General features: G+C 59.4%; 55 protein-coding genes (1 of these 55 only partly in view). 31 read left to right on the top strand and 24 right to left on the bottom strand.

Annotation, left to right across the window (positions count from 1 at the left end; all coding sequences use genetic code 11):
• The 3 genes in view from HU743_RS01580 to HU743_RS01570 are tightly spaced (at most 14 nt apart) and all read right to left on the bottom strand, a layout consistent with a single transcriptional unit that may run on beyond the window.
• Positions 1-390, bottom strand: partial view of an arylsulfatase gene (locus HU743_RS01580; protein WP_186646402.1) — the beginning only. It extends 1,221 nt beyond the left edge of the window; 390 of the gene's 1,611 nt are visible here — the first part of the coding sequence; the start codon lies at positions 388-390; its stop codon lies beyond the left edge, outside the window.
• 14 nt (positions 391-404) lie between these two features.
• The gene (locus tag HU743_RS01575) at positions 405-1,220 is read right to left on the bottom strand and encodes an ABC transporter ATP-binding protein (RefSeq protein WP_186548577.1); all 816 of its coding nucleotides are present in this window, start codon (positions 1,218-1,220) and stop codon (positions 405-407) included.
• Entirely contained in the window at positions 1,217-2,815 is a 1,599-nt protein-coding gene (locus tag HU743_RS01570) for an ABC transporter permease subunit (protein WP_186646400.1), read from the bottom strand. Before HU743_RS01570 ends, HU743_RS01575 begins: the two co-directional genes overlap by 4 nt.
• 398 nt (positions 2,816-3,213) lie before the next feature.
• On the opposite strand from HU743_RS01570, the gene HU743_RS01565 reads away from it, so the two are divergent.
• A complete protein-coding gene (locus HU743_RS01565) occupies positions 3,214-4,227 on the top strand; it encodes an ABC transporter substrate-binding protein (RefSeq protein ID WP_186646398.1) in 1,014 nt (337 codons plus the stop codon).
• A 96-nt stretch (positions 4,228-4,323) separates the two neighbouring features.
• Here HU743_RS01565 and HU743_RS01560 read toward each other — a convergent pair whose 3' ends face one another.
• Positions 4,324-5,244, bottom strand: coding sequence for a LysR family transcriptional regulator (locus HU743_RS01560; protein WP_186646389.1), 921 nt, complete (start codon positions 5,242-5,244; stop codon positions 4,324-4,326).
• A 182-nt stretch (positions 5,245-5,426) separates the two neighbouring features.
• Between HU743_RS01560 and HU743_RS01555 the strand changes: the two genes are divergently transcribed.
• On the top strand, positions 5,427-6,347 hold the full coding sequence (locus HU743_RS01555) for a TauD/TfdA family dioxygenase (RefSeq protein WP_186646388.1): 921 nt from the start codon (positions 5,427-5,429) through the stop codon (positions 6,345-6,347).
• Between the two features lie 107 nt (positions 6,348-6,454).
• On the opposite strand, the gene HU743_RS01550 is transcribed toward HU743_RS01555, so the two are convergent.
• Complete coding sequence (locus HU743_RS01550; RefSeq protein WP_186646386.1) at positions 6,455-8,071, bottom strand: alkaline phosphatase family protein; 1,617 nt, start codon at positions 8,069-8,071, stop codon at positions 6,455-6,457.
• Between the two features lie 190 nt (positions 8,072-8,261).
• Entirely contained in the window at positions 8,262-9,206 is a 945-nt protein-coding gene (locus HU743_RS01545) for a LysR family transcriptional regulator (RefSeq protein WP_186632115.1), read from the bottom strand.
• Positions 9,207-9,371: 165 nt separating this feature from the next.
• Here HU743_RS01545 and HU743_RS01540 point away from each other — a divergent pair, with 165 nt between their 5' ends.
• From HU743_RS01540 to HU743_RS01525, 5 genes are all read left to right on the top strand, one after another.
• The gene (locus tag HU743_RS01540; RefSeq protein ID WP_186646384.1) at positions 9,372-11,732 is read left to right on the top strand and encodes a TonB-dependent receptor; all 2,361 of its coding nucleotides are present in this window, start codon (positions 9,372-9,374) and stop codon (positions 11,730-11,732) included.
• Complete coding sequence (locus HU743_RS27330; protein ID WP_273507953.1) at positions 11,732-11,863, top strand: hypothetical protein; 132 nt, start codon at positions 11,732-11,734, stop codon at positions 11,861-11,863. Before HU743_RS01540 ends, HU743_RS27330 begins: the two co-directional genes overlap by 1 nt.
• Before the next feature lie 143 nt (positions 11,864-12,006).
• Positions 12,007-12,804 (top strand): energy transducer TonB, encoded by a 798-nt coding sequence (locus tag HU743_RS01535; RefSeq protein WP_186646382.1) that lies wholly within the window; start codon positions 12,007-12,009, stop codon positions 12,802-12,804.
• Between the two features lie 45 nt (positions 12,805-12,849).
• Positions 12,850-13,575 carry a MotA/TolQ/ExbB proton channel family protein gene (locus tag HU743_RS01530; protein ID WP_186619398.1) on the top strand — a complete coding sequence of 242 codons (726 nt, stop codon included), beginning with the start codon at positions 12,850-12,852 and terminating at the stop codon, positions 13,573-13,575.
• Position 13,576: 1 nt separating this feature from the next.
• Positions 13,577-13,978: a biopolymer transporter ExbD gene (locus HU743_RS01525; protein ID WP_186619399.1), complete on the top strand. Its 402-nt coding sequence runs from the start codon at positions 13,577-13,579 to the stop codon at positions 13,976-13,978.
• A gap of 69 nt (positions 13,979-14,047) precedes the next feature.
• Here the strand turns inward: HU743_RS01525 and rimK are convergent, their stop codons facing one another.
• From rimK to HU743_RS01510, 3 genes are read right to left on the bottom strand one after another with little or no spacing between them, the layout of a single operon-like run.
• Positions 14,048-14,953, bottom strand: coding sequence for a 30S ribosomal protein S6--L-glutamate ligase (gene rimK / locus HU743_RS01520; protein WP_007949201.1), 906 nt, complete (start codon positions 14,951-14,953; stop codon positions 14,048-14,050).
• The gene (locus tag HU743_RS01515) at positions 14,950-15,411 is read right to left on the bottom strand and encodes an ATP-dependent zinc protease (RefSeq protein WP_186548710.1); all 462 of its coding nucleotides are present in this window, start codon (positions 15,409-15,411) and stop codon (positions 14,950-14,952) included. The genes rimK and HU743_RS01515 overlap by 4 nt, the downstream gene beginning before the upstream one ends.
• 34 nt (positions 15,412-15,445) lie before the next feature.
• Positions 15,446-16,225 carry an EAL domain-containing protein gene (locus tag HU743_RS01510; protein ID WP_186646380.1) on the bottom strand — a complete coding sequence of 260 codons (780 nt, stop codon included), beginning with the start codon at positions 16,223-16,225 and terminating at the stop codon, positions 15,446-15,448.
• A 116-nt stretch (positions 16,226-16,341) separates the two neighbouring features.
• Between HU743_RS01510 and HU743_RS01505 the strand changes: the two genes are divergently transcribed.
• Positions 16,342-16,749 (top strand): S4 domain-containing protein, encoded by a 408-nt coding sequence (locus tag HU743_RS01505; RefSeq protein WP_186646378.1) that lies wholly within the window; start codon positions 16,342-16,344, stop codon positions 16,747-16,749.
• 154 nt (positions 16,750-16,903) lie between these two features.
• On the opposite strand, the gene HU743_RS01500 is transcribed toward HU743_RS01505, so the two are convergent.
• A complete protein-coding gene (locus HU743_RS01500) occupies positions 16,904-17,707 on the bottom strand; it encodes a phosphatase PAP2 family protein (RefSeq protein WP_186646376.1) in 804 nt (267 codons plus the stop codon).
• 105 nt (positions 17,708-17,812) lie between these two features.
• Between HU743_RS01500 and hslO the strand changes: the two genes are divergently transcribed.
• Together hslO and HU743_RS01490 are read left to right on the top strand one after the other, a co-directional pair.
• Complete coding sequence (hslO, locus tag HU743_RS01495) at positions 17,813-18,715, top strand: Hsp33 family molecular chaperone HslO (RefSeq protein ID WP_186548548.1); 903 nt, start codon at positions 17,813-17,815, stop codon at positions 18,713-18,715.
• A 181-nt stretch (positions 18,716-18,896) separates the two neighbouring features.
• On the top strand, positions 18,897-20,438 hold the full coding sequence (locus tag HU743_RS01490; protein WP_186548546.1) for a phosphoenolpyruvate carboxykinase: 1,542 nt from the start codon (positions 18,897-18,899) through the stop codon (positions 20,436-20,438).
• A 128-nt stretch (positions 20,439-20,566) separates the two neighbouring features.
• Here the strand turns inward: HU743_RS01490 and nadS are convergent, their stop codons facing one another.
• Both nadS and HU743_RS01480 read right to left on the bottom strand, forming a co-directional pair.
• Entirely contained in the window at positions 20,567-20,854 is a 288-nt protein-coding gene (nadS, locus tag HU743_RS01485) for a NadS family protein (RefSeq protein WP_186646369.1), read from the bottom strand.
• A gap of 2 nt (positions 20,855-20,856) precedes the next feature.
• Positions 20,857-21,171 (bottom strand): type II toxin-antitoxin system RelE/ParE family toxin, encoded by a 315-nt coding sequence (locus tag HU743_RS01480; RefSeq protein ID WP_186646367.1) that lies wholly within the window; start codon positions 21,169-21,171, stop codon positions 20,857-20,859.
• Between the two features lie 422 nt (positions 21,172-21,593).
• On the opposite strand from HU743_RS01480, the gene HU743_RS01475 reads away from it, so the two are divergent.
• The 3 genes from HU743_RS01475 to HU743_RS01465 all read left to right on the top strand — a co-directional run bounded on the left by HU743_RS01475 (position 21,594) and on the right by HU743_RS01465 (position 25,440).
• Positions 21,594-23,528, top strand: a complete 1,935-nt coding sequence (locus HU743_RS01475; RefSeq protein WP_186646362.1) for an ATP-dependent DNA helicase RecQ — start codon at positions 21,594-21,596, stop codon at positions 23,526-23,528.
• A gap of 123 nt (positions 23,529-23,651) precedes the next feature.
• A complete protein-coding gene (locus tag HU743_RS01470; RefSeq protein WP_186646361.1) occupies positions 23,652-24,878 on the top strand; it encodes a 3-hydroxyacyl-CoA dehydrogenase in 1,227 nt (408 codons plus the stop codon).
• 130 nt (positions 24,879-25,008) lie between these two features.
• Positions 25,009-25,440 carry a thioesterase family protein gene (locus HU743_RS01465; RefSeq protein ID WP_186646360.1) on the top strand — a complete coding sequence of 144 codons (432 nt, stop codon included), beginning with the start codon at positions 25,009-25,011 and terminating at the stop codon, positions 25,438-25,440.
• A 51-nt stretch (positions 25,441-25,491) separates the two neighbouring features.
• Here HU743_RS01465 and HU743_RS01460 read toward each other — a convergent pair whose 3' ends face one another.
• The 4 genes from HU743_RS01460 to HU743_RS01445 all read right to left on the bottom strand — a co-directional run bounded on the left by HU743_RS01460 (position 25,492) and on the right by HU743_RS01445 (position 30,432).
• Positions 25,492-25,977 (bottom strand): glycine zipper domain-containing protein, encoded by a 486-nt coding sequence (locus HU743_RS01460; protein WP_186548533.1) that lies wholly within the window; start codon positions 25,975-25,977, stop codon positions 25,492-25,494.
• Between the two features lie 293 nt (positions 25,978-26,270).
• Complete coding sequence (locus HU743_RS01455; RefSeq protein WP_186646359.1) at positions 26,271-28,619, bottom strand: FdhF/YdeP family oxidoreductase; 2,349 nt, start codon at positions 28,617-28,619, stop codon at positions 26,271-26,273.
• Complete coding sequence (gene fdhD / locus HU743_RS01450; protein ID WP_186646351.1) at positions 28,616-29,452, bottom strand: formate dehydrogenase accessory sulfurtransferase FdhD; 837 nt, start codon at positions 29,450-29,452, stop codon at positions 28,616-28,618. Before fdhD ends, HU743_RS01455 begins: the two co-directional genes overlap by 4 nt.
• Before the next feature lie 92 nt (positions 29,453-29,544).
• A complete protein-coding gene (locus tag HU743_RS01445) occupies positions 29,545-30,432 on the bottom strand; it encodes a LysR family transcriptional regulator (protein ID WP_186548527.1) in 888 nt (295 codons plus the stop codon).
• A gap of 137 nt (positions 30,433-30,569) precedes the next feature.
• Here HU743_RS01445 and lysM point away from each other — a divergent pair, with 137 nt between their 5' ends.
• Positions 30,570-31,010 (top strand): peptidoglycan-binding protein LysM, encoded by a 441-nt coding sequence (gene lysM, locus HU743_RS01440; protein ID WP_101156843.1) that lies wholly within the window; start codon positions 30,570-30,572, stop codon positions 31,008-31,010.
• Between the two features lie 150 nt (positions 31,011-31,160).
• On the opposite strand, the gene yrfG is transcribed toward lysM, so the two are convergent.
• Positions 31,161-31,823, bottom strand: coding sequence for a GMP/IMP nucleotidase (yrfG, locus tag HU743_RS01435; RefSeq protein ID WP_186619411.1), 663 nt, complete (start codon positions 31,821-31,823; stop codon positions 31,161-31,163).
• An 88-nt stretch (positions 31,824-31,911) separates the two neighbouring features.
• On the opposite strand from yrfG, the gene nudE reads away from it, so the two are divergent.
• Together nudE and cysQ are read left to right on the top strand one after the other, a co-directional pair.
• Entirely contained in the window at positions 31,912-32,481 is a 570-nt protein-coding gene (gene nudE, locus HU743_RS01430; RefSeq protein WP_186548521.1) for an ADP compounds hydrolase NudE, read from the top strand.
• Positions 32,482-32,488: 7 nt separating this feature from the next.
• The gene (gene cysQ / locus HU743_RS01425; RefSeq protein ID WP_186646438.1) at positions 32,489-33,316 is read left to right on the top strand and encodes a 3'(2'),5'-bisphosphate nucleotidase CysQ; all 828 of its coding nucleotides are present in this window, start codon (positions 32,489-32,491) and stop codon (positions 33,314-33,316) included.
• A gap of 41 nt (positions 33,317-33,357) precedes the next feature.
• Here cysQ and HU743_RS01420 read toward each other — a convergent pair whose 3' ends face one another.
• From HU743_RS01420 to rfbC, 4 genes are read right to left on the bottom strand one after another with little or no spacing between them, the layout of a single operon-like run.
• A complete protein-coding gene (locus HU743_RS01420; protein ID WP_186646349.1) occupies positions 33,358-33,813 on the bottom strand; it encodes a YiiD C-terminal domain-containing protein in 456 nt (151 codons plus the stop codon).
• On the bottom strand, positions 33,810-35,195 hold the full coding sequence (locus HU743_RS01415; protein WP_186619414.1) for a sigma-54 dependent transcriptional regulator: 1,386 nt from the start codon (positions 35,193-35,195) through the stop codon (positions 33,810-33,812). Before HU743_RS01415 ends, HU743_RS01420 begins: the two co-directional genes overlap by 4 nt.
• Positions 35,192-37,000 (bottom strand): ATP-binding protein, encoded by a 1,809-nt coding sequence (locus tag HU743_RS01410; RefSeq protein WP_186646347.1) that lies wholly within the window; start codon positions 36,998-37,000, stop codon positions 35,192-35,194. The genes HU743_RS01415 and HU743_RS01410 overlap by 4 nt, the downstream gene beginning before the upstream one ends.
• 42 nt (positions 37,001-37,042) lie before the next feature.
• Entirely contained in the window at positions 37,043-37,588 is a 546-nt protein-coding gene (gene rfbC / locus HU743_RS01405) for a dTDP-4-dehydrorhamnose 3,5-epimerase (protein ID WP_186632061.1), read from the bottom strand.
• A 162-nt stretch (positions 37,589-37,750) separates the two neighbouring features.
• Between rfbC and HU743_RS01400 the strand changes: the two genes are divergently transcribed.
• From HU743_RS01400 to HU743_RS01385, 4 genes are all read left to right on the top strand, one after another.
• Complete coding sequence (locus tag HU743_RS01400) at positions 37,751-40,663, top strand: aminotransferase (protein ID WP_186646345.1); 2,913 nt, start codon at positions 37,751-37,753, stop codon at positions 40,661-40,663.
• Positions 40,664-40,967: 304 nt separating this feature from the next.
• Positions 40,968-41,846, top strand: coding sequence for an N-carbamoylputrescine amidase (gene aguB / locus HU743_RS01395; RefSeq protein ID WP_186646343.1), 879 nt, complete (start codon positions 40,968-40,970; stop codon positions 41,844-41,846).
• Positions 41,846-42,952, top strand: coding sequence for an agmatine deiminase (aguA, locus tag HU743_RS01390; protein ID WP_186646341.1), 1,107 nt, complete (start codon positions 41,846-41,848; stop codon positions 42,950-42,952). The genes aguB and aguA overlap by 1 nt, the downstream gene beginning before the upstream one ends.
• Positions 42,953-43,198: 246 nt before the next feature.
• On the top strand, positions 43,199-43,411 hold the full coding sequence (locus HU743_RS01385) for a hypothetical protein (RefSeq protein ID WP_186548505.1): 213 nt from the start codon (positions 43,199-43,201) through the stop codon (positions 43,409-43,411).
• A gap of 187 nt (positions 43,412-43,598) precedes the next feature.
• Here HU743_RS01385 and HU743_RS01380 read toward each other — a convergent pair whose 3' ends face one another.
• Positions 43,599-45,692 (bottom strand): TonB-dependent siderophore receptor, encoded by a 2,094-nt coding sequence (locus tag HU743_RS01380; protein WP_186646333.1) that lies wholly within the window; start codon positions 45,690-45,692, stop codon positions 43,599-43,601.
• A gap of 443 nt (positions 45,693-46,135) precedes the next feature.
• Between HU743_RS01380 and HU743_RS01375 the strand changes: the two genes are divergently transcribed.
• From HU743_RS01375 to HU743_RS01355, 5 genes are all read left to right on the top strand, one after another.
• Positions 46,136-47,422: an OprD family porin gene (locus HU743_RS01375; protein WP_186548499.1), complete on the top strand. Its 1,287-nt coding sequence runs from the start codon at positions 46,136-46,138 to the stop codon at positions 47,420-47,422.
• A gap of 230 nt (positions 47,423-47,652) precedes the next feature.
• Entirely contained in the window at positions 47,653-48,399 is a 747-nt protein-coding gene (locus HU743_RS01370; protein WP_186646331.1) for a 2OG-Fe dioxygenase family protein, read from the top strand.
• Positions 48,400-48,478: 79 nt separating this feature from the next.
• On the top strand, positions 48,479-48,856 hold the full coding sequence (locus HU743_RS01365) for a GNAT family N-acetyltransferase (RefSeq protein WP_186632263.1): 378 nt from the start codon (positions 48,479-48,481) through the stop codon (positions 48,854-48,856).
• The gene (locus HU743_RS01360) at positions 48,853-49,569 is read left to right on the top strand and encodes an AzlC family ABC transporter permease (RefSeq protein WP_186548495.1); all 717 of its coding nucleotides are present in this window, start codon (positions 48,853-48,855) and stop codon (positions 49,567-49,569) included. Before HU743_RS01365 ends, HU743_RS01360 begins: the two co-directional genes overlap by 4 nt.
• Positions 49,548-49,865 (top strand): AzlD domain-containing protein, encoded by a 318-nt coding sequence (locus HU743_RS01355; RefSeq protein WP_186646329.1) that lies wholly within the window; start codon positions 49,548-49,550, stop codon positions 49,863-49,865. Before HU743_RS01360 ends, HU743_RS01355 begins: the two co-directional genes overlap by 22 nt.
• Here the strand turns inward: HU743_RS01355 and HU743_RS01350 are convergent.
• Positions 49,782-50,708 (bottom strand): LysR family transcriptional regulator, encoded by a 927-nt coding sequence (locus HU743_RS01350; protein ID WP_122611119.1) that lies wholly within the window; start codon positions 50,706-50,708, stop codon positions 49,782-49,784. The genes HU743_RS01355 and HU743_RS01350 overlap by 84 nt on opposite strands.
• A 319-nt stretch (positions 50,709-51,027) precedes the next feature.
• Here HU743_RS01350 and HU743_RS01345 point away from each other — a divergent pair, with 319 nt between their 5' ends.
• Both HU743_RS01345 and HU743_RS01340 read left to right on the top strand, forming a co-directional pair.
• Positions 51,028-51,435, top strand: coding sequence for an MbcA/ParS/Xre antitoxin family protein (locus tag HU743_RS01345; RefSeq protein ID WP_186646326.1), 408 nt, complete (start codon positions 51,028-51,030; stop codon positions 51,433-51,435).
• The gene (locus HU743_RS01340) at positions 51,432-52,112 is read left to right on the top strand and encodes an RES family NAD+ phosphorylase (protein ID WP_238351670.1); all 681 of its coding nucleotides are present in this window, start codon (positions 51,432-51,434) and stop codon (positions 52,110-52,112) included. Before HU743_RS01345 ends, HU743_RS01340 begins: the two co-directional genes overlap by 4 nt.
• A gap of 45 nt (positions 52,113-52,157) precedes the next feature.
• Here HU743_RS01340 and HU743_RS01335 read toward each other — a convergent pair whose 3' ends face one another.
• Positions 52,158-52,439, bottom strand: coding sequence for a DUF3077 domain-containing protein (locus tag HU743_RS01335; protein WP_186646324.1), 282 nt, complete (start codon positions 52,437-52,439; stop codon positions 52,158-52,160).
• A 472-nt stretch (positions 52,440-52,911) separates the two neighbouring features.
• On the opposite strand from HU743_RS01335, the gene HU743_RS01330 reads away from it, so the two are divergent.
• The 4 genes from HU743_RS01330 to HU743_RS01315 all read left to right on the top strand — a co-directional run bounded on the left by HU743_RS01330 (position 52,912) and on the right by HU743_RS01315 (position 56,000).
• Positions 52,912-53,094 (top strand): type II toxin-antitoxin system HicA family toxin, encoded by a 183-nt coding sequence (locus tag HU743_RS01330; protein WP_186619426.1) that lies wholly within the window; start codon positions 52,912-52,914, stop codon positions 53,092-53,094.
• 31 nt (positions 53,095-53,125) lie between these two features.
• Positions 53,126-53,551: a type II toxin-antitoxin system HicB family antitoxin gene (locus HU743_RS01325; protein WP_186646322.1), complete on the top strand. Its 426-nt coding sequence runs from the start codon at positions 53,126-53,128 to the stop codon at positions 53,549-53,551.
• Positions 53,552-54,334: 783 nt separating this feature from the next.
• Positions 54,335-55,108 carry an NYN domain-containing protein gene (locus HU743_RS01320; RefSeq protein ID WP_207260538.1) on the top strand — a complete coding sequence of 258 codons (774 nt, stop codon included), beginning with the start codon at positions 54,335-54,337 and terminating at the stop codon, positions 55,106-55,108.
• Positions 55,109-55,256: 148 nt separating this feature from the next.
• A complete protein-coding gene (locus HU743_RS01315; RefSeq protein ID WP_186646320.1) occupies positions 55,257-56,000 on the top strand; it encodes a hypothetical protein in 744 nt (247 codons plus the stop codon).
• Positions 56,001-56,326 lie beyond the last annotated feature (326 nt).

Below are 56,326 nucleotides of genomic sequence, written 5' to 3'. Positions count from 1 at the left end.
CTCGAAGCCGCGTGCATGGGGCGCCAGTTCAGCCTTCAGACCCAAGTGCCATTTGCCACTCATCAACGTCTGATAACCGGCCTCGCGCAGCAGTTCGGGCAAGGCGACGACGCGGTCATTGAGGTAACCCTCGTAACCGGGTTTGCCGATCAGTTCCGGAGTGAGTGCTTCGGCCATGGTGCCGATGCCGGCGATGTGGTGATCGGTGCCGGTCAGCAGCATCGAGCGCGTCGGCGAGCAGGTCGGTGCGGTGTGAAAGTCGGTCAGGCGCAGGCCATTGTGGGCCAGGGCATCGAGGTTCGGCGTGGCGATTTCGCCGCCGAACGCACCGATGTCGGAGAAGCCTAAATCGTCGGCCAGAATCACCAGAAAATTGGGGCGTTGCGGCATGGCGGAACTCCTGTTCAGCAGGCAATGAACGTCAGCGGCAGATCGCGGATCTGCACCGGTGCGCTCGGTTGGTAATGGTCATCATTGGTCAGTTCGTGCAGCAGTTCTTCGCGCAGTTGATGGAAGTCGAAACTGCTGCGCTGACGTGGATGGGGCAGGGCGATGTCGACCACTTGCTTGATCCGCCCGGGGCGCGGCTCCATCACCACCACGCGGTCGGCAAGAAAAATCGCTTCCTCGACATCATGGGTCACCAGGATTGTGGTGATTTTTGCTCGTTCGCGGATCGCCAGCAGCTCGTCCTGCATTTGCTGGCGGGTCAGTGCATCGAGGGCGCCGAAGGGCTCGTCGAGCAGCAGGATCCTCGGGCTGGCGACCAGGCCTCGGGCAATTGCCACGCGCTGCGCCATGCCGCCGGAGAGCTGATGCGGGTAAGCGCGGGTAAAGTCGCGCAGGCCGACCAGATCGATGAAATCGCTGATGCGCTGTTGCTTTTGCGCCGCACTCAGCGGCTCGTTGACCAGGCCCAGGCCGATGTTGTCGGCAACGGTCAGCCAGGGAAACAAACGGTGCTCCTGAAAGACGATGCCGCGCTCGCCGCCGATGCCGCTGACGGCTTTGCCATCGACGTCGATCTGCCCGCGAAACTGCGTGTCGAGGCCGACCAGCAACCGCAGCAGGGTGGATTTGCCGCAGCCGCTTGAGCCGACGATGGCGACGAATTCGCCCTCGGCGATGTCCAGGTTGAATTCACGAATGGCCTCCAGCTCGAAACCGTCGACGTCGAAGGATTTGCCTACGTGGTTGAAGCTGACAATCGGTGCGTTCATGCGTGTCTCCAGCGAGTGGCGCGAATTTCCAGGCGTTGGCCAATCAGGTTGAGCAAGGCGCCGGTGAAGCCGACCAAGAGCATGCCGGCCATGATCAGATCCATGCGCAGCAGTTGCTGTGCGCCGATCATCTGGCTGCCGATGCCGCCGTTGGACGGCATGAAATATTCGGCGCCGATGGTGCCAAGCCAGGCGTAAATCAGGCTTAGCCTGAGTCCGGCGAAAATCCCCGGCGCAGCGCCCGGCAGCACCAGCCGACGCAGGCGCTGGCCGAGGCTCAGGCGCAGCACTTGCGCCGCTTCGTTGAGCTGCGGCGACAGGTTGGCGACGCTGCGCTGGGTGGCGATAAACAGCGGAAAAAACCCGGCGAGGGCGACGAATACCCATTTGGCCAACTCACCGAGACCGAACCACGCCGTGAGCAGCGGCACCCAGGCGAAAATCGCGATCTGGCGCAACGCGGCAAGGGTCGGGCCGAGCAAGCGTTCGCTCAAACGCGACAGTCCCAGCAGCAGGCCCAGGGCGAAACCGAGTCCGCCACCGAGCAGCAAGCCGCCGAGGGTGCGGCTCAAACTCAACGCCATGCCGTTGGCCAGCGTGCCGTCGAGCAGGCCATCCCATGTCGTGCTCACCACGGCCACAGGGCTGACCAGAATATTCGCGTCGACCCACTGCTGATCATTCGCCACCTGCCACAGCGCCAGCAAGCCCAGTGGCAGCAGCCACGGCTGCAGGCGCTGCCAGCCCTGATAACGCGGGCCGCGGCGAATTTCCGCGGTGGCCGGATGTGGCCAGTGCACCAGTTTACGGTCAAGCAAACCGATGCCGCGATCCATGGCCACGCCGATCAGCCCGATGATCACGATGCACACGAACACGATATCGAGCATGAACAGCTGCCGCGCCCAGACCATCAGGTAACCGATACCTTCGCTGGAGGCGAGCAGCTCGACCGCCAGCAGCGATGTCCAGCCGGCGGCGAGTGCCAGACGTACACCGGCCATGAACGCCGGCAGCGCAGCAGGAAGTACCAGCCGACGAATCAACAGACGCGGCGGCAGGCGCAACACCGCGGCGGCTTCGCGCAGTTTTGGTTGCGCATCGCGCACGCCGACCAGCGTGTGCAACGTCACCGGTACGACGATGGCTTTGATCAACACCACCAGTTTCAACACTTCTCCGATGCCGAAAAACACCATGAACAGCGGAATCCATGCCAGCGTCGGCACCTGCGCCAACCCGGCGAAGGTCGGGAAAATCAAGCGCTCCAGACGCCGACTGAACCCCAGCGTGGCCCCCAGAATCGAGCCTGCCGAAATACCTGCAAGCAAACCCCAAAACAGTCGTTGCAGGCTGACCCACAAATGACTCCATAACTCGCCTTGCGCGAGCTCCACGGCACTGCTCCAGACCAGCGATGGCGTCGGCAGAATCTGCTCGCTCATCCATTGATTGCGCGCGGCCAGCCACCACAGGGCAAAAAGACTGACGGGCAGCAGCCAGGGCAACAGACGCTGGTTCAGACTTGGCCAGGAGCGGCGGCTTTTCAGCGGTGGCGCGGTCAGGGGCAGGCTGAGCAGGGATTGACGGGCCATGGGTGACCTCCGTTGTCGGGTTGCATGGCGAACCGCTTTGCATCTGTGGGAGTGGGCTTGCTCACGAAGGCGTAGTGTCAGGTGCCAGTGATGGTGGATGGCACAGGGTCTTCGCGAGCAAGCCCGCTCCCACAGGTGACGTGCGGGTATGCAATATTGGTCTAACAAAATTCAAATCAATTCTATTAAGAGATAAGCAAGCCCATTTAAGGCTTCCAGGGCGACGCGCATCCAATGCATTCGAAGAATATTTTCGATGTCCTTAATGCATACGCCGCTACAGCCCCCGGTTACGCTTGCTTAGCGCAAAAAACTATAAAAATGTGCATATATAGTATTTAAGTGAAGGTGCGCATTCAGCCTACTTTCGGCTTCTCAGCGATCAAGGAGCCGCACCCATGAACCTTCCCTTCAAACGTGTCATCAGCCTGTTGGCCGCCCCGGCACTGGCAGGCTTGCTTACGCTCAACGCGCAAGCCGAGGAGCTCAAGGAGATTCGCATCGCCGTGCCCGACCTCAGCGCCGGTACGCAGCACAGCGGCGGCGGTATCGTCGATGTGTTGCGCGATCAGCAGATCTTCGAAAAGGCCTTCGTTGAGCAGGGCATCAAGATTCAGTGGAGCTTCTTCAAGGGCGCCGGACCGGTGATCAACGAGGCGTTTGCCAATGGCCAGGTGGATCTGGCCTACCTCGGTGATCTCGCCGCGATCATCGGCAAATCGAATGGCCTTGACACGCGCTTGCTAAGCGCGTCCGCGCGCGGCGTCAAGCAATACCTTGGCGTGGTGCCGGGTTCGGGAATCAAGACCCTGCAGGATCTCAAAGGCAAACGCGTGGCGATCTTCCGTGGAACGGCGACGCAGCTGTCGTTCGATGCGGCGCTGGCGAGCCAGGGCTTGAGCGAGAAGGATGTGAAAGTCATCAATCTGGATTTCAACGCAGCGGTGTCGGCGCTCGCGGCCAGACAGATCGATGCGTCGTGGGGCAGTTCCGCTTTGAGTGCTTTGCAAGCCAAAGGCCTGGCGGAGTTGCCGCTCAACACCAAAGACCTTGGCGGCGCCGGTAGCGTGCAGGCGGTTTTGCTCGGCAACGGCAAGTTTGTCGACGCGCACCCTGAAGTCATCGCCAGACTGCTCAAGGCGCAACAACAGGCTGTGCAATGGCTGACTCAGGACAGCAACAAAGACGCCTATGTACAGTTGGTGTCGGGGCTGGCGAGCTATCCGCCAGTGATCCTCGCTCAGGATCTGAAAGATCAGAATCTGAGCGAGATTTTCCCCTCGACGCTGGACCCGGTGTTCCTCAGCAGCCTGCAGGACAAGGTCGACCTGGCGGCGCAGCAGAAGCTGATTCGCAAACCGTTCAAGGTCAGTGATTGGGTTGCGCCTGAGCTCTCTGCAGCGCAACTTTGAATTTTCGGCGTCTGGTCTGGCGCTATCGCGAGCAGGCTCACTCCTACATCTGGAATGCGTTCCCCCTGTAGGAGTGAGCCTGCTCGCGATGGCATTCTAAACAGCAACGCGATCTTCCTGGCGATCCACCGCCACCAACGTCTCGATCATCGCCCGGGCCGCCGGTGACAGACGAAACCCGGTGCGGCTGACGATGCCGCAGCGTGCGTTCATGCTCTCAAGGTTTTGTGGCAGGTTGCGCCAGTGCAATAACACCAGCGAACCCTTGGCGACATCCTCGACAAATGCCTCCTCAGTGCCGACACCGATCGCATTGGATTGCAGCACGACTTTGACCAGTGCCGGAAAGTGCTCGGTTTCGATGGTTGGCGAAAAATCGATGCGCCCGCTGAGGTTCGCCAGCAGTTTGCGAATGCCCGGCGGAATCAGCGTGGCGGCCAGCGGATAGTCGAACATGTCGTTGGTCGACAGGCTTTCCTTGGCCAGCAACGGGTGCCCCGGCCGGCAGAAAAACACCCCGCGCTTGGGCGTCAGTGGTTGGGTCTGAAAGTTCGGATCGGCCTCGAAGTGGCGGATGTCGGCGATGAAGAATTCGATCTCTTCGCGGCTCAGCGCTCGGCTGAGTTTTTCCCAGTTATCCACCTGGAAGCAGGTGCGTACTTTCGGGTGTGCGTTGATGAACTGCGCCACCGCATCCGGCACCAGTTTCACCGCTGGCGCCGGGCCGCAACCGAAGTGCACTTCGCCGGCATCGAGCTTGGTCATTTGCGTCACCTCGGCGCTGAGCAACGCCGCGCCCTGCACCAGGGTCAGGGCGTGTTGCAGCACGACCTGACCTTCTGGCGTCGGGCGCAAATCCTTGTTGCCGCGATCGATCAATACGCAGCCGAACTCCTGCTCAAGCCCTTGAATGCTGCGGCTGAACGCCGGTTGGGTGATGCCCATCGCGTCTGCCGCACGGACAAAACTGCGGTGCTCGTTGAGGGCGATGAAGTAGCGCAACTGGCGAAGATCCATATGCTTTTCCGGCATCCTAAAAATAGCTCGAAGGCATTTGCGACGAGGGTTGCTTGAGGTTTTAAATGCAAGCTCTTATTCCGTCAACGAAGCATGCAAATATCTATTAGATGTAAATGGAATATAGATAGAGCGTTGTTTCGCTGCCGTTCAACCGCAAGCAGTCGATGAGGGTCTTCCCCATGAGCAATGCCGCACTCGCTGTAAAACCCGCTCTCCACACGCTGAACATTCACCCTGTGGCCGGCCGTATCGGCGCCGAGATTCGCGGTGTGCACCTGTCCGGTGAGCTGGACGCGGCCACTGTCGAAGCGATTCAACAGGCGCTGGTCGAATACAAAGTGCTGTTCTTCCGCGAGCAGACTCAGCTCGACGATCAGCGCCAGGAAGCCTTCGCTCATCTGCTCGGCGAGCCGGTGGCGCATCCGACGGTCCCTTCGCGCGAAGGCACGCGTTATCTGCTTGAGCTGGATGGCGCCGAAGGGCAGCGCGCCAACTCCTGGCACACCGACGTGACCTTCGTTGACGCTTACCCGAAAGCCTCGATCCTGCGTTCGGTGGTCGCCCCGGCCTTTGGCGGCGATACCCTTTGGGCGAACACCGCGACGGCGTACAGCGGCTTGCCGAGCGAGTTGCGTGAACTGGCCGACAAACTCGTCGCCGTGCACAGCAACGAATACGACTACGCCAGCGCCAAACCGGATGTATCGGCAGAAAAACTCGAGCGTTATCGCAAGGTGTTCACCTCCACGGTCTACGAGACCGAGCATCCAGTGGTGCGCGTGCACCCCGTCAGCGGCGAAAAAAGCCTGCTGCTGGGGCATTTCGTCAAGCGCATCAAGGGCTATTCGCAGGCGGATTCGGCGCACCTGTTCGGCTTGCTGCAAAGCCATGTGATCCGCCAGGAAAACACCGTGCGCTGGCGCTGGAAGGCTGGTGATGTGGCAATCTGGGATAACCGCTCGACGCAGCATTATGCGATTGATGATTACGGCACCCAGGATCGCGTGGTGCGCCGGGTGACGCTGAAGGGCGAGGTGCCGGTGGGCGTGAATGGGCAGCGCAGTCAGACCATCAAAGGCGCGGATATTGGCGGCGTCTGATCGGGCCTCTTCGCGAGCAGGCTCGCTCCCACAGTGGATTTTTGTCGAACACAACGGATGTGATCGACGCCAAACCCTGTGGGAGCGAGCCTGCTCGCGAAGGACGTTTACCACACGCCGATCTGAACGACCTTCTCGCTTTCAGGCTCACCATAACGAAACCGCTGCCCGCGCAAATCGATCTCTTCATGGCTGATCGTCGTACGCCGCTTCAACCCGCGCGTCCACTCAAACAGATACCCCAGATGCTCCTCGCGCACCGCCGCGTACGTTGGGTCATCCCCCAGATCGCGCAACTCCTGCGGATCATTCAGCAGGTCAAACAGTTGCGGTCGAAAACCGTCGTACACCAGGTATTTCCAGCGCTCGCTGCGCACCATGGTCATGCGGCAGCGGTCGATTGGCTGGCCGAGGCGTTCGCGCGCCGGGGCCTGGAAAGCGTAGTCGTATTCACTGATTGCATAGCGGCGCCAATCCGGATTCTCGCCCAGCAGCAGCGGTATCAACGAGCGCCCTTCGAGCCGGTGCTCGGCCTCCGGTAATCCCAGCGCCTGAAGAAATGTCGGCAGCGCGTCTATGGTTTCCACCAAGCGCTCATCCACTGTGCCGCGAGTGACATCCGCCGCTGCCCGCGGATCGCGCACGATCAGCGGCACACCCACAGCCTGTTCCAGCAAAAACTCCTTTTCGCCGAGCCAGTGATCGCCAAGAAAGTCGCCGTGATCGCTGGTGAACACGATCAAGGTGTCCTCCCAGCGCCCGTTGCTCTGCAAAAAATCCAGCAGCTTCCCCAACTGATCATCCACTTGCTTGACCAGGCCCATGTAGGTGGGGATTACCTTTAATCGTACTGAATCGCGGGAAAAATTGAGGCTTTCCTCATGCAGGCGAAAGGCAGTGTAGACGGGGTGATTGCTGGCTTCGGAGGGCGTCGCGCGGATCGGCTGGAGAATCGATTTCGTACTGTACAGCGCATGGTACGGTGCCGGTACGATGTAGGGCCAATGCGGTTTGATGTACGAGAGGTGTAAACACCATGATTTCTCGCCTTGCTCGGTGATGAAGTCGATGGCGCGATTTGTAGTGTAGACGGTCTCCGAGTGTTGCTCGGGAATACGTGCTGGCAAATTCGCATGACGCATTTTCCAGCCGCTTAGGATTTCGCCATCTTCGCCTTCGGCGGCGTTGGCCCAGTCGTGCCAAGGATTGCGCCCGTCGAAACCGTGTTCGCGCAGATAGTGGGTGTAAGGCGCGGATTCGCGTTTTTCGTCAAACAGCGGATCGTCGGGATAGATGCCGTCATGGCGCATGTACGGTTCAAAACCGACTTCGTTGAGGATGGTGGCTTGATCGCTTCCAGGGTCGATCGTCAGACGCTGCAGGGCGTCGACATTTGCTGTCGCATGGGTCTTGCCGACCAGCGCGGTACGAATCCCGTGGGGACGCAGATAATCGCCAATCGTCAGTTCATCCAATGGCAACGGCACGGCATTCCACGCCACCTGATGGCTGCTGACGTAGCGCCCGGTGTAAGCCGACATCCGCGACGGGCCGCAGATCGTGCCTTGGGTATAAGCGCGGGAAAAGCGCACACCTTCAGCAGCGAGTCGGTCGATGTTGGGCGTGTGCAGATGCGGGTGGCCGTAGCAGGACAGGTAATCGCGGCGCAGTTGATCGCACATGATGTAGAGCACGTTGCGCACGGGATTGGGCGAGGTGGGCATGGGGTTCACCGGTCAATGGGACAGGTGAGGGTTTTCGCTTTCGGTGGGGGTGTTCGGCAAGTGCATTTGAGGAATGCGATTTATGCAGCGATTGCATTGGTGCCAAGGCTGCCGCCATCGCGAGCAGGCTCACTCCTACAATTGGAACGCGGTCACCTGTAGGAGTGAGCCTGCTCGCGATAGCAATAGATCAAACAGCAAAATTCTCCAGCGAACACACCTCCTCATCCATCGCATCAATCGCCTTGATCTGCTCAATCATCGCCTCGGCCAACGGCGACAATCGATACCCCGCGCGGCTGACGATCCCATAGCGGGTGTACAGCTCCTCAAGATCATCGGCCAGGCCTTCGATCTTCAGGCACACCAGCTCAGCCTTGGCCAGATGCAGCGCATCGGAATAAGCGCCGACAATCCCGATCGCCTCCGAACGCAGTACCACGCTCAACAGGCTGGAGCTGTTTTCGCACTCTACGCTGGGCGTGAAGTCCGGGCGGCCGCTGAGGTCGACGATGACCTTGCGCAGGTTCGGCGGACGAATGCTCACTGCCAGTGGATAACTCATCAACTGCTCGGCGCTGACGCGTGCAAACGCCGCCAGCGGATGCCCGGCGCGGCAGCAGAAATGCCATTTGCGCGGCCGCAATCGGTGCGTCAGGTAATCCGGGTCTGCCTCGAATTGCCGGGTGTCGGCGACGAAGAACTCGAACTCTTCGCTCAGCAAGCGTTTGCTCAGGCTCTGCCAGTCATCGACCTGGAACTGCACGCGCGCTTTCGGGTAACGGCCAATGAAGGCGCCAATCGCGCGCGGAATCAATCCGGCTGCCGGCGCCGGCCCACAACCGAAGCGTAATTCTCCGGCTTCAAGCCCATTGAATTGGCTGATCTCGTTGGCCATTTGTTGCGCGCCGCTGACCAGTCGCCGCGCATGTTCGAGCAGCACCTGACCCTGTTTGGTCGGCGGTAATTCCTTGCGCCCACGGTCGACCAACTGGCAGCCAACGCTGTGTTCCAGCGCCTGAATACTGCGGCTGAACGCCGATTGCGACAGGTTCACCGCCTGTGCGCCAGCGACGAAGCTGCGTTGTTCAGCCAGGGCGATGAAGTGACGAAGTTGGCGCAGATCGATATGCATTTTTCACATGAAAAATATCCGGGAAATGCATTGGATATGCATTAGGTCGACTCCTTATAAAGGCAATCTCTTATGCAGTAAATATTTGTAAATCCATAAATAAATAACTCAAAAGAATATGCAGCGCTGAAGGTGTCTGTGTGTTTTTTGACCAGGAGCCGCGCCATGAGTCCGTTGAACCTCGTGTCACCCCCATCACCCCGACGGCTCAAACGCCTGCCTCTGGCCCTGTTGCTGGCAGGCAGCGCCAGTTGGACCCACGGTTTTGCTGCCGAGGCCGAAAACCCGCCGCCGGTCCCGGCAGGTAAGGCGGCGGCCAACAGTTCGCAGCTGGAAACCGTGACCGTCACCACCCGTCGCCGCGAGGAAAGTTCACAAGACGTGCCGACGCCGATGAGCGTGGTCAGCGGGCAGAACCTGGAGGCGCAACGGGTCTACCGCATTCAGGATTTGCAGCAACTGGTGCCCAGCGTCAACGTTGCCTACATGCACGCGCGCCAGTCCAGCGTGTCGATCCGTGGTCTGGGTAACAACCCGGCCAGTGATGGACTGGAAGGCAGCGTCGGCTTGTACATCGATAACGTTTATCTGGGGCGCCCGGGGATGGCGGTGTTCGATCTGATGGACATCGAACAGCTCGAAGTTCTGCGTGGGCCGCAGGGCACGCTGTTCGGCAAAAACACCACTGCCGGGGTGATCAACATCAGTACCCGCGCGCCCAGCTTCACGCCTGAGCGCAGCATCGAAACATCGGTGGGCGAGGACGGTCATTTTCAGACCAAGGGCACGATTTCCGGACCGCTCAACGATCAACTGGCGGGACGCTTTTCCGCTTATCGCACGCGCAGTGACGGCGACATCAAAAATGAATACGACGGTCATGACCTCAACGGCGGTTCGCGCGAGGGCTTCCGTGCGCAGTTGCTGTTCAAGCCCAATGAAGATTTCAATCTGCGCTGGATCGGCGATTACAACGAAGAAGATTCCAGTGCAGGCACCCGCGTGCTCTACAACACCGGGCCGACCATCAACGGCGTCAATCTATATGAATCGCGGGCCAACGCGGCCGGGGCAACGCTGGTCAACGGCCGGCACCGCAAGGTCAATCTCGACAACGAGCAGCACGTTACCGTGCATCAGGGCGGCACTTCGGTAGAAGCGAACTGGACGCTGCCGAGCGACTTCACCCTGACCTCGATCAGTTCCTATCGCTTTTGGAACTTCACTCCGCGCAACGACGACGGCCTCAACGTGCCGGCCAGTTACAACGCCGGGGTGTCGGTGGAAGACAAACAGTATTCACAGGAATTTCGCCTGGCCTCGCCCAAGGGCGAGTTCTTCGATTATGTCGTCGGCGCCTACTATTTCGGCTCGGACCTGGACAACAAATCCTTCGCCTGGTACGGCCCGCAGGCCGATATCTGGAACGGCACGCCGGCAGGCGCCTTGGCCAATGTCACCAGTGTCGGCAATGGGCATATCAAGACCGACAGTTTCGCCCTGTTTGCCCAAGGCACCTGGCACCTGACCGAGCGTCTGGACTTCACCGCCGGGGTGCGTGGCACTTATGAAGAGAAAAACGCCTGGGTCAGCCGCAACGCGCCGGTCGGCGGTGTGGCGGTGGCGGGCGCGGCAGCCAATGCGCGCCGGGGGCGTGCCGGCGCCTACGATTCCGGTGACTTGAATCAGTACAGCTCCAGCCCCTCCGGTCTGCTCAATCTGAGCTATCGCATCACCGACGACGTGCTCGGTTACGCAACGCTGTCCCACGGCGAAAAATCCGGCGGGGTCAACCTTGCCGTCGGCTCTGCACCGACTGCTGGCGCCGACTCGCTGTTGATCGGTACCGAACGCGCAAATAACGCCGAACTCGGTTTCAAAAGCACCCTGTGGGATCACCGACTGCAACTCAACGCCAACGTGTTCTGGACGCAGGTCAACGCCTACCAGACCAACGCCTACGACGCCGCGAACCGCGTGCAGTACCTGACCAACGCCGGTTCGGTGCGCTCGCGCGGCATCGAGTTCGAAAGCACGGTGGTGCCGCTGCGTGGCCTGACCCTGAATTTCAACGGCTCCTATAACGACGTCAGCTATCTCTCCTACAAAGATGCGCCGTGCCCGCCTGAAGTCAGCCAGGCCCCTGGCGCACCGGCCTCCTGCGACCTCAGCGGTCATCAAGTGGTCGGCGCGTCGAAATGGATCGCCAACGCCAACGGCGAATACAAATGGAACCTCGATAACGGCTTCGAGCCTTATGTCACCGGCAGTTATGCGTTCCGCTCCAAAGCGGTGGGCACGGTCGAGGATTCCGATTACGGCCAGATCCCCAGCTACGCCGTGGTCAACTTCTCCACGGGCCTGCGCGGCGATTTCAATCAGGGGCAGTGGGACGTGTCGCTGTGGCTGAAAAACGCCTTCGACAAAACCTACTACACGACCCTGTGGACGGGCGGCAACGGCGGCTATGAAGGCCTGCTCGGTACGCCGCGGACCCTTGGCGTCACCGGCCGCTATGACTTCTGATGAGCGATGCCGGTTTTTTGATGCCGCGAGTGAATACTTTCGATGCCTGCAAAGCATCTGGTTTTTCAGCCATCGCTGCAGCCCGCGCGGCGTGCGGCTTTGGCAAAAATGACCGGTTTTTTATTCCATAAAGGCCTAGCTATAACGTCAAAGGTTACTTTCGGAGATAAGCGAAAGGCCCAATGATCGACTCGTCAATCGACCGTGGGGAATTCAACAAACGGTGGATCGACAGTTTTTGTAGCGAACGCAAAAGACCGCAGGGAGTGAATCAATGGGCAATGTCCAGACCGCCGCCAGCGCAGGGGAATTGCTGTGGCGTCAATCGCCGATTGGCGAACTGGTCGATCTCGGCCGGCCGCACCGCCTGCCGTTAGGGCAGTTGCGTTTGCAGCGTGTGCCCAAGGGGATTTTGAGTCGGCGCGAAACCCTTTTGCTTGGCGTGCTCGCGTTGGTCGTGCATGGCGCGGTGATCTACTGGATCAGCCAGAAACCGACACCGGTGCTACCCGTCGTGCCGCCGGAAATTCCACCGATGACTATCGAATTTTCACGCCCGGCACCACCAGCGCCTCCGGCCGTCGTGCCGCCACCGGCGCCTGTGGTCGAGCCGCCAGCGCCGGTGGAGGACGAGTTGGCGGTGAAACCGCCTCCGCCCAAGCCGATCCCGAAACCCAAACCTGTGGTTAAACCTGCGCCTAAACCAGCGCAGAAAGCGGTAGAGCAACCGCCAGCACCACCGAAACCGGCAGCGCCGGTCGCCGCGCCAGCTCCACCCGCGCCACCACCCGTGACGCCGGCATCAGCCAACGCTGCGTACCTGAAAAACCCGGCGCCGGAATACCCGTCGCTGGCCCAGCGTCGCGGTTGGGAAGGCACGGTGTTGTTACGGATTCACGTGCTGGCCAGCGGTAAACCGGGCGAAATCCAGATCGCAAAAAGCAGTGGCCGGCAGCAACTCGACGACGCCGCGCTCAACGCCGTAAAGCGTTGGAGTTTCGTTCCGGCCAAGCAGGGTGATGTCGCCCAGAACGGCTGGGTCAGCGTGCCCATCGATTTCAAGATTCATTAAACCGAAACCAAATTCGCGCGAAATGTTTACACGAGGGAACACATCATGACGTTACTGGCATCTCCACTGGAATCCATCGAAAGCGCGGTGATCTGGCTGCTGGTGGTATTTTCCGTCGCCACCTGGGGTCTGGCGTTGCTCAAGGCTGTGCAGTTCGGGCGCCTGAAAGCGCAGGACCGCCAGTTCCACAAGCGCTTCTGGGCGGCGTCGAGTCTGGACGCTGCCGCCGAACTGAGCGAAACCCGGCCCGGCGCCGCGGCACGGGTGGCTCAGGCCGGGTATGCGGCGATACAGGTGGGCGAGGCGCCGCAGACCAGTGATCTGAGCCAGGCGATCAACCATCAGGATCGCCTGGAACGCGCCTTGCGCCAGCAGATCGTGCGTGAGCGACGTTCGCTGGAAACTGGTCTGGCAGTCGTCGCAAGTATTGGTAGCACCTCGCCGTTCATTGGTCTGTTCGGCACGGTGTGGGGAATCATGGAGGCATTGAAGGGCATCAGCGCGGCCGGTTCGGCGAGCCTCGAGACCGTGGCCGGCCCGATCGGTGCGGCACTGGTTGCGACCGGTGTGGGTATCGCCGTCGCGGTGCCGGCGGTGCTGGTTTACAACTACTTTTTACGGCGTTTGAAACTGACCGCGGCGGATCTTGATGACTTCGCCCACGACTTCTACAGCCTGGCGCAGAAGAGTGCATTCCGGGTGCTGATCCACCCGACTGCGCACAAGGTTGCAGCGCCGGGCAACGCAACGAAAGTGAAGGAGGCGTCCTGATATGGCCTTCTCCACGCAAGACAGCGACGAGGTGCTTAGCGAGATCAACGTGACGCCGTTGGTGGACGTGATGCTGGTGCTGCTGGTGGTGTTTATCGTCACCGCGCCGCTGCTGACCAATGCGATACCGATCAACTTGCCGAAGACCGAGGCGGTCGCGCCGGTTGAGCAAAAGGATCCGCTGGTGGTGAGCATTGACGCTGCCGGCAAGCTGTTTATCAACAAGGATGAGATTCAGCCGGACTTGTTGGAGTTGAGTCTCCAGTCGGCGAAGGCCAAGGACCCGCAAGTGCGCGTGCAGTTGCAGGCCGATGACGGGGTGAACTACGGCGAAGTGGCGCGAGCCATGGCTTCGATCGAGCGCGCCGGGATCACCAAGTTGTCGGTGATTACTGCGCGGTAACAGGATTGACGATTTTCCGGGGCCGTCTCCTTGGCAGGGTGCGGCCCTTTTTTTATCTGTTGCCAGGCCTCAGCCTTTGCCCTTGGTGCGCGTCATGTTCGGCCCGCCATTCTTCTCCAGGTGCTCGATGATGATCCCCGCCACATTTTTCCCGGTGGTGGTCTCGATCCCTTCAAGGCCCGGCGACGAATTCACCTCCATGACCAGCGGCCCGTGATTGGAGCGCAGGATATCCACCCCCGCCACCGCCAGGCCCATGACCTTGGCTGCGCGCAACGCAGTCATGCGTTCTTCCGGAGTGATCTTGATCAGGCTGGCGCTGCCGCCACGGTGCAGGTTGGAGCGGAATTCACCCGGTTTGGCCTGGCGTTTCATCGCTGCAATCACCTTGTCGCCGACGACGAAGCAACGGATGTCCGCACCGCCAGCTTCCTTGATGTATTCCTGGACCATGATGTTTTGCTTCAGGCCCATGAAGGCCTCGATCACTGACTCTGCCGCCGTCGCGGTTTCGCACAGCACCACGCCGATGCCTTGGGTGCCTTCCAGCACTTTGATCACCAGCGGTGCGCCGTTGACCATGTCGATCAGGTCGGGAATATCGTCCGGCGAGTGGGCAAAACCGGTTACCGGCAGACCGATGCCGCGGCGCGACAGCAGTTGCAGCGAACGCAATTTGTCCCGTGAGCGGGCGATGGCTACCGACTCGTTGAGCGGGAACACCCCCATCATTTCGAACTGGCGCAACACCGCGCAGCCATAAAACGTCACCGATGCACCGATCCGCGGAATCACCGCGTCGAAACCTTCCAGCGGTTTGCCGCGGTAGTGGATCTGCGGCTTGTGGCTGGCGATGTTCATGTAGGCGCGCAAGGTGTCGATCACCACCATTTCATGCCCGCGCTCGGTTCCGGCTTCAACCAGACGGCGGGTGGAATACAGACGCGGGTTTCGCGACAGCACAGCGATCTTCATGCAACACCTGTGGAAAAGGTAGATACCGGGAACACCGGCTTGTCTTGTACATATTTGATGCCCGGATTGACCACCAACTGACCATCGATCAAGGCTTTGGAACCCAGCAGCAGGCGATAGCGCATGGACTTGCGGCAGGCAAGGGTGAACTCGACCGGCCAGACCCGGTCGCCGAGGGCCAGGGTGGTGCTGATCACGTAGCGCACTTGCGCATGGCCGTTGGAGCTTTTAATGGTCTTGCGCGTGACCAGCGGCGCTTCGCAACGCCGGTGACGCAATTGCACCACCGTGCCCAGATGCGCGGTGAAACGCACCCACTTTTCACCGTCGCGCTCGAACGGCTCGATGTCAGTGGCGTGCAGGCTGGAGGTACTGGCACCGGTGTCGATCTTCGCGCGCAGACCGGCGACTCCCAGACCCGGGAGCGCCACCCACTCGCGCAGACCGACAACGGTCAAATGATCAAATGTCTTCAATGAAAATAACCAACGGTTAACGCGTCCAGGCCTCGGATGGCACCTGGGCCAAGGCTTTGAATGCAGGTTTGGCGAACCAGTAACCCTGCATCAGAAATATTCCACAGTCCGCCAGAAAATCCCGTTCCCCGGCGCTCTCGATGCCTTCGGCAATGACTGTAACGTTCAACTCCGCACAGATTGTGACAATCCCCCGTACGATCGCCTGACGGACACGGTCTTGGTCGACATTGCGAATCAGCGCCATGTCGAGTTTGATCAGGTCCGGTTGGAAATCAGCCAGCAGATTGAGCCCCGAATAACCGGCACCGAAATCGTCGATGGCGGTCTTGAAGCCGAATTCGCGGTATTCACGCAGAATATTGGTCAAATGGCGATAATTATCTACATGCTCGCTTTCCACGCTTTCGAAAATCAGTCGGTTGATCGGAAAGTTGTGTTTTCTGGCGGCCTCCAGCGTGCTGCGGATGCACAGCTCTGGACGGTAGACGGCGTTGGGCAAAAAGTTGATCGACAAGTGTGTCTGCATATTAAGACTGGCCGCACCTTCGATGGCGCGGGTCCGGCAGAGCTGGTCGAAACGGTAGCGGTTGTCTTCTGTAACCTGATTTAACACCGACAGTGCGCCTTCGCCCGCCACGCCCCGGACCAATGCCTCATGGGCAAATACGGACTGGTCGCGCAGGTCAACGATAGGTTGATAGGCGAAGGCGAAATCGAAGTGCAGTGGCTCGCTTTCCTGGCAGCCTTGGCAGCCGTTTTGGGGCGAGGTTAAGGAAGAAGGAAATCGGGTCACTTGGTCACTCCAGGCCGCTCAGGCGGCGAAGATCACAGTTTATCTGGAGGGCTGGATTGTTGCGCCCGCCAGAAACGGTAGTACAGTTCCGACTACTGGCTGACTGAGGAATTCATATGGCGCAAAAACAGGACGAGGACGACAAGGTCCGTCTCGACAAATGGTTATGGGCGGCGCGTTTTTATAAAACCCGTGCCTTGGCCAAAGCGGCGATAGAAAGTGGCAAGGTGCATTGTCGCGGCGAGCGCTGCAAACCGGGCAAAGAACCGCGCATCGGTGATGAGTTCGAGATTCGTACCGGTTTCGAAGTGCGCACGGTGAGGGTCGAAGCCTTGTCGATCATGCGACGCGGCGCGCCTGAGGCGCAGACGTTGTATTGCGAGACGGAGGCGAGCGTTGCCAAACGTGAAGCGGCTGCGGCGATGCGCAAGGCCGGATCTTTGGGCGTGAGCACCGATGGCAAGCCGAGCAAGAAGCAGCGGCGGGACTTGTTCAAGTTTCGTGGCAACAGCCACGACGATTAAGCGCTGAACGCAAGTTGTGGCGAGGGAGCTTGCTCCCGCCGGCGGCCGAAGGACGCCCTGTGCGGTCGGGCAGTGTTTGCAAACCACAAGCGCATCGTCCGGTTAGCGACTGCTGCGCAGCCGAGCGGGAGCAAGCTCCCTCGCCACAGGTTTGTCAGTTTGCGCGGGACACCACGCTCATCCGCGACACCATCGGCAACTTGCCCAGCAGGGCGAAAATCGGCGCGGTCAGCTTCAAGCATAAGTTCGAAGCATGATAGGCAAACGGCGTGTAATAACCCCAACCCAACGCCCATACCGCCAGCAGCACACCGCCGATGTAATCGTCCTGACCCCAATGCGCGCCGGCCACCAGACGCGGCAGCATGAACAGCAGCGCCAAGCCCCAGACCGTCAGAAATTGCGCAACAGTGCGGCTGAACACCCCCATGAACAGCGCCCAGATCAACAGCACCGAAGCGTGATCGCCGGGGAAACTCTGGCCCGAGCGGTCTTTCAATTCCCAGGTTTTTTCCAGATGCGGAAAGTAGTCGCTGAGGTGCACGGCACCCTCAATCACCATTGAGGGGCTGCTGTGCTGCCAGCCCATGTGATCGGCGAATCTGGAAAACAGCGCGCGAATCACCACCATTAACAGCAGGATCGAGAAAAAACCGAAGAATGCGCGACGTACATCAATCGACCGGAATACCCAGTCGCCCTTGATCAGCAGTGACAGCAGAATCAACCCGACAACGATGTCGAACGGACGCAGACTTGCAATTGCCCAGATGTGGAGCCATATCGGGTGGCTGGCCAGTGGCGTATTGAGCGAGCGGAACAGCCATTCGTCGAAAACCACACACAGCAGCTGGCCCGTAGGCCATAACCAGAAAGCCAGCAGCGCCAGTGGCACTACGTTGCACAGAACCAGCCGGCCGAGGTTCCACCTGGATTGGAACAAACCCGGATTGTTCATAAAATGCCTCCCATGGCGAAAAGCGCCAGCGCCAAAAAAAGTGCCAGCAAGCGCAAATTTTCACGTTTTGTAACCATTTTGTCATCACTTCAGATACCCAGACCTATGACCGACCTAGCGGATACCGATTTCACTCAACGCTTCATCTTCGATGACAGCGACACTCGCGGCGAACTGGTAGCGCTGGAGCGCAGCTACGCCGAAGTCCTCGCCAAACACCCCTACCCGGAGCCGGTCGCCCAGTTGCTCGGCGAACTGATGGCTGCCGCATCGTTGCTGGTCGGCACGCTCAAGTTCGATGGCTTGCTGATTTTGCAGGCGCGCTCGGAAGGGCCAATTCCGATGCTGATGATCGAATGTTCCAGCGAGCGCGAGATCCGCGGCCTGGCGCGCTACAACGCCGAGCAGATAGCTGCGGACGCCACCCTCAGCGATCTGATGCCTGACGGCGTTCTGGCGCTGACCGTCGATCCGACTGTGGGGCAGCGCTATCAAGGCATCGTCGACCTTGACGGCGAAACCCTGTCCGACTGCTTCACCAACTACTTCGTCATGTCGCAGCAGGTTGGCACCCGTTTCAAGCTGTACGCCGATGGCCGTCGCGCCCGGGGCATGCTGTTGCAGCAACTGCCGGCCGATCGCCTGAAAGACGAAGAAGATCGCGCCGCGAGCTGGCAGCACATCACCGCGCTGGCCAGCACGCTGGCGGCCGATGAACTATTGAGTCTGGACAACGAAACGGTGCTGCACCGTCTCTACCATGAAGAGCAGGTTCGCCTGTTTGATGTGCAGCATCTGCGCTTCAATTGCAGCTGTTCCCGGGAACGCTCCGGCAATGCGCTGGTCAGTCTTGGGCTGGAAGACGCGCAGGCACTGGTCGCTGAACAGGGTGGCAAAATCGAGATCGATTGCCAGTTTTGCAATGAGCGGTACGAGTTCGATGCCGCCGATATCGCCCAATTGTTCGCCGGCGCCGGTGTCGACACGCCGTCAGATACCCGGCACTAAAACGGTTCAGCGCAGGTAAATTCACTGCGTAACGACGGAATATCGCCGTTACGACGGGAGGACCCTACTCTTTTTGGGCTTTTCTGGCATAATCCGGCCCACTTTTTTCGCGGTAGTAGTGCACGACTTTCTACTACAAAACGTTTGGAGCACACTCGGCCACTGGCCGACGGGGAACCTCATGACGCAAGCCAATAACGCCGTGTACACCGATCTGAGTGTTGATGATCTGGTAAAAGAAGCCCTGCAACGCGGTGAGGGCGAGCTTGCCGATACCGGCGCTCTGGTTGTTCGCACTGGTCACCGTACCGGTCGTTCGCCAGTCGATCGTTTCATCGTTGAAGAGCCTTCCACTCAGGCCGCTATCGCCTGGGGCCCGATCAACCGCAAGTTCCCGGCCGACAAGTTCGATGCCTTGTGGAACCGCGTTGAAGCCTTCAACAACGCGCAAGAGCACTTCGTTTCCCACGTGCATGTAGGCGCGGCCGAAGATCACTACCTGGCCGTGAAAATGACCACTCAGACTGCCTGGCAGAACCTGTTCGGTCGTTGCCTGTTCATCAACCCGGCCCAGTACAACCCGGCTGGCCGTGAAGAGTGGCAAGTGCTCAACGTCGCCAACTTCGAGTGCGTGCCTGAGCGTGACGGCACCAATTCCGACGGTTGCGTGATCATCAACTTCGCGCAGAAGAAAGTGCTGATCGCCGGCATGCGTTACGCCGGTGAAATGAAGAAAGCCATGTTCTCGGTGCAGAACTTCCTGCTGCCGGCCGCTGACGTGCTGCCAATGCACTGCGCTGCCAACATCGGCGAAGAGGGCGACGTGACCCTGTTCTTCGGTCTGTCGGGTACCGGTAAAACCACCCTGTCAGCCGACGAAAGCCGTTACCTGATCGGTGACGACGAACACGGCTGGGGCGAAGGCGTTGTCTTCAACATCGAAGGCGGCTGCTATGCCAAGTGCATCGACCTGTCCGAGAAGAACGAGCCAGTCATCTGGAAAGCCATCAAGCACGGCGCCGTGCTGGAAAATGTTGTCATCGACGATGCCAAGCACGCCGACTACACCGATGTCAGCCTGACCCAGAACAGCCGCGCCGCGTACCCGCTGGAGCACGTTGCCAAGCGTTCCGAGAAGAACCTGGGCGGCGAGCCAAACGCAGTGATCTTCCTGACCTGCGACCTGACCGGCGTACTGCCACCTGTGTCGATCCTCAACGAAGAGCAAGCGGCCTACCACTTCCTGTCCGGCTACACCGCACTGGTGGGCTCGACTGAAATGGGTTCGGGCAGCGGCATCAAGTCGACGTTCTCCACCTGCTTCGGCGCACCGTTCTTCCCGCGTCCGGCCGGTGAATACGCCGAGCTGCTGATCAAGCGCATCCGCGGCTTCGGCTCCAAGGTTTACCTGGTCAACACCGGCTGGACCGGCGGCGGCTACGGTGTCGGCCAGCGCTTTAACATCCCGACCACTCGCGCAGTGATCGCAGCGATCCAGAGCGGCGCGCTGATCGGTGCCGCCACCGAGCACCTCGACACCATCAACCTCGACGTGCCACTGGCCGTGCCGGGCGTTGACACCAACCTGCTCAACCCACGCAACACCTGGGCTGACAAAGCGGCGTACGACGAGGCGGCGAAAGCACTGGCCGGTCTGTTCATCGAGAACTTCAAGAAGTTTGAAGTGAGCGACGCGATCAAGGCTGCTGGGCCGACGTTGTAAGCATTGATTTGCAGCAAATAAAAAACCGCCCTTATGGGGCGGTTTTTTTTAATTCTCGATTTTAACGTCTGACCGAACCCCGCAGGCGTCAGTGGCTGAGCGTTGCTGTCGACGTTTGTCTGTAGTGTTCAGTCAGCCAGTGCACTCAGTACGTGTACAGGGTCGTTATGAATAGCCTTGAGCAGCGCTTTAGCCGGCCCCGTTGGCTGCCGGCGACCTTGCTCCCAATTACGCAATGTTCCCAACTGGACATCGATCAAAGCAGCGAATTTCGCTTGGGTCATGCCCGTGGCTTTACGGATCTCTTTGATTTTTAATGCATCCACATGGAATTCGCGGGAAGGTTTCCTCTCGCCCCGCAGGATTTCATCCATTTCCTGCACGCTTTCCATCAGCTCATCAAAAAACCTGCTCATGGTTATCTCCAGTTTCCGATCATTGCCTTCAACACTTTTCGTTCGTCATGTGTAAGGTCGTGTTGCTCATTTTTTGGATAAATCATCAAGAGAGCGATTTGTGACGCAGAGATGAAATGGTAGTAGATCACCCGTGCGCCACCTCGCTTGCCGTGGCCTTTGGAGGCGACTCGTGCTTTGCGTATCCCTCCGGACCCTTCGATTACGTCGCCGATAGACGGGTTTACAACCAACTGTTTCTGGAAGGCGGCATAAGTATCGTCGTCCAGAAGCTCTAGGACTCGGCGGGTGAAGACTGAGGTCTCAATAAAAATCATCGTCAATGTACGTCAGTGACTTACTTTCAGGCAATGCCGAGTTCAATTTCAGGCCCTGGACGGCGCATCCGTCGCTACGACTGTGGCAAGTTCCGGCAGGCCATCAGGAACCGGCATGCACCCGCCCAGCAGCAGGGACGCAATGAGGAGAGTGAGGGGCAACTTCAGTGTGTTCGACATGACCATTCCTTGGTGTGATTGCACGCGCATCGGCCTTTATGTCGCGGTACGGGTGCTTGAGCGGAAACGTTAACGCGAGACTGGAAAACACCGCGATAAACAAAACCTGGCGTGTGTTTCAGGCCATGACCGGGTGTCTGGGCTGTATCATCCCGTATCGATTTGCCCCGCAACCTTTTCTCGACTCGCTGTGATCGCCCGCTAGGCTGTTGGCATGACAGCGGTCAAAGGAGTGACAGCGAATGCACAACACCTTGGAACAGGTTTTTGGTTATCCACAGTTTCGGCCCGGCCAGGAAACGGCCATCACTGCAGTACTGGCCGGGCGTTCGGCGGCGGCGATTTTCCCCACCGGTTCCGGTAAGTCTCTTTGCTACCAGCTGCCCGCGCTTTTACTGCCACATCTGACGCTGGTGGTCTCGCCGCTGCTGGCCTTGATGCAGGATCAACTGGCCTTCCTCAAGCGCCACGGCATTTCGGCGGGCAGTATTGATTCGGCACAGAGCCGTGAGGATGCCAACGAGGTCATGGCCCGTGCGCGTTCTGGCGAGTTGAAGATTCTGATGATTTCCGTGGAGCGCCTGAAAAACGAGCGCTTCCGTAACTTTTTGCAGCAGGTGCCGATTTCGCTATTGGTGGTGGACGAGGCGCACTGCATCTCGGAGTGGGGTCATAACTTCCGTCCCGACTACCTCAAACTGCCGGACTACCAGCGCCAGTTCAACATTGCGCAGGCCTTGCTGCTCACCGCCACGGCCACGCCGAAAGTCATCGCCGACATGCAGAGCAAATTCGCCATCGCCCCTGAGGACGTGGTGACCACCGGTTTCTATCGGCCCAATCTGAATCTGCTGGTGGAGCCGGTACGTGGCCAGGACAAGCGCCGGCGGCTGGTCGAGTGGATGGCCGAGCGCCCGGGGCAACCGAGCATTGTCTACGTCACGTTGCAGAAAACCGCCGAACACATCGCCGAGCACCTGGAACGTAACGGCATCCAGGCCGAGGCTTATCACGCCGGTCTGCCCCACGATCGACGAGAAGGCATTCAGCAACGCTTCATGGCCGGACGGTCGAACTGCATCGTCGCCACCATTGCCTTCGGTATGGGCATCGATAAGAGCGACATCCGCAACGTCGTGCATTTCGATTTGCCCAAGTCCATCGAAAACTACAGTCAGGAGATCGGCCGCGCCGGGCGTGACGGGCAGCCTTCGGATTGCCTGGTGCTGGCCAACCGCGACAGCCTCAATGTGCTGGAAAACTTCGTTTACGGCGATACGCCCGAGCGCGACGGCATTCGTTATGTTCTCGACGAACTGAAAGCCTCGGTGCCGGAAGGACAATGGGAGTTTCTGCTCGGGCCACTGGCGGATCAAAGCAACATCCGCGTGTTACCGCTGAAGACCTTGCTTGTGCAACTGGAGTTGCGCGGTCTGATCGCCCCACGTTACGCCTACTACGCCGAGTACCGCTTCAAATATTTGCTGGAACCTGAAGCACTGCTCCAGCGCTTCGAAGGCGAGCGCAGGGATTTCGTCGCGGCGATCATCCAGACGTCACCGCGCGCGCGAACCTGGGCCACGGTGAACTTCGAGGCCATGTATTCGCAATATTCCGCCGAGCGCAATCGCGTGGTGACGGCGCTCGATTACTTTCAGGAAAAGGGCTGGGTCGAGCTTGAAAGCAAGCAAATGACCGAGGTTTACAGCCTGCTGCACAGCGACTTTGACAGCGATGCCCTGAGCGCTGAGCTGCACGAGTATTTCTCGCGGCACGAACAGACCGAAGTGGCGCGGATTCACGCCATGCTTGAGGTGTTCGCCACTGAACGCTGCCTGGGTTATCGCCTGGCCGAGTATTTCGGTGATCACCATGCCCCTGAGCGTTGTGGCCATTGTTCGGTGTGTCATGGCCAGGTCGCACGATTGCCGGAGCCGCCAGCGTTGCCAGCGCTTGTGGATAAAAACTTTGCGGCGTTGTGTGGGGACTTTATCCACAAGCATGAACAGCACACGGGCAGCGTTCCAACGGCGGAACGCCTGACGCGGTTCCTGTGCGGTATCAGCGTACCGTTGTTCACCAAGCTCAAGGCGCGGGCGATCCCGGGGTATGCAGCGCTGGAGGAATATCCCTACGCGCAAGTGCGTCATTGGGCTGACGACCATTTGCTCGATTAACGAGGGGTTTGTGAGCGCTGCATCCATCCGCTGAATGTCGCTCATCACGCTAATAAACTTCAAAAACCGCGACGGGCTGACTATGGTTGGGATCTGTCTTCGGATCGCCAACAAGAGAACAACATGAGCCAGACATCCTTCGATATTCAGCAGGCTGCCGTGATCGGCGCGGGCACCATGGGCCGGGGCATTGTCATGTGCCTGGCCAATGCCGGCGTGGCTGTGCAGTGGGTCGACAACAATCCACAGATGCTCGAGCAAGCGCTCGACAGCGTGGCCGAGACTTACGCCCACAACGTGCGGCAGGGGCGGATCGATCAGGCCGAGGCCGATGCGCGTATGGCTCGGGTCAGTGCAGCGGCGGATTACTCAGCAATCCGCAACGTCGACCTGGTGGTCGAAGCGGTGTATGAAAACCTTGAGCTCAAGCAAAAGATCTTTCGTGAACTGGATGGCCTGCTCAAGCCAGCAGCGCTGCTGGCAAGCAACACCTCGGCGCTGGACATCGATGCTATCGCGGCGGCTACGCGGCGCCCGACACAGGTGTTGGGTCTGCATTTCTTCAGCCCGGCGCACATCATGAAACTGCTGGAGATCGTGCGCGGTGCGCAAACTTCACCGGCAGCGCTGGAAGCTGCCTTGGCGTTAGGCAAACGCATGGGCAAAGTCAGTGTCGTGTCGGGCAACTGCCACGGTTTTATCGGCAACCGCATGCTGCATCCGTATGTTCTGGAGGCACGCAAGATGCTGCTTGAAGGCGCTTATCCACATCAGGTTGACGCGGCGCTGCAGGGTTTCGGTTTTGCCATGGGCCCGTTTCGGATGTACGACGTGGTGGGCATCGATCTGGAATGGCGCGCTCGCGAGCTGGCCGGCAAAGGGCAGCAGGCGCCGGAAGTACAGGTCGATAACCGCTTGTGCGAAATGGGCCGTTTTGGTCAGAAATCCGGCAATGGCTACTACCACTATGAGCCGGGCAGCCGGCAGGCCGAGCATGATCCTGAGGTGGATGCGCTGGTATTACGCGTCAGCGAGGAACTGGGTTTCCAGCGGCGCGAGATCGGGCCTGACGAGATTCTGGAGCGCTGCCTGCTGGCCCTGGTCAACGAAGGCGCGAAGATTCTCCAGGAAGGCATTGCCGGGTCGGCCCATGACATCGATCTGGTGTATCTGAACGGCTATGGGTTTCCCGCCGACAAGGGCGGGCCGATGGCCTGGGCGGACCGGCAAGGGCTGGCCGCTATCCATCAGCGCTTGCTGGCGCTGGAGACGCGGCAGGGCGATCAGTGGCAGCCGGCGCGGTTGATCGGCGATTTGGCAGCGCAGGGGAAAGGGTTTGCTGAGCGTTGACACTGCTCGTCCATGCTGACGTCTTCGCGAGCAGGTTGGCCTATTCCATTGTGGGAGCGCGCCTGCTCGCGAAAGCCATATCCGGGTTATGAATTAGACTCGCAGAAATACTCTTGGGAATTGCCGATCAATGTCCAACCCCACGCCTCAACGCACCGACTACCCACACTTCCAGCCCATCACCACACGCTGGCACGACAACGACGCTTACGGCCATGTGAACAACGTCACCTATTACAGTTTCTTCGACACGGCGGTAAACATCTACCTGATCCAGGTCGGCGGTCTGGATATTCATGACGGTGAGGTGGTGGGATTCGTGGTCAGCTCGGCCTGCGATTACTTCGCTTCGATCGCTTTCCCGGATCTTATCGAGGTCGGTTTGCGGGTAGGCAAGCTGGGCAACAGCTCGGTGCAGTACGAACTGGCGGTTTTCAAGGTGGGCGAAAGCGAAGCGTGCGCGGCGGGGCGGTTCGTGCATGTGTTTGTGGATCGTGCGAGTAATCAGCCTGTGCCGATTCCTGCCGGGTTGCGCGGGGCGTTGGAACGACTGGTTATCTAGCCGAAAAAAAATCGCAGCCCTGGGGCTGCGATTTCTATTCAAGCCTTCGCCTTAATCGTGGCGATAGTGCTTGTGGTGCTTGCGATGGCCGTAAGCGTGGCCGCGACCTGGATGGCCACGGTCGCGGTAGTAGCGACGATCGTCATAGCGGCGATCGTAGTGACGATCATCGTCGTCGCTCTTGTTGCCCATGTAGTTACCCAGCGCGCCACCCGCGCCGCCGCCTGCGGCGGAGCCGATCAGGCTGCCGGTGGTGCCGCCCAGGCTGCGGCCAACCACGTTACCGCCCGCTGCACCCAGTGCACCGCCGATGGCGGCTTCGCCACGGCTGCGTTTGTCTGCGCCGACTGCGCTACCACCCGCGCCGCCCAGGGCTGCACCGATAGTGGAACCTGTGTTGCCGCCTAACGACTGACCGACGACCGAGCCAAGAACCCCGCCCAATGCGCCGCCCACACCTGCTTCGGTGGTGCCTCCGGCAGAAGCTAAGCCACTGACCAGGCCAAGGGACAACAAGAGAATCGAGGAGAACTTCATAGAGGATGAGCCTCAAAGGGATGACGGCGCCGATCCTGAGGCTCTGCAAGGGGCGTGACAATCAAAATCCGACGAATAACACGACTTGTATACAATATTGCAAGTTACTGTTTTTTCACCGGAACTTAACCGGTTTTCGCCGGTCTTTAGCTACTTCGGACAGGCCGTTTTTATGCAAAAACGGCCTTTTTTGTGGGCGGTCGAAAAGCAGAAGCGAAAAGATCGCAGCCTTCGGCAGCTCCTACAGGAATCGGTGTAGGAGCTGCCGAAGGCTGCGATCTTTTGATATTGGGCTAAGCGGATTTAGCCATGATCAACCCGGTCTCACTCGCCGCTTCCAGCCGGATCGCGATGAACTTCGAAGTCGGCGTGTGGCTGCCATCGCCCGTGCTTTCCAGCGGCACCAGCGGATTGACTTCCGGATAGTACGCCGCCGCCTGTCCTGCGGGAATATCGAACGCCAACAATGTAAAACCTTTCACCCGGCGCTCACGTCCATCGTCCCACAGCGACACGATGTCGGCCTTCTGCCCTGGCCGGAAGCCCAAGCGAATGATGTCGGCCTCGTTGACAAACAACACGTCACGCTGGCCCTTCACTCCGCGATAACGGTCGTCGAGACCATAAATCGTGGTGTTGTATTGGTCGTGTGAACGCATCGATTGCAGGATCAGATCCGGCAATTGCCCGGTGGCGCGGGTGCGCTCGTGGACCAAGTCTTTCGGCAACTGATTGGCGCGGAAGTTGGCGCGGCCCGAGGGCGTGTTCCACTTGCGTGCGCCGGCCGTGTTGCCCAGATAGAAGCCGCCCGGGTTTTTGATCTTTTCGTTGAAGTCTTTGAAGTTCGGGATGGTGTCGGCGATCAGTTCGCGAATGCGCCCGTAGTCGGCCACCAGCCAGTTCCAGTCCACCGGCTTGCTGCCCAGTGTCGCGGCGGCGATGCCGGCGATGATCGACGGCTCCGAGCGCATCTGGTTCGACAGCGGCTGCAACTGGCCATTGGAGGCGTGCACCATGCTGAACGAATCTTCGACGGTGACCGCTTGCGGGCCTTCGCTCTGGATATCGATGTCAGTACGACCGAGGCACGGCAGGATCAGCGCATCTTTACCGTGAGCCAGGTGACTGCGGTTGAGTTTGGTGCTGATTTGCACGGTCAGGTCGCAATTGCTCAGTGCTGCAAAGGTGCGCGGACTGTCCGGGGTGGCCTGGGCAAAGTTGCCGCCCAGACCGATGAAGACTTTGGCGCGACCCTCGGCCATCGCATGGATCGCCTCGACCACGTTGTGACCGTTGTGGCGCGGCACCTTGAATTGAAAGCGCCGCTCCAGCGAATCGAGGAATGCCACCGGCGGACGCTCGTTGATGCCCATGGTGCGGTCGCCCTGCACGTTGCTGTGGCCGCGCACCGGGCACAGACCGGCACCCGGCTTGCCGATGTTGCCGCGCAGCAACATCAGGTTGGCGATTTCTTGAATGGTCGGCACCGAGTGGCGATGCTGGGTGATACCCATCGCCCAGCACATGATCACGTTCTTGCCTTTGGCGTACATGCGCGCGGCTTGCTCGATTTCGACCAGCGTCAGACCGGACTGCTCAACGATCTGCTCCCACGGTGTGTCATCGACCACCCCGAGGTACTCCAGCACGTTGGTACTGTGGGCATTGAGGAAATCGTGATCGAACACCGCCGGCTCGCCGGCCTTCTGCGCCTCGCGTTCCCATTGCAGGAGGAACTTGGCCATGCCGCGCAGTACCGCCATGTCGCCGCCGAGGGCCGGGCGGAAATACGCAGTGTTGGTCGGCTTGTCACCGTTGGTGAGCATTTCGATCGGGTGCTGCGGATGCTGGAAGCGCTCCAGGCCGCGCTCTTTCAGCGGATTGACGCACACCACCTGAGCGCCACGCTTGACCGCTTCACGCAGAGGTTCAAGCATCCGCGGATGGTTGGTACCGGGGTTCTGGCCCCAGACGAAAATCGCATCGGCGTGTTCGAAATCATCGAAGGTCACCGTGCCTTTGCCGACCCCGACGCTCTGCGCCAACGCCACGCCGCTGGCCTCGTGGCACATGTTCGAGCAATCCGGGAAGTTGTTGGTGCCGAAGGCGCGCACAAATAACTGGTAGAGATAAGCCGCTTCGTTGCTGGCGCGCCCCGAGGTGTAAAACTCGGCTTGGTCCGGACTCGACAGGCTCTGCAAATGCCTGCCGATCATGGCAAAGGCATCGTCCCAACTGATCGGTTTATAGCGATCGGTCTCAGCGTCGTAAACCATCGGCTCGGTCAGACGGCCCTGGTATTCAAGCCAGTAATCGCTCTGCTCCAGCAGCGACGTGACACTGTGCTTGGCAAAGAATTTAGCATCCACACGGCGCTTGGTCGCTTCCCAGTTAACCGCTTTGGCGCCGTTCTCACAGAACTTGACCATGCCGCTTTCCGGCGAATCGCCCCAGGCGCAACCCGGGCAGTCGAAACCGCCGTTCTGGTTGGTCTTGAGCATCATGCGCAAGTTCTTCAGGGCATTGTCGCTGGTCAACCAGGCCTGGGTCACACTGATCAGGGCGCCCCAGCCGCCGGCGGCGCCTTTGTACGGCTTGTAACGCGGGACAGGTTTCTGGTCGGCTTGATGATGTTGGCTCACGCTTGATTCTCCATCGCGGGGCTGTACACCCGCGGCGCACTTTTCTGCGGCAGGTGGATGAGATTGAGGTTGTGGCGCCGGGCCCATTGCACGGCAAGGCCAGTGGGTGCGGACAGGCTGACCAACGTCTGGATGCCGGCACGCAACACTTTCTGAATCAGTTCGAGGCTGCAACGGCTGGTGACGATCGCCAGCCCGCCTGTTGTGCAAATCGTCTGGCGGATCAGCCCGCCGATCAGCTTGTCGAGGGCGTTATGCCGACCGATGTCTTCGCGGCCCAGCAGCAGTTCTCCGCTGGCGTTCATGAACACCGCCGCGTGTACCGCGCCGCAATGCTGGCCGAGCGGCTGGAAGGCGCCGATGCGTTGGCGCAGGCCATCCAGCCATTCGATCGGCGGCAACGCCGCGCCAGGCAACACCTTGAGATCAGGGAGGGCCTGCTCGACGGCTTCTACACCGCACAGACCGCAACCGCTGGTGCCGGCCAACTGGCGACGCTGTTGCTTGAGATTCCAGAACGCGCGGTTGGCGATGGTCACTTGGGCGTATTGCGCCGAGCCGGCAGCGGTCAGTTGCAGGTCGTAGATATCGCTGGCGTGTTCAATGATGCCGCTGCCAAGACTGAAGCCGACGATGAAATCTTCAAGGTCGGTCGGCGTCACCAGCATTACGGCCTGGCTGATGCCGTTGTAGGCAATCGCCAACGCGACTTCCTCGGCGAGCGCAGTGCTGGCCGATTCCTCGCGAGGCAAATCGCTGTAACTGTACGTCTGGCTGGCGGTCGCGGGCGTTTCGAGTGCAGGCGCCGCGCAGGCTGGGCGCTTGGCGTTCATGGCATCACCGACGGTTTGATCAACGTTAAGACTAGGCGCGGCAAGATGTCGCGTCTAATCGCTATTACCGATCTACCGATAGATGCCGTCGATCAAGCGTCTTCGGGCAATTTCTGGTATAGCGCGAAACAGGCTTCCGCCAGCGCCGAACGCGGCGCGCCGCGGCGCATGATCAGGCCCAGCGGGGCGAGGGTGCGGGCGTTTTCGATCGGGTGCAGACGCAGGTGATCGGCCAGGGTTTCCGCACCGCCATCCAGCGGCATGATCGCGCAGCAAAAACCGCCGTGTACCGCTTGCAGCAATTGATGGACGGCGTCGGTTTGCAGCAGCGGTTGCGGCGTCAGACCACGGCTGTGGAAGTTGTGGTCGATGGACTGGCGAAAGTGCATGCCGCTGGTGAGCATACACAGCGGCAATTCAATCAGCGCCTCCCAGCTCAGCGGCGCCTCGCCAAACGTGAAGGAGCGCTCATCGTAGAGCAAACCCATGCGCGTCTCATTGAACGCCAGCGACTCGAACCGCTCATTGTCCAGACGCTCCAGATACGACACACCGATATCGATGCGGTTGTTCGCCAGATGTTCAAGCACCTGCTCGGAGCTCAGTGACGACAGCTCGAAGCGCAGCTCCGGGTGCGCGGCGTGCAAACGCTGCATCAGCGGCAACGGATCGAAACTCGACAGCGGCACCACGCCCAGACGCAGCGTACCGATAAGATTGCCGCGACACGCCGCCGCTTCGGCCTGCAAGCCGTCGTACGCCGCCAGCACCGTGCGCGCCCAGGCCAATACGCGCTCGCCCGGTGCGGTAAAACCTTCGAAGCGCTGGCCACGGTTGACCAACGGCAGGTCCAGCTCCTCTTCGAGGCTGCGCAGGCGCATCGACAGGGTCGGCTGGGTGATGTGACAACGCGCGGCGGCCTGGCCGAAATGGCGGGTTTCGTCGAGGGCGATGAGGAATTTCAGCTGCTTGATGTCCATCTTCGCTCCGGGCGGTTGGCGGGGTGCGACGATTCTACCGCCTGCGGCGCGGCAGCGTCATTGGTCGGACTGGAACCGGGATTGTCTGGGGTGGTCTAGGCTTGGACGTCTGGAACCCAAATCAAGGAGTGTGCGCTATGAGTCTTTTGAGCTTTGTGAAAGAAGCCGGTGAGAAGCTGATCGATCTGCTGACCCCAGGCAATGCCAACGCTAGCGAGCAATTGAAGGAACATATCAGCAAGGTCGGGCTCGGCAATCCCAACGTGCAGGCGACCGTGGATGGCGACAAGGTAACGGTGACAGGTGAGGTCGCGAGCCAGGAGGAGAAGGAAAAGATTCTGCTCGCGGTCGGCAATATTGCTGGCGTAGGCAGTGTGGACGATCAGATCACCGTGACCGGACCGGTGGTGGTGGCAGCCGAATTTGTCGAGGTCAAAGCAGGTGACACACTCAGCGCAATTTCACTGCGCGTCTACGGTAACGCCAACCAGTACGAGAAGATTTTCGAAGCCAACAAACCGATGCTCAAGGATGTGAACAAGATCTACCCGGGGCAAAAGCTGCGTATTCCGAAGTAGTTCGCAACCCTGTGGCGAGGGAGCTTGCTCCCGCTGGGCTGCGCAGTAGCCCCAGACCGGCAAACGCGGATTGTCTGACATCGCGTTTTTCGGGTTTCGGGAGTCCTTCGGCCTCCAGCGGGAGCAAGCTCCCTCGCCACAGTTCGGCGTTTATAAACCGGCAATCAGATCGCGATAATCCTCCACCGCAGCAAATTCCGCCGTGTCCTTCGGCCCCTTGCGGCTGTCCGGCTCTTTCACCGCGAGCAAATGCGCCACGCCAAAATCCCTCGCGCTGCGCAGGATTGGCAAGGTGTCGTCGATAAACAGGCTGCGCGCCGGATCAAAACCGATGTCCGCCTGCAGGGCATCCCAGAACTGCGGATTTTCTTTCGGATAACCATAATCATGCGAGCTGATCAGCCGTTCGAAGTACGGCGCCAGTTCGATTCTTTCCAGCTTGAGCGACAGCGAATCGCGGTGCGCATTGGTGATCATGATCACCCTTTTGCCGGCACGCTTGATCGCGTCGAGAAAGGTGTCGGCATCCGGGCGCAGGGCAATCAAGTGCGCGGTCTCCTGTTTCAGCTCGCGCACCGACAGCTTCAGTTCCGCACTCCAGAAATCCAGGCAATACCACTGCAACTGGCCGGCGTGGCGCTCGAACAGCGGCTGCAACTCCATCTCGGCCATGGCCCGGCTGACGCCGTGCAGTTCGGCATAGCGCTGGGGCAGATGTTCCAGCCAGAAGTGGTTGTCGAAGTGCAGATCCAGCAACGTACCGTCCATGTCCAGCAGAACAGTATCGATGTCGGACCACGGTAATGAAGGCATGGCAACGTCTCGAACAGTAGAAAGATATCCGACGCAAACAATCGGGAAAGCCGCGTTATAGTAGCGCGTTCACGCCAAGGAGCTTTGCATGCGCCAGAAACCCACCGTACTTGCCCGCGAGATTGTCGCCACCAGCCGCCTGTTTTGTGTCGAAGAGCTGAAGTTGCGTTTTTCCAATGGCGTGGAGCGCACTTACGAGCGCCTGGTCGGCAAAAGTGCAGGTTATGGCGCGGTGATGATTGTGGCGATGCTCGACGCCGAACATGCGGTGTTGATCGAGGAATATTGTGGCGGCACGGACGAATACGAGCTGTCGCTGCCCAAGGGCCTGATCGAGCCGGGCGAAGACGTGCTGGCGGCGGCTGAGCGCGAACTCAAGGAAGAGGCCGGTTTTGGCGCGCGGCAATTGGAGCATCTGACCGAGCTGTCGCTGTCGCCCGGTTACATGAGCCAGAAGATCCAGGTGGTGCTGGCGACCGATCTCTACGAAGAGCGGCTGGAGGGCGACGAGCCGGAGCCGATGCGGGTCGACAAGGTCAATCTGCGCGAATTGTCGGCGCTGGCGCTCAACCCGCAGTTTTCCGAAGGGCGCGCGCTGGCGGCGCTTTATTTGACCCGCGATCTGCTGAGCCAGCGCGGGGTGTTCAATTATGAGTGAGACGTCGATGAATTTCCCCCATCCCCTGATGGCACCCGTGGTGCAACTGGCCCTGCAGGCCGGCGAGGCGATTTTGCCGTTCTGGCGCGCCGGTGTTGAAGTGACGGCCAAGTCCGATGATTCGCCGGTGACGGCTGCCGACATGGCTGCGCATCACATCATCGTCGCCGGCCTGACAGCGCTGGATCCGAGTATTGCGGTGTTATCCGAAGAAGACGCCAATATCCCGCAAAGCGTCCGCGCCGGATGGCAGCGCTGGTGGCTGGTCGATCCGCTGGACGGCACCAAGGAATTCATCAGCGGCAGCGAAGAATTCACCGTCAACATCGCGCTGATCGAAAATGGCCGGGTGGTGTTTGGCGTGGTGACGATGCCGACCAGCGGTCGTTTTTACGTTGGCGGTGCCGGACTCGGTGCCTGGCGTGGCGACAAGGGCGCCACGCCGGTCGCGATCCAGGTGCGCGATGTCCCGGGGCCGGGAGAAGCGTTCACAGTGGTCGCCAGCCGCCGGCATTCCAGTCCCGAGCAAGAGCGTCTGCTGGCGGGGTTGAGCGCAAGTCTCGGTGAGCTGCAACTGGCGAATATCGGCAGCTCGTTGAAGTTTTGTCTGCTCGCCGAAGGTGCAGCCGATTGCTATCCGCGACTGGCGCCGACCTCGCAGTGGGACACGGCGGCGGCGCAGGGCGTGCTGGAAGGGGCGGGTGGCGAGGTGCTGGATCTGAACGGTGAAGCGTTTTGTTATCCGGCACGGGAATCGCTGTTGAACGAGTTTTTTCTGGCATTGCCGGCGAAGGCTGCATGGCGTGCGCGGTTGTTGGAGCTGGCTCGCTCCTGAGATCAAAAGATCGTCCGAACGCGGCCGGACGATCCTTTGCTTCAACGGTGCAAAACGTACTGCCCGGTAAACTTCACCGCATCGTCTGCAGTTCCCGCATTCACAATCCGCGTATCGAGCGCCAACCGCGCCCGGCCATAACGCCGATACATCGCCAGAAACCTTTTCCACACCACAGCATCCGGCGCCGGACAAATCGCCACGGCGTCCCCCGTCACCGGTAGCGGATAACGGATCTGCCCTTCTTGAATCACGATGTGTCCGTCTTCAATCCCTTCTTCTTTCAAGCGCAGATGCAGCCAGCCCCAACCCGCCAGCACCGCGCCGCAGTACAGGCTGCCGCCAAACATGGTGCTCTTGTGATTGACGTTGGGCGCAAGCGGCAGGTGCAGGCTTAATTGCTGCTCACGCCATTCAAGCACCTCAAGACCCATCTCGGCGGTCAGCGGAATGTCGTGATGCAGCACCGTTTGCAGATATTCCCTTTCGCTGCTCATTCGTTGTCTTCCCCGTGGCTGCTGTCGCCAAAATTCAGGCCGTGCTTGCGCAGCTTGTCGTGTAAGGTTTTGCGTGGAATACCCAGCGCTTCAGCGAGGCTGCGCACTGAGCTGTGCGAGCGTGCGAGTTCGGCGGCAATCAACGACTTCTCGAAATTTTCCACCTGCTCGCTGAGGCCGCCGTGGATGACCGTGGCGGGTGTGCCGCCAGGGCCTTCGGCAGCGCCGTTGTCCAGTGCCAGCTCCAGGCCGAGGGCAAAGCGCTCCGCGGCGTTCTGCAATTCGCGGACGTTGCCCGGCCAGGTATGGCGCAGCAGCAACGCGCGTTGTGCCGGTTGCAGTTCGTGGGGCGGCAAGCCGTGGCGGGCGCTGGCTTCATCGGCGTAATGCTGGAACAGCATCAGCGCGTCTTCGCCACGCTCGCGCAGCGGCGGAATGCGCAGCGGCGCGACGTTGAGGCGGTAATACAAGTCAGCGCGGAAACGGCCTTGATCGGCGGCCTGACGCAGGTCTTCCTTGGTGGCGGCGATGACCCGGATGTCCAGCGGGATCAACTGGTTGCCGCCCAGACGTTCAACTACGCGCTCCTGCAACATGCGCAGCAGCTTGACCTGCACGTCCATGCTCATGCTTTCGATTTCATCGAGAAACAGCGTGCCGCCATTGGCGAATTCGAATTTGCCGATCCGGCGCTTCTGCGCGCCGGTGAATGCGCCGGGCTCGTGACCGAACAGTTCGCTTTCCACCACCGACTCGGCCAGTGCGCCGGCGTTGATCGCCACGAACGGGCCGTTGCGGCGGCTCGATAAGTCGTGCAGTGCGCGGGCGACGACCTCTTTGCCGGCGCCGGTTTCGCCGAGGATAAGCACGTCAGCCTTGGTCGCTGCCAGCGCGCCGATCTGCTCGCGCAGGCGCAGCATCGGCGTCGAGTGGCCGACCAGCCGCGCACTCAGTTCGTTGCGATCGCTGAGGGCCAGGCGCAGGCTGCGGTTGTCCAGCACCAAGCGGCGCAGCGACAGGGCGCGGCGCACGCTGTCGAGCAGGGCATCGCTGGCAAACGGTTTTTCCAGAAAGTCGTAAGCGCCGGCGCGCATCGCCTGCACCGCCAATGGCACATCGCCGTGACCGGTGATCAGCAGCACCGGCAACTCAGGATCCTGTGCGTGCAATTCACTGAGCAGTTCGAGGCCGTCCATGCCCGGCATGCGAATGTCGCTGACCACAACGCCCGGCCAGTCACGCTCCAGTTGCCCGGCCAGGCCCTTGGCTTCGGACAGCGGCAGGATTTTCAGACCGGCCAGATCCAGTGTCTGGCCGAGGGCCTGGCGCAGATGCGGATCGTCGTCGATCAGCACCACCTGAATGCGATTATCGATGGTCATGCACTTCGGTCCTCGGACGGTTGCAGACTGACCCCGGGTGCGCCGGCGCGCAGGCGCAGGGTGATCAGGGCGCCGCCTTGTTTGTGGTTGGCGAACGACAGTTCACCGCCAAAGGCGCGCATCAGGGTTTCACAGATGGCCAGGCCCAGACCCAGGCCCTGGGTGCGCGTCTTGGTGGTGTAAAAGGGCTCGCTGGCGCGCCCCAGGGCTTCCATGCAGAACCCCGGGCCGTTATCGCGAATGTACAGATTGACGCCGTCGGCGGTGGCTTCGGCACTCAGCCAGAGTTTGCGCGGCGGGCCTTTTTCGGTCAGTGCGTCGAGGGCGTTGGCCAGCAGATTGCCGAGTACCTGGCGCAGACGCGTCTCGCCGGCTTCGACCCAGAGCGTGGCGGCCGGCAGATCGCGGATCAGTTCGACTTCCATGCTGCGCCGACGTTTGGCCAGCAACGCCAGCGCATCGTCCAGCGCCGGTTGCAGGGCGACGCTTTCCGGGGCGTGGCGATCACGGCGGGCGAAAGCGCGCAGGTGGGCAATGATCGAGGCCATGCGCCCGGTCAGTTCGCTGATCAGTTTAAGGTTGCCGCGGGCGTCTTCGGTGCGCTGATGATCAAGCAACACTTCGGCGTTTTCCGCGTAGCTGCGAATCGCCGCCAGCGGCTGATTGAGTTCGTGGCTGATGCTCGCGGACATGGTGCCCAGCGCCGACAGTTTGCCGGCCTGAACCAGATCGTCCTGAGCGCGCACCAGTTCCTGCTGCGCCTGTTCGCGCTCCAGCACTTCCTGTTTCAACCGGCGGTTGAGGCCTTCGAGATCGCTGGTGCGTTCCGCGACCCGGCCTTCCAGTTCGCGGCGGGCCTTGGCTTCAAAGGCGATGCGCTCCAGATAATGGCGGCGACGCTGCATCATCAACCCAACCAGCAGCATCACCACCAGCAGGGTGGCGCCGCCGACCGCGACAACGGTGCGCACCGGCCGGTCGATCAGCGTGCGGGGGGCGAGAATGCTGACGCTCCAGCCGGTTTCGGCGATGTCGTGGGTCTGCGTCAGCCAGGCGTCGGGACTCAGGTTGAGCGGCCGTGGTTCGCGGGTCGGGTAGGGCTGGATTGCGGTGATCGCCGCACGCTCGGCATCGCTCAGCATGCGGGTTGCGCGAAAGCGCCATTCCGGGCGCGAGGTCAGGATGACCACACCGTTGTGGTCGGTGACCAGTAGTTGTTCCGGGGTTTTGCCCCACAGGCTTTCGGTGTGGTCGAGGTCGACCTTGATGACCAGTACGCCGATGATCGTTTCGCCCTTGCGCACAGCCGCGGCGAAGAAGTAGCCGCGTTTGGCCGAGGTGGTGCCGAGCCCGAAAAAGCGCCCCAGGCGCCCGGCCATGGCTTCGCTGAAATACGGTCGGAAGGAGAAGTTGCGGCCGACGAAGCTGTCGCGTTTGTCCCAGTTTGACGCTGCCAGGGTCTTGCCTGAAGTGTCCATCAGGTACATGACTTCGGCGCCGGTCTGCGCCGCGATGTTGTTCAACAGACGATTGGCGTTGCCTTGGGTAACGCCGTCATCAGGCGCTCCGAGTACCGCGCGCAGGGCCGGCAGGTCACCGAGTATCTGCGGCAACACTTCGTAGCGGTGCAGGGTGCCCAGCAGGTTGGCGACGTAGAGGTCGAGAGTCTGGCGGTTCTGGCTGGCCAGTTCGCTGCGGTAATAGCGCTCGGCGAGATGTTCCAGTGGCCACAGCAGTGGCGCCAGGCACAGGGCCAGCAGCGCGAGGCTGCGCCAGCGGGGTCTGCGGGGGAGAGTGGGTTTCATAAGCCGGTTGCGCCTGAGGTGACAGGCGCATTATGCCCGGCCTCAAGCGAAGACGTCAGCGTCCTTGAGCAGCGCGGCAGCCGCATCCTTGGCCGACAGCTTCGGCGCTTCGTCCAGTTGCCAGTCGATGCCCAGCGCTGGGTCATCCCAGCGAATGCTGCGCTCGGAAGACGGGTCGTAGTAGTTGGTGGTCTTGTAGAGGAATTCTGCGAACTCGCTCAGGACCACGAAACCATGGGCGAAGCCTTCCGGTACCCACAACTGACGGTGATTCTCGGCCGAAAGACGCACCGCCACCGACTTGCCGAAATGCGGCGAGCTGCGGCGGATGTCCACGGCCACGTCAAGCACTTCACCGACGGTCACGCGGACCAGTTTGCCCTGGGTGTTTTGCAGTTGGTAATGCAGGCCACGCAACACGCCTTTTTGCGAACGAGAGTGGTTGTCCTGAACGAATTGGGTGTCCAGACCGGTCGCTTCCTGGAACGCCCTGGCGTTGAAGCTCTCGTAGAAAAAGCCGCGCTCGTCGCCGAAAACCTTGGGTTCGATGATCAGAACACCGGGCAAGTCGGTGGTGATTACATTCATGAGGATTTCCATTGATAGGGTGTGAATGGGCGACATTCTTGCGCAAAGTGCTGCGGGGTGCGAGCGTCGGGTGGAAATACCCGGTCTGCACGCGCCTGGGGGTTGCGTAACGACCGAGGCAATGGCGATATAAGCGCCTAATAAAATTTCAGGGGTCGTTTCATGCCGCTCGCCACGTTGATTCATCGCGCCAGTTTGCCCGCTCCTCAGGTTTCAGAGGCCCAGGCGCTGCAATGGCTGCGCGAACATTACGGTCTCAGCGGCACGTTGCAGGCACTGGGCAGCCAGCAGGACCTGAACTATCGCCTCGACAGTGCACGCGGGCGCTTCGTGCTGAAAATCTGTCGTGGCGATTACGCCCTGGTGGAACTGCAAGCCCAGCATGCCGGCCTCAAGTACCTCGCCGAGCATTCTTCGATCAGGGTGCCCGGCGTGATTACGGCCAATAACGGCGAAGATCTGTTGTCACTGCAAGCCGATGGCGCAGCGGTGCACGTGCGGCTGCTGGAGTACATTGATGGCCAGCCGCTGACCGATTTCAATCATCTGGGCCGTGAGGTGGTAGCCGGTTTTGGCCGGCTCTGCGGCGAGATGGACCTGGCATTGGCAGGCTTTGATCACCCGGGTCTTGAGCGCACCTTGCAATGGGACGCGCGTCACGCCAATGCGTTGATCCAGCATCTGTTGCCAGTGGTCACGGACGCGTCGCAACGCGCATCGATCAGCGCTGCCGCCGAGCAGTCCGAGTGCCGTTTGCAGCCGCTGCTGGACAAACTGCCGGTGCAGGCAATTCACATGGATATCACTGACGACAATGTCGTCTGGCAGCGGGATGCCCAGCATCATTGGCAGTTGCAGGGAGTGATTGATTTTGGCGATCTGGTGCGCACCTGGCGCATCACGGATTTGTCGGTGACTTGCGCCGCTTTGCTGCATCACGCCGATGGCGATCCGTTTGTGATCCTGCCGGCAGTCAAGGCCTATCACGCGGCCAACCCGTTGCAGTACGAAGAGCTGCAAGCCTTGTGGCCATTGATCGTGGCGCGGGCAGCGGTGCTGGTGCTCAGTGGCGAGCAGCAGGTCAGTATCGATCCTGGTAACACTTACAGTCGTGACAATCTCAGCCACGAATGGGAGATTTTCCGCGTGGCCACTTCCGTGCCGTTGGCGCTGATGGAAGCGGCGATTGTCGACGCCGTCGGTTGCGCCTTGCCCGCCATAGACAGCGATGGGTTTGCGCCGCTGCTGCCGAGCCTGGTCGGACGTGAATTCGCTTTGATCGACCTGGGCGTACTCAGTCCGCATTTCGAAGCTGGCAACTGGGAGCAGGCGGGCATCGATCAGCGCCTGTTGGCTGAAGCGGCCGCTGCCCATGGCCTGGCTGCCAGCCGTTACGGCCAATACCGGTTGTCGCGTACCCGTGCCGACAGCGCTGAGGAGCCGGACACCTTCGCGCTGCATGTCGAATTGCACGTGCCCCATGGCACCGCTGTGGCAGCGCCGTTTGCCGGAGTGCTGCAGTCAGCAGGTGACGACGCGCTGCAACTCAACGGTGCGCAACTGAGCGTCCGTCTGTGGGGCGTCACGACCCATCTGCCCAGCGGCACGGCGCTGGACAAAGGGCAGGCGCTGGGTGAAATCAGCGGGCCGTTGCGCGTGCAATTGTGCCGGGGCGAGCACCTCGATGCGCCGTTGTTCTGCACACCCTCGCGTGCGCCGGCGTGGCGGGCTTTGTGTCCATCGCCGGCAGCGCTGCTGGGACTGGCCTGCGATGCCGAACCGGAGTTGGACGGAAAAACCCTGCTGGAGCGTCGCGCGGCCAGTTTCGCCCGCACGCAAAAGCACTATTACGCTGACCCGCCGCGCATCGAACGCGGCTGGCGCAATCACCTGATCGATATGCAGGGCCGTTCGTACCTCGACATGCTTAACAACGTCGCGGTGCTCGGTCACGGGCATCCGCGCATGGCCGCGGTCGCGGCGCGTCAGTGGTCGCTGCTCAATACCAACTCGCGCTTCAACTACGCTGCGGTTGCGGAGTTCTCCGAGCGCCTGCTCAAACTGGCGCCGGCGGGCATGGATCGGGTGTTCCTCGTCAACAGCGGCAGCGAGGCCAACGATCTGGCGATTCGCCTGGCGTGGGCCTACAGCGGCGGTCGCGACATCATCAGCGTGCTGGAGGCCTATCACGGCTGGACGGTTGGCGCCGATGCGGTGTCGACATCGATCGCCGACAACCCGAAAGCGCTGGAAAGCCGCCCGGACTGGGTACATCCGGTGACCGCGCCGAATACCTATCGCGGCGAATTCCGTGGCCCGGACTCGGCGCCGGATTACGTGCGCAGCGTCGAGCATCATCTGCACAAACTCGCTGAACACAAGCGCCAACTGGCCGGATTCATCTGCGAACCGGTGTATGGCAACGCGGGCGGTATCTCGCTGCCGCCGGGCTATCTGCAACAGGTCTACGCGTTAGTACGTGCGCAGGGCGGCGTGTGCATCGCCGATGAGGTGCAGGTCGGTTACGGGCGCATGGGCAGGTTTTTCTGGGGCTTCGAAGATCAGGGCGTGGTGCCGGACATCATCACCATGGCCAAAGGCATGGGCAACGGCCAGCCGCTGGGTGCGGTGATCACCCGCCGGGAAATCGCCGAGGCGCTGGAAGCCGAGGGTTATTTCTTCTCGTCGGCCGGGGGCAGCCCGGTGAGCTGTCAGATCGGCATGGCGGTGCTGGATGTCATGGAGGAAGAAAAACTCTGGGAAAACGCGCAGGCGGTGGGCGATCACTTCAAGGCGCGACTCGAGGCCTTGATCGATAAACATCCGCTGGTGGGCGCGGTGCATGGCTCCGGGTTCTACCTCGGGCTTGAATTGGTCCGCAACCGCGAGACGCTGGAGCCGGCGACTGCAGAGACTGCATTGCTGTGTGACCGCCTGCGCGAGCTGGGGATTTTCATGCAGCCGACCGGCGACGACCTGAATATTCTCAAAATCAAACCGCCGATGGTGACGTCGCGCCAGAGTGTGGACTTCTTTGTCGATATGCTGGATCGGGTCCTTACTGAGGGTCTCTAAGCACCGCACTCCCCCGTGTGGGAGCGAGCCTGCTCGCGAAAGCTGTATGCCAGTCGCCACATTCACTGACTGACACACCGCTTTCGCGAGCAAGCCCGCCCCCACATTTATTTTGCGATGAGTTATCGATTTTTATCGTCTTAATTTAATTATTTTCAGACGGAGCGCTCTCGTGGTGCTTCTAAGTCCGATATTTATCGGCTATAAAGTCGCCATTGCTCCGGCATGGCGGTTTCATTCCGGTGCGCGCGTTTCCTTTTCGGTCGACTTTCCGACTGTCAAAGCACTTGCCCGGAGATGATTCATGAGCCGTATCGTTACCGTCGCCGCCACGCAGATGGCCTGTTCCTGGGATCTGCACGCCAACCTCGCAACCGCTGAAAGGCTGGTCCGCGAAGCCGCCGCCAAAGGCGCGCAGATCATCCTGATTCAGGAATTGTTCGAGGCGCCGTACTTTTGCCAGAAGCCGAATCCGGATTACTTGCAACTGGCGACCCCGGTCGAGGACAACCCGGCGATCAAGCATTTCCAGGCCATCGCCAAAGAGCTGCAAGTGGTGCTACCGATCAGCTTCTACGAATTGGCCGGGCGCGCGCGCTTCAACAGCATCGCGATCATCGACGCCGACGGCAGCAACCTCGGTATTTATCGTAAAAGCCACATTCCGGACGGCCCGGGTTATCACGAGAAGTATTACTTCAACCCGGGCGACACCGGTTTCAAGGTGTGGAATACCCGTTACGCGAAAATCGGCGTGGGCATTTGCTGGGATCAGTGGTTTCCGGAAGCGGCGCGCAGCATGGCCCTGCAAGGCGCGCAAATCCTCTTTTACCCAACCGCCATCGGCAGCGAACCGCACGACAAGACCATCTCGTCGCGCGATCACTGGCAGCGGGTGCAGCAGGGCCATGCCGGCGCCAACCTGATGCCGCTGATCGCCAGCAACCGCATCGGCAACGAAGAGCAGGACGGTTACGACATCACGTTCTACGGCTCGTCGTTCATCGCCAATCAGTTCGGCGAAAAAGTGCAGGAGCTGAATAAAACCGAAGAAGGTATTCTTGTGCACACGTTCAACCTCGACGAGCTGGAACATATTCGCAGCGCGTGGGGTTCATTCCGCGACCGCCGTCCCAATCTGTACGGCGCGTTGAAAACCCTCGACGGTTCCCTGGAGTCCTGATGACCACATTGAAAAGTACCCCGCGCGCCGACGGCTTCCACATGCCGGCCGAGTGGGCGCCACAGACGCAAACCTGGATGATCTGGCCCGAGCGCCCGGACAACTGGCGCCTGGGCGGCAAACCGGCGCAAGCCGCACACGCGGCGGTGGCCAAGGCCATCGCGCGTTTCGAACCGGTGACCGTTGCGGTCTCCGCCGGCCAATACGAAAACGCCCGTGCGCGCCTCGATCTGCCGAATATTCGTCTGGTCGAAATGTCCAGCGATGACGCCTGGGTCCGTGACAGCGGCCCGACCTTTGTCATCAACAATAGCGGCGAAGTACGCGGTGTGAACTGGGATTTCAACGCCTGGGGCGGCTTCGATGGCGGCCTGTACTCGCCGTGGAACCGCGACTCGCAAGTCGGCGGCAAGATCCTCGAGATCGAGCGCAGCCCGCGTTATCGCACCGAGGGCTTCGTGCTCGAGGGCGGTTCGATTCACGTTGACGGCGAAGGCACGCTGATCACCACCGAGGAGTGCCTGCTCAACCGCAATCGCAATCCGCACCTGAGCCGCGAAGAGATCGAAGCGGTGCTCAGCGCCAATCTGGCTGTGGATAAGATCATCTGGTTGCCGGACGGCTTGTTCAACGACGAAACCGACGGCCATGTGGATAACTTCTGCTGCTACGTGCGTCCGGGCGAAGTGCTGCTGGCGTGGACGGACGATCCGCAGGATCCGAACTACCCGCGTTGCCAGGCCGCGATGAAAGTGCTGCAAGGCAGCACCGACGCCAAGGGTCGCCCGTTCACGGTGCACAAAATGCCGATTCCGGGGCCGTTGTACGCGACCGAAGAAGAGTGCGCCGGGGTCGATGCGGTCGAAGGTTCCCTGGAGCGTAACCCGTCCGTGCGCCTGGCCGGTTCCTACGTGAACTTCCTGATCGTCAACGGCGGCATCATCGCGCCAAGCTTCGACGACCCGATGGACGCACCGGCACAGGAGATTCTGCAGAAGCTGTTCCCGCAGCATGAAGTGGTGATGGTGCCGGGCCGCGAACTGTTACTGGGCGGCGGCAATATTCACTGCCTTACCCAGCAACAGCCAGCGCCGCACAAAGAGTGAGTTGAGTCGTAACAGCTTGAGTTGGTTAATAAATCGGCCAGGCTAATGATTAGCTCGCTACGCATGAACACAAGCCCGCAGCCCGAAAGGACGGCGGGCTTTTTTGTATCCGCCTGTCGACAGATGCCGAGTCTTGGCATAGCTCTTGTATCGGTTCCAGTGCACTAGGGAGGGAGAAGAACTTCAACAGTTCTGTCATGAATCTTGGATACCGTAGCCGCTCATGAACGGGGAGAGAGCGCTGAAATGAACGCCGAAATGAACGTAGTCAGCGAGCGGACTGTACATCCCATGGCGGTAAACGGCGAATCGCTGCAGCTGGTCGCGCACTGGTTGAAGTCCAATGGAACGCGTCAGATCAGGGAACCTGATCCGCGCCGGATGATGATCGAGCGCTACCCCGCTGGCCTGTTCAGCGAGGCCGAACTGCAAGCGTTATGGGATGTGATGGAAGGATAAAAACAACAAGGACAGGTCAAAGCGCTGCCGGGATGGCGGCGCTTTTTATGCAGGACACAAAAACCATTGCGAACATTGAACCTGTGGGAGGGGGCTTGCTCCCGAATGCGATGAGTCAGTGTCGAATGATGTCGCCTGACTCGGCGCCTTCGGGAGCAAGCCCCCTCCCACAGTTTTTTGCGCTGGCCTAAAAGCTGTAGGTGCCCGTCATCACCACGCTACGCGGCGAGCCCGGCTGAATCTGGAACGCGCTGGTCGCCGAAGCGTAGTACTCGCGATCGGTAATATTGTTCAGCGCCGCGCGCAAATCCCAGTCTTTCAACCGATAACCCAGCAGCGCATCCCAACGGCCATAGCCCGGCAACACCACGGTGTTGGCGTTGTCCGCATAGCGCTGGCCGACCAGTGTCAGGCCGGTTTCGCCGTACCAGCCCATTTGCGGTTTCCAGCTGAGAAACAGGCTGCCATTGCGCTTGGCCACGTTGTTGATGCGCTTGCCTTCCAGGCCGTTGTTGTCTTTTTCGATGGTCGCATCCTGCACACCGACGCCGCCACGTACGTACCAGTTGCCGGTGATGTTACCGGTGGCGGTCAGTTCGATCCCGCGTGAACGTTGCAGACCGGACATTACCGTCAGCGTTGGATCATTCGGATCGGTGGTGCGGCGGTTGTAGAGTTCCAGGTCATAGACCGCCAGCGTGGTGCTGAGGCGATCGTCGAGCCAGTCGCTCTTCACGCCGATTTCTTTCTGCTTGGTCAGCTCGGGGCTCAAGTCGTTGGTATTGCCGGCCGCGCCCGGAGTGATGCCGATCAAACCACCGCCCACGGGTGAAAACGTCTTCGACCACGATGCATAGAAGGAATGATCCTGCAGGGGCGTCCAGACCAGGCCGACGCGCGGGCTGGTGCTGTGGCTGTCACGGTCTTCGGAAATGTTGCGCAGCTTGTTGGTCGATTCGATGTCGAAGGTGTCGTAGCGCAAACCGCCGAGCAGTTGCCATTGATCGTTCAGGCGTAGCTGATCCTGAACGTACACCGCGCGGCTTTCGACCTCGGTGTGGCTGCTGCTGGAGACTTGCATGCGACCGGTGTGGCGCAGGTCACGGTTGGGGTTGTACAGGTCGAGTGACGGCACGGGCTGCGCGCCGGGCGTCCTGCCGGTGGCGGCGTTGTACAAGGTTGGATCGCGGCGCTGGCTGCCGATTTCAACCCCGGTGAGCAAGCGATGCTCAAGTCCGAACGTATCGAAACCGCCTTCCAGTTCAAGGTTGTTGTAGACGTTGCGGGTGGTCAGGTCCTGCTGCCAATGCTGGCGCGTGACCTTGTTGGTCGCCGGCGTGTAGCCGGTGAGGTAGGTGTTGTCGAAATCACTGTCGAGCTTGAACACGCCGAGGGTCTGGCGCAGTTGCCAGTTATCGTTGATCTCATAGGTGAGTTTCGAGCGCAGCGATTGCGATTTGTCGTCGATGAAATCGTGATCGTTGCCGTAGCTCGTGTCGCGGCCGACGTCGGCGGGGCGCCCGTTGACCCCGGGAATGCCGCGATCCGGCGTGCGGTTGTAACGGCTGTATTCGTACTGCACCAGCCAGTTCAGGTCGGGCGTCAGTTGCCAACTCATCGACGGTGCGAACAATTGGCGATTGCCACTGACGCCATCGCGGAAGCTGTTTTCATCCATGTTGCCCAGGTTCAGGCGCAGGCTGATGGTGTCGCTCGGGTCGGTGCTGAGGTCGGCGTAAAGACTGCGCAAATCCTCGCTGCCACCTTGGGCTTCAACAGTGGAGCGGCGCCCGGCTTCCGGCGTTTTGCTCACCCGGTTGACGATCCCGCCCTGACTGCCACGGCCATAAAGCACGGCGGCGGGGCCTTTGAGTACTTCGACGCGTTCGATGTTGTGCAGGTCGCGCTTGTACTGGCTGTCGTCGCGGATGCCGTCCAGATAGAAGTCATTGCTGGCATCGAAACCACGGATGCGCAGGCTGTCGAAGCGGGTGTCGGCGCTGCTGCTGACGTTGGGCATGCCGCTCAGGGCGTCGCCGATGTCATTGGTGCCGTAGTTGGCAACGTTGGCGGTCTTGATCGAATCGATTGCCTGCGGCACGTAGCGTACGGGTGTCGAGGTACGGGTCGCGGTGTTGCTGACTTTCACGCGCGGGTCGTCCGCTGCTGCTTCGGCGCTGATCGAGGTGGCGGGCAGTTCGGTCGCCGCGAAGGCAAGACTGCTGGACAAAAAAGCCGAGAGCCCAAGGGTGACGGGCGTAAAACGGAACGGGGCAGGCATCTGAAGCGCATCCGAAAGGGTGGAAGAATTCGAGCGCGCGAATGGTAATGCTTAGCATTTGCTAGCGTTAATTATTCCTGAGAAGTCGTCTTGTTTGATTGTTTCAATATGTGTCGTATTCGATACGCGCATCGCGTTGAATATGAACAAGCGCTGGATTCACTGAATGGCGGCATTTCTGTGCAAGGAGTCAGCGCAAACTTTACGTTTCTTAGACGTTTTTCGCCTATTTAAAGACGATTCTTGAAATTGACACACTGTTCAGGGCGCGGCTACGATTCGGCCCAACGCCTGTGGCCAACCGCCATGATTCAAAACAAGGAGCAGGCCCGCCATGATTCGATCAAGGTGGGTCTTTTTGTTTCGGGGTGAATAGAAGAGTGCAAAAGCGCCGTTTCAGCCGTTCGACACAGCGCGTTTCAACCCGTAATAAGGAAAACAACATGTTGAACAAGCGGATCAGTCTGATCGCACTGGGGATGTTGAGTGCTACACAGGCCATGGCTAACGACCAGGCCGAATCCAAGGGTTTTGTCGAAGACAGCAGCCTTAAAGTGCTGTTGCGCAACGCCTACATCAATCGTGATTACAAAGACGGTCGTCCGGACAAGGCTGAGTGGGGCCAAGCGGCGATCGGGACGTTCTCGTCCGGCTTCACGCAGGGCACCGTGGGTGTTGGTGTTGACGCCTTTGGTCTGTACGCGCTGCGTCTGGACGGCGGCAAGGGCCGCACCGGCGCGCAAGGTATCGACTTCTTCAAACAGGAAAATGACGGTCGCGCGGCGCATGACATCGCCAAGGGCGGCGCAGCGGTCAAATTCCGTTTCTCCAACACCGTGCTGACCTACGGCGACCAGATGCCGGCCCTGCCGGTGCTGAGCTACGACAACGTGCGTCTGCTGCCGGAAAGCTACACCGGTACCTTGATCACCTCCCGCGAGATCAAAGGCCTGGAGCTGAACGCCGGGCGTTTCACCGCCGAATCGCGCAAGAGCGATGAAGGCCGTGACAGCGGCGGACTGAAGGCGATCAACGTGTTGGGCGGTAGTTACCAGTTCACCGAAAACTTCAAAGGCGCGCTGTACGCGTCCGACGTTGAAGACGTGTTGAAGAAACAATACGTGAACGCCAACTACGTGATTCCTTTCAACAAGGAACAATCGCTGACCCTGGACTTCAACGGTTATCGCACCAAGCTGGACAACTCCTATGTCCGCGAAAACGCTGTAACCGGTGACGATAACAAGATCTGGAGCCTGGCCGCCACCTTCGCCACCGGCCCGCACTCGTTTACAGTGGCGCACCAGCGTTCCACTGGCGACAGCAATCTGGGTTACGCCTACGGCGGTTATCAGAAAGATCAGGGTCGTGTCGGTGACGGTGGTAACTCCATCTACCTGGCCAACTCCTACTGGTCGGACTTCAACGCCGAAGACGAACGCAGCTGGCAGCTGGGCTACGGCCTGGACTTCGGCGCATTCGGCGTACCGGGTCTGAGCTACAACTTCGCGTATGTGCGTGGCGACAACATCACCACGTCCACCAGCGAAGGCGGCACCGAGCGCGAGATCTTCAACCAGTTCAAGTACGTCGTGCAAAGCGGCCCGGCCAAAGACCTGAGCGTGAAGCTGCGCAGCTCGATCCTGCGCGTGTCGCAGAAATCCAGCGAATACAACGTCAGCGGCAACGAGCTGCGCGTGTTCGTGGACTACCCGATCAACATCTTCTGATGAACGATCGCGCGTAAGAAACAAAAGAAAACCCCGAGGCCTTCGGGGTTTTCTTTTGATGTTTTTCCAGCGAAAAACCGGAAAACCCGTGTTTTTGTCATGTAAAAGTGGTTTTCACGTCGCTTCAAGCCTCGTTTCAAATGGCTTTTCAAATGCCTGAAATTCTTTCTCATGGACGCAAATTCTCCACCTAATAGATTAGGCCGCTCAACGCAGCGGAGATTTGGGTAATGATCGTTTTAAACAGAGAAGTGGGCGAATCGCTACGGCGCGACAAGTTTGTCAACGTCCAGGGTGGTGACTTCAATCTCTACGGTCATTTCGCCGACTTTGTCAGACTGACCAAAAGTTGGGAGAACATGGAGCCAGACAGTTATTACGGTCAGGCCGACGCGGGTATGCGTTACCGTCGTTACAGCGACTTCGAGTACAACCCGAAGACGCGTGAACTCAAGCAACTCGAACATCGCGCTTACGTGCAGTCGAAAGAGCACAACGCCTACGTCGGCGGCGTGGTACGGCACTTTCAGGACTTCTCCGAGGAAGTGCTGACTTCACCGGTGATGCGCAGCCTGATCGACACCGATTTCGAGGTGTACAAAAGCGTGTTGCCGGAAGAACTGCACGACGAAATCTGGCAGTGCCAGATTCATCAGATCCGCATCGAAATCAAACCCGGCAAGCAGCTGGAAATCACCCCTGAAGGCATTCACTGCGACGGCTATCCGTTCAGCGGCGTGCACTTTTGGGGACGCAACAATGTCGAGGGTGCGGAGAGTCGTTTGTACGACATCCACGAGCATCAACTGGCGGCGACTACGTACGAGGAAATTCTCGATACCACCTACTTCCTCGACCGCGACATGCGCCACTATGTGACCCCGGCGCGCAACACCCATAGCCATGCCATGGCGTATCGGCAGATTCTGGCGATTTCTTTCTCGCGGCCCGGGACCGCTTTCGACATTGTTCGCTAATCAGATCACCCCAATCGACGGCGTCGAATGCTCGACGCCGGTGGTGCTGCGCCGCGCCACGGCCAAGGATGCACAGCGCATGGAGCGTTTCTTCCGGCAGTTCGACGAAGTGTCGTTCTGCGAATGGCAGGACGCCAAATGCCTGCGCGGCGTACTGATCCAGAAAACCACCACGGCTTACCTCGCCTTCGACGTCACCGGCGAGATCGTCGGCGCGGTGCTTGGTGGCATGCTTGGCAGCCGCGGCACGATCAATCATCTGGCTGTCAGCCCGCGCTATCGCAGCCAGGGCGTGGGGCAGCGCCTGGTTGAAGCGGCGTCGTCGGACATGAAACGGGTCGGCGTGCTGCGGATGTTTCTGTTCGTCGACGATGCTAACCTCGCGGGCAAGCGATTCTGGACCGCCCAGGGTTTTTGTGAGCCCCATGGCGAACGGACATTTGAGAGGGACCTATGAATGAAACGTCCGGCAGTGCGCCGTTGATGGCTGCTGATCAGCCGTCGCGCACGTTTGCCGAAGCCAGTCCGGTGGTCGCCGGGTATTTCACCGTGTCGTTCGTGTTCGGGCTGATGGCCGTCAACGCCGGGTTGCCGATGTGGCTGCCCGTGGCGATGTGCCTGTTCGTTTATGCCGGTGCTTCGCAGTTCGCCGCGCTGGCGCTGATTTCCAGCGGCGCGTCGCTGACCACCATCGTGCTGACCACGTTTCTGATCAACGCGCGCCATATGCTGATGTCGGTGTACATGGCCAAGGCCCTGCGTGCACTGGGTTTGAGTCGTATGGAGCGCTGGTGCTACGCCAGCGGCCTGACCGATGAGTCCTTTGCGTTTCACAGCGTGAAGCTCGGCAGCGGTGCGCCGGTGAATGTGCGCTACCTGATTGGCTTCAACCTGTTCTGCCACACCTCGTGGGTACTCGGCGGCTTGCTCGGTGCGGTGTGCGCGCAGTACGCGGCGCACCTGATCAAATATCAGCTCGACTACGCGCTGACGGCGATGATGCTCTACGTACTGGTCTCGCTGTGCAATACGCGCAACAAACTCATCGCGGCCGCTGCTGCCGTGGTGTGCATGGGGGTGCTGAGCCTGATCGGCAGTTCGCCATTCAACGTATTCATCGCCACGTTTGTGGGCTGCGGAGTGGGTGTATGCCTGACCAAACGTTCCTGATTCTGGTGGTCGTGCTGATGATGGCCGTGACCTTTCTGCCACGCGCGTTGCCGCTGCAAATCAACACCGAGCACTGGCCGCCGTTCGTGGCGCGGGCGCTGGAATATTTGCCGGTGGCGATCGTCGCTGCGATCAGCGTCACGCCCTTGTTGATCAAGGACCGGCAGATCCAGCTCGATCGCCCGGAATTCTATGCCGCGATTCCGACGTTGTTATGTGCGTATTTCAGCAAAAACCTCTTTCTCAGTGTGGCGGTGGGGACGGCTGCGTACATTGCGCTCGGCTCGTTCATGTAGCGGCAAATCGACGACATCGTTCAACGCCTGGTGCGACAACTCCGGATTGTTTACCGCCAGGCGCACTTCGAGGAAATCCTCGAACCCGGGGAAAATCGTCAGGCCGTTTTTCTGCGCCGCTTCACGCGAAACCATGCCGACCGCATCCATCTGGGTGATCAGCGACAGCGTCAGGGTTTCGCTGCACGAATAGACCATGCGCTGGCCGTTCTCGTGATTGCCCAGCCCGGCGTCGAGAAAACGCAAAAAGCTGTGGGAATATGGACAATCTTCCGCAGGACGCACCTGAAACTTGTTGCCCAGCAGCGTCAGCGGATCGTTTTCCTGGCCGCAATGCGCGCCCACCACCTGCACCTGTACCTCCGGCAGAACGATGCTTGGCAGCCCCGGCCGCTGCGGGCCGATCAGCACGGCGAGGTCAAAATCCTCGTTCTTCAGCTTGCTGAGGTTTTCCATCGACTCGGCGTAACTGAATTCCATCTGGTAATCGGGAAACACCTCGATCAGCCGTCCGATCATGCGCCGGTTGAAGTCAGGCGACAGCGTGTTGTTCAACGCCACCTTCAACGTGCGCTGGCCCGGCACCTTCAGCGCCTCGACTTTCTCTTCCATCTGCCGCGTGGCAATCAGCACTTTATCGATGTAAGGCGTCAGCTCCGTGCCTTGCGGCGTCAGCGTCAGGCCCTTGTTGGAACGCCGAAACAAGCGGAAACCGAACTGCTCTTCGACCTTGTTCAATTGCGCGGCCAACGCCTGCACCGTCAGGCACGAATGCTCGGCTGCGGCCGACAACGAGCCGGTCTGCACGATGCGCATGAGGTTGCGTAGGGTTCTGCTATCCATGGGTAATGCCCTCTGAAGTGGGCTGGGTATTGTTGTTTACGGGGCGACCGGTCCGGCGCCTATGCCGGCTATATTCCTGCACCTGAGCATAGTTGTCGCGGATTTAGTAGCGAATTGATTTCCCCGCCGATGGCTGGAGGCTGACAGAGGATTGGGGTTTTTGCTGGGGTGCGGGTGATGAGGGTCAAAAATAGCTACGGTTTCGACAACACGGACGGCTTGGTTTAAGCAGGGCTTAAATCCACTTATGTACTAATATTGGAATTAGATACATATCTGTACTACGCTGCGAGCATCGATAAATTTAAGGAGGCGGCAAATGCCATCTTCATCCCCCGCTTTACAACCACGCGAACAACTCGATGCCCCCGAAGCCGGTCGCGTTGCGCTGAAGTTCTTCTTTAACCTCATGGAGCACTGGGGCTGCAACGCTGAGCAGCAGCGCACCCTGCTCGGTGGCGTCGGCAACACCACGTTCTACAAATACAAACACCTGCCAAACATACGTCTGCCCCATGACACCCTTGAGCGCATCTCGTATTTGATGGGCATTCACAAGGCGTTGAGCATCATTTTCAGCAACAGTCGCGAGCGCGCTTACGCCTGGGTCAGCAGCCCTAACACGGCAGCACCGTTCAATGGCCAAACCGCACTGGATTACATGCTGGCGGGGAGGGTGGTCGACATCGCCGATGTGCGCCGCTACCTTGACGGAGTCCGCGGTTGAAAGCGCCGGCGCTGGTCGATGTGCCATGGCCGCGCGCCTATCGCATCGTCAACAGCAGCTTCCCGCCGATTGCGCTGTTCGAAGACGTACTCGACCCCGAAGACCTTGAAGTCGCCTACGCCATCGAGGCGCTGACCAATGATCGCCTGATCGAACAGGCCGGCGTACTCGCCCGCGTACGTCCCGAAGACCGCCTGTCCGGCCCCGGTTCCAGCCCGGTAATGGCCGCGTTCACCCACGTCGGCAAACGCAGCCGCTTCAGCGACGGCACCTTCGGCGTCTACTACGCCGCCAGCAGCCAGGCAGCCGCCATTGCTGAAACCTGTTTCCATCAGGAGCGTTTTCTTGCTGCGACCCAGGAAGCCGATCTCGAATTGACCATGCGCACTTACGTCAATCAGGTGGTCAAGCCGTTGCATGATGTTCGCCACGGCTTCGAACATTTGCATCAACCCGATCCCGAAGCATACGGACCATCACAGGTGTTCGCGCGGCAACTGCGCGATGCCGAATCCTGGGGACTGCTCTATAACAGCGTGCGATTGCCCGGTCAGGAATGCGTTGCTGCGTTTCGGCCGCCTGCCGTGTCGATTCCGAAACAGGGCAAGCATTTGCGCTATGTGTGGAGTGCGAGTCAGCAGAAGATTTCGTTTGTGTTTGAGGTGAGTCAGGTCTGAAACGCAAAAAGCCCTCGCATCAACGAGGGCTTCATACGCCGTGATTTACATCAACGGCTTGTCTGGCGGCGCGTCCATCACTTTCACCACATCATCGATCAGCGCCTTGCTTAATTCTTGCAGATATAGGGAGGCGTATGCGTGAAGGTCAGGGTCGCTAGAGACTGTGGAGTCAGCGGTCAGTAGCTTGGAGATGTGAAGCAAGTGTGAGGCGTGCGAGAGGGCGGCGATCACCGGGACACCGCGATTGGTGCGGAACAGCGCTTGGTTGGATTGGAAGGAGAAGTGGGTGAGGCCTGGGGTTTTCAATTCGAGGTAGTCGGTCATTTCGCTTCACCTGCCGCACGTAAGGACGTGGAGTGAAGTGACCGGTGTTGCAGCGTGGCGGATTACGGACGGATCAATGGCATTCATTTGTGAACTCCCTGTATCAAATGACAGCCGCCATTTTCGTTCTCAGGCGAAAGGGTGGCAGCTATGCGCAGGCTGAGAAACCGGAGATACAGGAACCCGGCAGACCCGAAGGTCTCCCACGCACAGCCGCCATTACACGTGAATGCAGACATAAAAAAGCGCCGGCAATCGTGGGTTGGGGCGCTGGTGCGCCTGTATCTTACCCGGGTTCTCAGGCCCGGTCGCTGAATTGGCAGCGACGGAATTGACGGTAGCTTGAGAAGATCGAGCGCGCAATCGTGGCCGAGTGCTGGCCTTGATGATTCCAGTTGCGCGTGCAACACTTGTGTTGCATATGCATCAAAAATGTTGCACATTCGCTCTACCGAAACAGCGAGTGATGCACATGAAGTACAGCGAGTTTCGGCGATGGTTGAAAGCCCAAGGCGTTGAGTTCCAAGCCGGCAAGGGCAGCCACTTCAAGGTCTCCTTGAATGGCAAATCAACTGTGTTTCCCGACCACGGAGCCAAGGAAATGGGCGAAGGATTGAGAAAAACGATAATCAAACAGTTGGGCCTCAAGGACTGAGGCTCAGCTGTACCCCATGAGAGGAAGCGTGATGTTCGAATATGCCTTGGAAGTTCACGAAGAGCCGGGCAGCGTCTGGCTGACTTGTGCGGCGATTCCAGAGATGCACGCGGTCGGCGACACCCTCGGGGAGGCATTGGCTACCGCCATTGATGCGATTGAGACAGCATTCTCCATCTATGTGGATGATCGTCGAATGATTCCTACTGGTCATTCAGGAGACCAGGAGAACGATATCGTGTTGCGTCTTCCTGCTCTGACTGCCGCGAAGGTTGCGTTGTGGAATACGCTTTTGGAATCAGGTTTAAGCAAGGCCGAATTGGCGCGTCGTCTCGGCGTGCAACGGCCTCAGGTCGATCGGCTGGTTGATTTCCTGCACCATTCCAAGATTGAGAATGTTGAGCGCGCGTTGCAGCAGCTCGGGCGGCGGATTTCGCTTTCGGTTGAGGCTGCGTAGGTTCATCGCAGAAGGTTGGAAAAGCAGCACCGTGGCCCTCAGCGTGAGAAAGTATGTTCGGGGCGAGCTCGATGTTTTTACAGCAGGCTTGCCGAAGGCTCAATTTGGTTGCTGGTCGCTAGTACGAAGGCGAAATTCTGTTATTTGCCAGCGACCGTCCTTGAGCAATTCAAGGAGGAGTGATGAGCGCATCCCAGAAAAAAAATCTGCATTTCTGCAGGGGCTTCGGTTTGTATGGTGCGGCACCAGACGAACGGTATGTTTCGGGGAGGCCAGGTTTTCCGGGCGTCTGGAGTTCGCTGGAAAATTCGGCGTACCCCAACTAGTAACTATAAATAAATCAGCTAGTTATGGCGTTCGGTGGAATCGAATTCGGGATTTTTTTAGATGTCAGCACATTGTCGGTCTGTAAGTAATTCAGAGCCACATACGAATGGTAAACCTCCTGGAATTTGAACGTTGTCGATCATCCCTTCCGTAGAGAATAGGCAGGAATCTGCCAAAAGCTGCCGTGGCGGCAGGCGGCAGGCAGCAGATGGCCGATAGCAGCCTGACGCGAAGGGCTGCAATCGACCCGAAGCACGTCTCCATGTCGGCCTGAGGGACCAGCGCAGCGATAGAGAAAAAGCCCGCTTACGACGACACTGCACATCGACTGTGAAAAATGAAATGTCTGGCGTGAGTGTCCCAACTCCAGCCGCACCACAGGCCAGCACTGAGTCTTGAAGGCCGTGCTTGTCTGATGACATAGTGGCGACTCATCGAGACTGATAAGGATTCATCGTGGAGTCGAAACGGATAGCACTGCTGATTGACTGCGACAACGTTAGCCACGCCGCTATCGGCGGTGTGCTCGATGAGCTTGCCAAATATGGCATGGTGAACATCAGGCACGCTCACGGCAATTGGAGTTCTCCGCACCTTGCAGGCTGGGTCGAGAAGGTCCACCCCTACGCTATTCGACCCATGCAGCAGTTCGCTTTCACGAAAGGCAAGAACGCCACTGACTCTGCAATGATCATTGACGCAATGGACTTGCTGTACAGCAAAAACGTCGATGCTTTCGCACTCATGACCAGCGACAGTGACTTCACCCCGCTTGTGCTGCGACTGCTTGAAAGCGGCCTGCCAGTGTATGGCTTTGGCGAGAAGAAGACTCCCAAGCCGTTCGTAGATGCCTGCTCTCAGTTTATCTACACAGAGAACCTGATGAGCGACGATCAGGAGAAAGCTGCCGAGGGCGATCCACCGCTATCCACGAAGCGAACCCGGAACGAGCTGCGCAGCGACACGTCCCTTGTCCGATTGCTGAGGACAGCAGCAGAGAAAACCGCAGACGATGCAGGGTGGTCCCATCTCAGTCAGGTCGGTCAATTCATCCGTAACAACAGCTCGTTCTCAGCAGTCAATTACGGGCATCGTACGCTGGGCGATCTCATTCGCATGTCTGAGCTGTTCGAGATCGATATGCGCCACGGAGGAACCGCGATGTTTATCAAGAACACACGTAAATCAAGCCTCACGACGCCCCACCAGGCCGAAACGAGCACATCGTAGTTACAAGCCGCAGACCACGTTCTGAAAGCTTTCAGATTTGACTCTGAACGTGTTCATAATGGTTTCAGATTTGGTTCAGAACAGATTCCGAATGTTCAAAAGCGTCTGCGTAGCTTTACGAATTTTGAACACTCCAAGAGGAATAACCATGGCAATTTTGGATTTTATGTTTAGCGTCAAGCTCTTCGAATTGACCTCATCTATTTCAATTATGAAAATGCTTGGCGAACAGGCCGAAAAGAATGTGCAACTCGCAGTAAATGCAGCAGATGAATCTGACGCAGTGGAAGAAGGCGAGTTTGAAGAAGAGACGTATGATGAGAATGGAGAAAGCTATCCACGTACTCGAACATACTATTCTTGTGGGTCGTGTGTCGGATATGACGATGACGAAGTTAGACTCGAATACAAATCATTGATAGCGGACCTAATACGCCGGTCGGCCTACCTCACGATGTTCGGTTTGTTCGAGCATCGCATAAGCGGCTGCCTTGATTTGATGATAAGGCTCTCCAATTTTAGCGACGAGTTGAAATGTAAGGGCCCGATTGAAAAAGCTCACACGATACTAAAGAAAGGGTTTGATACCAGAGACATAGGTGACATTGATCATCTGACAATGGTTAGAAATATTATGATCCACAATGATGGGGTAGCCACTGACTATCATAAAGCTCTCTGCAAAAAAGAGAAGAAGACCGAATTTGAGAAAAGGTTAATCAAAGCAATTGAGAGAACTGAGGGGGTAGAGGTAAACCTTTTCAACGGCATCATCGTCGATGAGCAATTTCTCAGTTACGCGGTGGCTGAATTCAATCGCTACGCTACAGCTTTGGAGCAAGCTATCCAGAGCCGCCACCGTCACCATCACCATCAGCTTTCATCACTGTAATCGTCGTGTGAAGGAATGGTGCCGATTCGAACATCGATCTCTCTGAAATGAGCGCCGCCGCTTCCGCCGATATAGCCGGAGTTCGATACGCGGGGCGATTCACAGTTCCTGCAGTTTCAATTCTGCCGTGAGGTTTTTGAGTTTATCTACCTCGGGGGAAATTTTTTGTGTAGGGCTAAATTCATGGTCGTCCTTGACTCCTAAGATGGCAACTGTGGGGAATATCCTCTGTGATAACAGGCGCTTCTCAAGCTATTGGCTAGCTAATAGGCTGTTCAGATTTGAAGGAGTGTTGACCGATTAGAACCGTCCCCTTTTGGCCGGAT

This window comes from Pseudomonas sp. SWRI99, from assembly GCF_014270125.1.
Classification (GTDB): domain Bacteria; phylum Pseudomonadota; class Gammaproteobacteria; order Pseudomonadales; family Pseudomonadaceae; genus Aquipseudomonas; species Aquipseudomonas hamedanensis.
The sequence above is the reverse complement of the archived record's forward strand: the minus strand, read 5'-3'. Positions and strand labels throughout refer to the sequence as shown.

Coding starts and splice junctions, on each gene's coding strand:
- HU743_RS01575 (WP_186548577.1), bottom strand. CDS start 1,220: ATGAACGCACCGATTGTCAGCTTCAACCACGTAGGCAAATCCTTCGAC.
- HU743_RS01570 (WP_186646400.1), bottom strand. CDS start 2,815: ATGGCCCGTCAATCCCTGCTCAGCCTGCCCCTGACCGCGCCACCGCTG.
- HU743_RS01565 (WP_186646398.1), top strand. CDS start 3,214: ATGAACCTTCCCTTCAAACGTGTCATCAGCCTGTTGGCCGCCCCGGCA.
- HU743_RS01560 (WP_186646389.1), bottom strand. CDS start 5,244: ATGGATCTTCGCCAGTTGCGCTACTTCATCGCCCTCAACGAGCACCGC.
- HU743_RS01555 (WP_186646388.1), top strand. CDS start 5,427: ATGAGCAATGCCGCACTCGCTGTAAAACCCGCTCTCCACACGCTGAAC.
- HU743_RS01550 (WP_186646386.1), bottom strand. CDS start 8,071: ATGCCCACCTCGCCCAATCCCGTGCGCAACGTGCTCTACATCATGTGC.
- HU743_RS01545 (WP_186632115.1), bottom strand. CDS start 9,206: ATGCATATCGATCTGCGCCAACTTCGTCACTTCATCGCCCTGGCTGAA.
- HU743_RS01540 (WP_186646384.1), top strand. CDS start 9,372: ATGAGTCCGTTGAACCTCGTGTCACCCCCATCACCCCGACGGCTCAAA.
- HU743_RS27330 (WP_273507953.1), top strand. CDS start 11,732: ATGAGCGATGCCGGTTTTTTGATGCCGCGAGTGAATACTTTCGATGCC.
- HU743_RS01535 (WP_186646382.1), top strand. CDS start 12,007: ATGGGCAATGTCCAGACCGCCGCCAGCGCAGGGGAATTGCTGTGGCGT.
- HU743_RS01530 (WP_186619398.1), top strand. CDS start 12,850: ATGACGTTACTGGCATCTCCACTGGAATCCATCGAAAGCGCGGTGATC.
- HU743_RS01525 (WP_186619399.1), top strand. CDS start 13,577: ATGGCCTTCTCCACGCAAGACAGCGACGAGGTGCTTAGCGAGATCAAC.
- rimK (WP_007949201.1), bottom strand. CDS start 14,953: ATGAAGATCGCTGTGCTGTCGCGAAACCCGCGTCTGTATTCCACCCGC.
- HU743_RS01505 (WP_186646378.1), top strand. CDS start 16,342: ATGGCGCAAAAACAGGACGAGGACGACAAGGTCCGTCTCGACAAATGG.
- HU743_RS01500 (WP_186646376.1), bottom strand. CDS start 17,707: ATGAACAATCCGGGTTTGTTCCAATCCAGGTGGAACCTCGGCCGGCTG.
- hslO (WP_186548548.1), top strand. CDS start 17,813: ATGACCGACCTAGCGGATACCGATTTCACTCAACGCTTCATCTTCGAT.
- HU743_RS01490 (WP_186548546.1), top strand. CDS start 18,897: ATGACGCAAGCCAATAACGCCGTGTACACCGATCTGAGTGTTGATGAT.
- nadS (WP_186646369.1), bottom strand. CDS start 20,854: ATGAGCAGGTTTTTTGATGAGCTGATGGAAAGCGTGCAGGAAATGGAT.
- HU743_RS01480 (WP_186646367.1), bottom strand. CDS start 21,171: ATGATTTTTATTGAGACCTCAGTCTTCACCCGCCGAGTCCTAGAGCTT.
- HU743_RS01475 (WP_186646362.1), top strand. CDS start 21,594: ATGCACAACACCTTGGAACAGGTTTTTGGTTATCCACAGTTTCGGCCC.
- HU743_RS01470 (WP_186646361.1), top strand. CDS start 23,652: ATGAGCCAGACATCCTTCGATATTCAGCAGGCTGCCGTGATCGGCGCG.
- HU743_RS01465 (WP_186646360.1), top strand. CDS start 25,009: ATGTCCAACCCCACGCCTCAACGCACCGACTACCCACACTTCCAGCCC.
- HU743_RS01460 (WP_186548533.1), bottom strand. CDS start 25,977: ATGAAGTTCTCCTCGATTCTCTTGTTGTCCCTTGGCCTGGTCAGTGGC.
- fdhD (WP_186646351.1), bottom strand. CDS start 29,452: ATGAACGCCAAGCGCCCAGCCTGCGCGGCGCCTGCACTCGAAACGCCC.
- HU743_RS01445 (WP_186548527.1), bottom strand. CDS start 30,432: ATGGACATCAAGCAGCTGAAATTCCTCATCGCCCTCGACGAAACCCGC.
- lysM (WP_101156843.1), top strand. CDS start 30,570: ATGAGTCTTTTGAGCTTTGTGAAAGAAGCCGGTGAGAAGCTGATCGAT.
- yrfG (WP_186619411.1), bottom strand. CDS start 31,823: ATGCCTTCATTACCGTGGTCCGACATCGATACTGTTCTGCTGGACATG.
- nudE (WP_186548521.1), top strand. CDS start 31,912: ATGCGCCAGAAACCCACCGTACTTGCCCGCGAGATTGTCGCCACCAGC.
- cysQ (WP_186646438.1), top strand. CDS start 32,489: ATGAATTTCCCCCATCCCCTGATGGCACCCGTGGTGCAACTGGCCCTG.
- HU743_RS01420 (WP_186646349.1), bottom strand. CDS start 33,813: ATGAGCAGCGAAAGGGAATATCTGCAAACGGTGCTGCATCACGACATT.
- HU743_RS01415 (WP_186619414.1), bottom strand. CDS start 35,195: ATGACCATCGATAATCGCATTCAGGTGGTGCTGATCGACGACGATCCG.
- HU743_RS01410 (WP_186646347.1), bottom strand. CDS start 37,000: ATGAAACCCACTCTCCCCCGCAGACCCCGCTGGCGCAGCCTCGCGCTG.
- rfbC (WP_186632061.1), bottom strand. CDS start 37,588: ATGAATGTAATCACCACCGACTTGCCCGGTGTTCTGATCATCGAACCC.
- HU743_RS01400 (WP_186646345.1), top strand. CDS start 37,751: ATGCCGCTCGCCACGTTGATTCATCGCGCCAGTTTGCCCGCTCCTCAG.
- aguB (WP_186646343.1), top strand. CDS start 40,968: ATGAGCCGTATCGTTACCGTCGCCGCCACGCAGATGGCCTGTTCCTGG.
- aguA (WP_186646341.1), top strand. CDS start 41,846: ATGACCACATTGAAAAGTACCCCGCGCGCCGACGGCTTCCACATGCCG.
- HU743_RS01385 (WP_186548505.1), top strand. CDS start 43,199: ATGAACGCCGAAATGAACGTAGTCAGCGAGCGGACTGTACATCCCATG.
- HU743_RS01380 (WP_186646333.1), bottom strand. CDS start 45,692: ATGCCTGCCCCGTTCCGTTTTACGCCCGTCACCCTTGGGCTCTCGGCT.
- HU743_RS01375 (WP_186548499.1), top strand. CDS start 46,136: ATGTTGAACAAGCGGATCAGTCTGATCGCACTGGGGATGTTGAGTGCT.
- HU743_RS01370 (WP_186646331.1), top strand. CDS start 47,653: ATGATCGTTTTAAACAGAGAAGTGGGCGAATCGCTACGGCGCGACAAG.
- HU743_RS01365 (WP_186632263.1), top strand. CDS start 48,479: ATGGAGCGTTTCTTCCGGCAGTTCGACGAAGTGTCGTTCTGCGAATGG.
- HU743_RS01360 (WP_186548495.1), top strand. CDS start 48,853: ATGAATGAAACGTCCGGCAGTGCGCCGTTGATGGCTGCTGATCAGCCG.
- HU743_RS01355 (WP_186646329.1), top strand. CDS start 49,548: ATGCCTGACCAAACGTTCCTGATTCTGGTGGTCGTGCTGATGATGGCC.
- HU743_RS01350 (WP_122611119.1), bottom strand. CDS start 50,708: ATGGATAGCAGAACCCTACGCAACCTCATGCGCATCGTGCAGACCGGC.
- HU743_RS01345 (WP_186646326.1), top strand. CDS start 51,028: ATGCCATCTTCATCCCCCGCTTTACAACCACGCGAACAACTCGATGCC.
- HU743_RS01335 (WP_186646324.1), bottom strand. CDS start 52,439: ATGACCGACTACCTCGAATTGAAAACCCCAGGCCTCACCCACTTCTCC.
- HU743_RS01330 (WP_186619426.1), top strand. CDS start 52,912: ATGAAGTACAGCGAGTTTCGGCGATGGTTGAAAGCCCAAGGCGTTGAG.
- HU743_RS01325 (WP_186646322.1), top strand. CDS start 53,126: ATGTTCGAATATGCCTTGGAAGTTCACGAAGAGCCGGGCAGCGTCTGG.
- HU743_RS01315 (WP_186646320.1), top strand. CDS start 55,257: ATGGCAATTTTGGATTTTATGTTTAGCGTCAAGCTCTTCGAATTGACC.